Here is a 57,671-nt window from a genome sequence, read left to right as displayed (position 1 = left end):
GATTTGATCTGAAAGCTTGGTTTTTCCAGCTTCCATAGGGCCACCAGACACAAAAACCGTTGGGATATTTAAACGGAGTGATGCCATTAACATACCGGGGGTGATTTTGTCACAGTTGGAGATGCAGATCATCGCATCAGCACAGTGCGCATTGACCATGTATTCTACAGAATCGGCAATAAGTTCACGTGAAGGTAACGAATAAAGCATACCACCATGCCCCATTGCAATACCGTCATCTACTGCAATGGTATTAAACTCTTTAGCAATACCACCTGATTCTTCAATCTGTTTAGCCACTAGTTGTCCTATGTCTTTAAGGTGGACGTGTCCCGGTACAAACTGAGTAAATGAGTTTACGACGGCGATAATAGGTTTACCAAAATCTTCATTTTTTACGCCAGTAGCACGCCATAAAGCGCGCGCTCCTGCCATGTTTCTGCCTTCAACGGAGGTAGCTGATCGATATCTAGGCATTTGTTGCTCCCAAGTTCTTATTATACTTGCGACCGATTTAATCGGTTTATCATTTTGATGAGTCCATCATGTTTTGATGTGCATCGCATTACAAAAAGTATTTATCCGCCGTATTAGTTAGCGGATTTTTTGAGATATTATTTAATAATATCTAACCAACCATATTTATCTTCTGTTTTACCGTTAAATAACCCGAAGAATGTTTGTTGGATCTGTTTAGTGATTGGGCCACAACGTCCAATACCGACTTGAATGCGGTCAATGCTTCGTACAGGTGTAATTTCGGCAGCGGTACCGGTCATAAAGACTTCGTCAGCTAAATAGAGTGATTCGCGCGATAAAATTTGTTCACGGACTTCGATACCCAAATCACGAGCAAGCGTTAATACGGCATCACGAGTGATACCAGGAAGTGCAGAGCAAGATAATACTGGGGTGAATAGTACACCGTCTTTAATGATAAATAGATTTTCACCCGCACCTTCTGAAAGATGACCATGTACATCTAAGGCAATCCCTTCTTGGAAACCATTAGCACGAGCTTCTGAGCCAATTAATAATGATGATAAGTAGTTGCCCCCAGCTTTTGCTGCTGCCGGAATGGTATTGGATGCGACACGATTCCATGAAGAAACCATCGCATCAATTCCTTGATCTAACGCATCTTCACCTAAATAGGCACCCCAAGGGAAAGCGGCAATCATGACATCAGTTTGATAACCAGCAGGGGGATTAACGCCCATACCGACATCACCAATAAATACAAGAGGACGAATATAGGCACTTTCTAAGTTATTTTTCTTGATAGTTTGACGCGTTGCTTCCATGATTTCTTCAATCGTGTAAGGAACAGGAAAACGGTATATTTTGGCTGAATTTAGCAATCGTTGTGCATGTTCTTTATGACGGAAAATAGCAGGGCCTTGATGAGTTTTATAACAACGAACACCTTCAAAAACTGATGTACCATAATGTAAAGCATGAGACATGACATGAATTTTAGCATCTGCCCATGGAACCATTTCACCATTGAACCAAATATAATCCGATTTTGCTGTAGAACTCATTTTTATTTCCTCTTAAATTTTACTTTTGTTTAGCATAGATATAGCTCGGTGCTTTCAACAATAAACGGTCAAGCATTATACTATACTATCGATTTTGTTTAACTGCTAAAGTGTATACTTTTATAAATTTAACTTATTATTTCATCATGATTTATTATTGAAAATAACTATATTTCAATCGATATCACGTCTACCAATTTGTCGATCTGATTAAGTAGTGCTGAAATAGGGCGCTTTGTTGTTAATGCTAAAGATAATGATAGAATCTGATCATCTTTAGTCTGCATTTGCATCTGTTTAATGTGACCACCACGGTGGCGTATAACCCGTAAGATACGCTCAAGTGTTCCTAATTTATCATAAGCGGTGATAGTAAATTGATGCTGATCTTTATTACTCATCCTTTACTCCTTACTGTTGTTATCTAACATATTTTCATTGGCAGCACCAGGTGGAACAAGAGGCCACACGTTTTCAAGCTCATCGATACACACATGTAATAAATAGGCTCCTGTTGAATTTAATAGCGTATCGATGGCGCGTTGAATTTCTGATTTTTGGGTAATTTTTTGTCCGTCGATATCGAAGGCTTTAGCCAGCATTAAAAAATCAGGATTGTCAGATAAATTAGTTTCGCTGTATCTTTGATTGAAAAAGAGTTCTTGCCATTGTCTAACCATGCCTAAACGTTGATTATCAATTAATACAATCTTAATCGGTAATTTTTTGCGTTTAATTGTGGTTAGTTCTTGAACATTCATCATAAAAGAGCCATCGCCAGAAATGCAAATCACACAATCATTTGGTCTTGCTAGTTGTGCTCCAATGGCTGCTGGTAAACCAAACCCCATTGTGCCAAGTCCACTAGAAGTAATAAAGTTTTGTGGGTGGTTAAATTGCATGTGCTGAGCTGTCCACATTTGATGTTGACCAACATCGGTAGTGACAATTGTGGTAGCTGTTTTTTGTTCTGAAAGGCTTTTTAGTAACGCTGGGGCATAGATAGGTTCACCCGGATGATCATAACGAGTTGGATACGCTTTTCGTAATTGGTCTATTCTTTTGTGCCAATCTTCTATCGATACGGTTTGGTGAATTAAAGGTAAGACTTGTTTGATATCGCCTTGTAACCCTAAATGCGTTTGCTTTAATTTATTAATTTCAGCCTGATCGATATCAATATGAATGACTTTAGCATGGCGAGCAAATTCATTCAGGTTTCCGGTAACACGGTCATCAAATCGTACCCCTAACGCAATTAATAGATCACACTCTTGCACGGCTAAGTTCGCTGCTTTAGATCCATGCATGCCAATTAATCCTAAATAATAGGGATTATTGATATCAGCAGCCCCTAATCCTTTTAAGGTTGAAACGCTCGGAATTTGAGTCATTTCCATAAATTGTCTTAATTCTGATATCGCGCCAGAAAGCCCAACTCCACCACCAATATAAAGCATGGGTTTTTTGGCATCTTGAATCATCGCTTTAGTTAATTTTATATCATCAGAAGAGATAACAAAGGATTTTGATTTGTTGAGATAACTTTGAGAAGTGTGGTTGGTTAAATATTGTTGGTAATCTAAGTCGGCAAGCTGGATATCCTTCGGAACGTCAATCAATATTGGTCCCGGTCTGCCTGAGTTGGCTAAGGTAAATGCCTCCTCGAATATATTGGGTAAGTCATGCGCATTATCAATTAAATAACTGTGTTTAGTACACGCCAATGACAAACCTAATACATCAACTTCTTGAAAGGCATCGGTACCGATTAAGTTATTAGGTACTTGCCCCGTTATTGCAACGATTGGAACTGAATCAATCAACGCATCTGCAAGTCCCGTGATAATATTGGTTGCTCCCGGCCCCGATGTGGCAATACATACCCCTGTTTTGCCTGTCGCCCTTGCGTAACCTATAGCAGCCATTGCTGCACCTTGTTCATGACGACATAACACGTGTTCAATACCGCCATCATAAAGGGCATCATACAGAGGCATAATTTGTCCACCAGGATACCCAAATACGGTGGTAACGCCTTTTTCTTTTAAGGTTTTTACTATCCACTGTGTTCCTAACATTTATTCCTCGCTCTTTTTTTCAGGTATTTGCATTGCTCATAAAAAAACCCCCGCTTTTTGGGGCGGGGGTTTTGGGTTAACTATGAAGCTTTTTTAACTCAAAGAACGCCCCCGCGCTGGAATAATGACCACGCTGACAAGAATGTTGATGAGGACGATAATAAGTGAAAAATTCATACGTTTTATTTAAATTTTTTTGCTTCTTTGAGTAAGTATTCATAACAAAATACTCGTTTTAGAAAAAAATTCAACTGTTTTTTTGGGTTTTTTTAGAGTCTTGCTTTTGCGATTGCAAGAAGTTTTAAAATAATAAAGATTGATATCTAAAAAGATTTGATTATGACACGAGTTTTTAATTGGCATTTTTCAAAGATTAGTGTATAAATGTTAATCATTAATCGTTTTTATCTGCTTATTTATCCTGTTTAATATCAAAAATACACGTTTAAAATAAAAAAAAGGCGAAATATGTATGAACATATTAAAGATAATAGTGTTAATAAGTTTTGGTTTTGTGTTACTTAATTGTGATAATGCTAAGACTGCGTCAAATCATTCCTCTGCTGACAGTTCAACAAAACCTAATAATGATTTACTTGCTTCTCAAAATTTAGAAATTAATGCGGTTAAAAACGAGTTACCGATTGAAATTGATGAATTGACAACGCTATTTGATGTTTTTGCTGACAATAATATTATCCATTATAAATACCGCGTAAAAAATACACCAAAACAGGCACTATTATTGACGTCGACGCTTGATACTTTACGCAGTAATTTACTTGATGATTATTGCCAAAATGTGCCACAAATGAAAGAACTGAAAAATGTGTTTCCAAATGGCGCCCACTATCATTACTTCATCGATAATGAAGAGATCATTATTGTTGAACTTAATCCGGATGATTGTCAGACAGATAAATGATCGTTTATTGATAATTTATCCTTTTAATCAAACAATCATAGGTCATTAAGTTTTGCAATATTGAGATTAATTTGTTGTGTGCTGGCTTAATAAACGTTTATTTGTTAAACTGAGATCGTTTATCAAATTTTATGAATTTTCTTCTTGTTGATTGATAAATTGTATTCTCGCCCCGTTACTTATGGACAGCCACAGTTAATATTATGTTTGAATTCAGTTCGTCACAGATTAATGATTTTTAAAAATAATATCTAAGTTTTTTATCTCTATTCATCTTATTTATCAATATTGTTAATTGATTCGTTTCTACTTTTTTTAAGTTATACGGTTTTGTCATTGTTAATTGATTTTGTTTAAGTTATTTATCGTTTATGAACATGTATGTGTTTAACTTAGGAGAAAATTATGAGTAAACAAACCTGTAATCCAACGACCAAATATTATCATGAAAAATTTCCAAAACAAAAACAGAAAGCGCCCGGTTTGCAATGTGAGATGAATCCGATTCCTGACTGTGGTGAAAAAAGCTATAAAGGTCATCAACGTTTAGAAGGTCTTAAAATGTTGGTCACAGGTGGCGATTCGGGTATTGGTCGTGCAGCGGCAATCGCGTATGCCAAAGAAGGGGCAGATGTAGCGATCAATTATCATCCTGATGAGCAAAAAGATGCTGAAGATGTGGCAAAAGTTATTGAAGCTGCCGGACGTAAAGCCGTATTGATACCCGGCGATTTAAGTGATGAAGCGTTTTGTAAAAAAATGGTCGATGAAGCTCATCATAAACTTGGTGGGTTAGATAATCTAACATTGGTTGCAGGTAAACAAACTGCGGTTGCTGATATTATGGATCTTACTACAGAGCAAATTCGCAAAACGTTCGAAATTAATGTCTTTTCGCTATTTTGGGTAACTAAAGCGGCATTAGGTTATTTAAAACCAGGATCGACAATTATTACTACTTCATCTGTTCAAGCCTTCCAACCAGGCCCAACATTATTAGATTATGCTTCAACTAAATCGGCAATTATCGCTTTTACAAAAGCATTAGCTAAGCAATTAGCCAGTAAAGGTATTCGTGCTAATAGTGTTGCACCCGGTCCGGTTTGGACGCCGTTACAAGTTTGTGGCGGACAACTCAGCGATGCAATTCCTGAATTTGGTAAAGAAACACCACTTAAAAGAGCAGGTCAACCGGTTGAACTTGCAGGGGTTTATGTACATTTAGCTTCAGAAGAGTCAAGTTACACCACTGCAGAAACTTATGGTGTAACGGGTGGTGAGCATACTAATTAATCTTATGTTTATATCGTGATAAAAGAGCTGCTCAGGCTCTTTTATTACAAAAAATTTTTAAGCTAGACATCTTAAATCACGTTCTATTATGCATTGTTCATAATAGTGTTAAAACTTAACTTAGAATAAAGGCAAAAAAATGAAATTTTTTAAAGTAATCACGCTTGCATTATTAGGTGTTTTTTTAGTTAACTGTGATAATTCTAAATCGACTGTTGATGATATTAAACAGAAAGTACAGCAAACAGGTGCAGATATCAGCGATAAAACACAAGATTATTTTGAACAAGCAAAAGCAGAAAGTAACGATATATTGAATAAGTTAAAAGAGGGTAACTATAATCTTGCACAAGATGCGGTGATTAAAAATATTAAACAAACATTACCAATGAATATTGATCAGAATACTTCGCTGGTGGATGTATCCAAAGAAAACAACACGATTAATTATAAATATGATGTCAAAGGTGTGACGCCAGATGATTTAAAAGTTGAGAATACTCAAAAGACATTATTAAATAATTTACTCACCGATTATTGTAGTACAGATTTAATGAAGAAAGCATTAAGACTTGCTTTCCCTGAAGGTGCTACACATAATTACTATATCAATAATAGTAACGCATTAACACTTAATCTCAAACCAAGTGATTGTGATGGTAAATTGTAGAGTATCGATTAAGGTGAAAAGGGCTATTAATAGCCCTTTTTTTATTTTGTTTATTGAGAAAGATGTGAATCTAAATATCATTTTAAAAAATGAAGATTATCAACTCAAAATGATGTATTTATGTTAGTTAATTAAATGATGATTTTCTAATGATAGAAGATAACGATCAGGTTATTACCTAAAGTTTAATTAACACAGTGTATTGATATTGACGCTTACTATTAAAATAAGAATATATTTTATGTTGTAAAATTTTAACCATATAAATTAAAATCCTCATTCAAATTATATAGGGACTTTTTATTTTTTTATTAATTGTTTTATTTAAAATGGAAAAAACAAAATAATATTAATTTTACTTATGGGTAATAGCATGAAATATAAAAAAATATCTGCATTATTGGTATGGAGTTTGGCGCTATTTGGTTGTGATAGTGGGAGCTATAAAGAAAAAAATCAACGTATCGTTATTGATTCAATGAAAAAACAACTTCCTATTGTTTATGATGAGAATTTTACGTTAGTGGATGTTTTAAAGGACAACGATCAGTTTATATATAAATACGAAATAAAAAATATTGAAGAAGTAGAATTAACCTCACCAGAGTTTGAACAATCATCTCGCACAGAGATTCTTGAGCTTTATTGTTCTGATAACAAAGGTATTGCTCATTTTAAAGAAATATTCATGGATGGTATTCGATATGATTATTACTTGAATAATAAAAAAATGTTATCCATTAACGTCAAATCAACAGATTGTACAAAATAATTGTCATTGCATTGAACTATTCACTTTTGTGTACCACATGATTTTTTTGCTATCTTGGGCGGTATTATTACAGGGTTAAGCCCTGTAATAATAAAAATTATTCTAACGTTTTTCCTTTTGTTTCTGGAATTAAAAACATAAATGCAGCAGCGGATAATAGATAAGCCGCAGATAATAGCGCTAGTGCGTAGCTTATTGAATAAACTGTCGCTAAATAAGCAATTAAGACTTGTGATACGCCAGCAATTCCTCGTCCAACATTAAAGATAATGTTTTCAGCACTTGAACGAGCGTCTGTCGGATAATGTTCGGCCAGTAATGCCCCATAACCCCCCATCATGCCGTTGACGAAAAAGCCAATGACTGAACCAAATAAAATCAAAACGATCATATCGGTTTGTTGAAAGTAAAACCAGATAGATAACGCTGAAACTAATAGAAAGACAATATAAGAAGGACGGCGTCCAAATTTGTCACATAGCCAACCAAAAATTAAGATACCTAATGACATACCAATTGTGGTGGATATCGTCCAAAATAGCGTATTTTTGAATGATAAACCACGTTCGGTTGCGATCATGGTTGGCATCCAAGTCATGATGCCATAAAAACCAAAGTTTTGTACGGCACAAGCAATGGTTAAACCAACCGTGGTTGCTGATGTTTTGACATTTTTAAATAGTTTACCTAATGCAATTTTATTTTTGTTTTGATCTTTTAATGATTGCCAAATTTCAGGCTCTTTCAATCCTTTACGTGTCCAGGCAACAAACAAAGCAGGAAGTACTCCGACAGCAAAAGCCCAACGCCAACCGTGTGCTTCTCCTACAAAATTTACCGTTAAGGTTGCCAGTATAATGCCTAACTGAAATCCTAACGCAACAATCGATGTCGCTCTTGAACGTTTATGCTTTGGCCATGTTTCTGACACCAACGTCATGCCAATGCCAAATTCTCCACCTAGTCCAAGACCACTTAAAAAACGGAAAACTAAAAAGCTTTCATAATTTGGTGAAATAGCACACAGCCCGGTAAATACAGAAAATATGATAATTGTCCATGAAAAGACTTTAACACGACCATATTTGTCTGCTAAGGTTCCAAAAAGAATTCCGCCCAGTACAGCACCTAATAATGTTACTGAAGTTAATGTTCCTAAATCGGTTTTGGTTAGATTAAAAGTTGCTTGAATTAGGGTAAAACAGACCCCTAAAATCATCATATCCAAACCATCTAATGCATAGCCGACTGTAGAGGCAAAAAGCGTTCTTTTTTGATAAGCTGTGGTGGATCCAGTTTCACTTTCAGCTTGTTTAATTGGGTCTATCGCAGTTTTCATATTTACCTCTAATGATTGTGAATAGTGAGTTACTTATTTAAACTTTACCTTTTAAAATAGGTTGTAGGCTAATTCAATAAGGTCGTTTAAAAGCGGTGCAAAGTATATACTTAAAAACTTTAAAAATCCAAGCTAAAAGCCTTTACAATTGGTTATTTGCTAGAAAATAATCATTTCTTGTAAGTAACTTTATATATAAAAATATTAAAGGATGCATCAACTAGTGATAATTTTATTTTGTGTAAAGAATCGTGACAGGGTATAGATGATTTATTAAGTGAATCTTAGTTTCTAAATTTAATTGATTGATAGCTAATTTCCGCTGAGTGTTCCTCAGCGGATAATCTTGATTAGTCTTCGATAAAATACCAATAGCCTTTATTGACTAAATCCAAAATGACCTTTAAAGTCGATTCATCTTCTAGCTGTTCATAATAAAGCTCTTCTTCTTGGCATAAAAGATCAATAACCGGCATCGGCAAATGGATTTTTTCACCATGAATATAGCCATAATCACCTACTTTTAGAATTCGTATGCTCGGAACTCGGCACAGATTATTAGTTTTTAAAAGCGATACAAATTCATCAAATTGATATGGTGGCTCGACAGGAACAATATTTAATTCATGCATTGGAATAGTAATGTGTTTACCAAACCAATCGTTAAAGAGTTTAGGTGTTCTAACCAGTTCAATTATCTGGTTTTGTAATTTTTCTAATTCATAGGATTGTATTCGATAGGAATCTTTAGGTAATGTTAAGTTGGGATCTTGATAAAATATGCCATTGGGTAGGTTATCGATAACATAATCGGCAAAGCCACTTAATAGTTCTTGAGACGTTTGGGTTCTAAAACCGACTGAATAACTAAGCGATTCACCGATTGAGACACCATTATGTGGAAAGCCTATCGGTATATACAGAATATCGCCTGCTGTAATTTCTTCGTCAATGATGGGTTGATAACTTTCAACATGTAGCAATGCTTTGTGAGCACTAAATTGTTTGTAGTGTTCGTTTCGGTCGCCAACTTGCCAACGTCGGCATCCCTTGCCTTGTATGATAAATACATCATAATTGTCAATGTGAGGCCCCACGCCTGCTTTATCTGTTGCGTAAGAAATCATCAGATCTTCAAATTGCCATTGAGGCAAGCATTTAAAAGGGGCAACTAAGGTGGCTGCTTGTTCATGCCAGTGGTCAACTGCTTGTACCAGCAAACTCCAATGGTTTTCACCTAAATGGCTAAAGTCGATAAAAGGACCAAATTGGGCATCCCATTTCCCATTTTTGTTGGTAACTATTCGGCTATCAATCTCTTCTTCCATCGCTAAACCTGCAAGTTCTTCAGGCGTGATAGGATCAACAAAGTGTTTAAAAGCATCACGTAAAATAACTGGCTTTTTTTGCCAATAATTCGTTAAAAAATCATCCCAATCTATGGTTAACTTATTACTCATGTAACGCCCCTTGTAAATTAAATAATTGACAAAAGTTATTCGTTGTTTGTCGTGCTATTTCGTCTATAGAAACACCTTTCAATACTGCCAAATAGTCAGCAACTTCACGAACATAAGCTGGCTGGTTTTCCTTGCCTCGATAGGGAACAGGTGCTAAATAAGGTGAATCGGTTTCAACTAAAATACGATCCATGGGGACATATTTGGCAACTTCACGTAATGATTCAGCATTTTTGAAGGTGATAATGCCCGAAAAAGAGATATAAAAACCGATATCTAGCAATTGTTTGGCCGTATCGATATCTTCGGTAAAACAGTGTAAGACCCCAGAATAAACATGCTCTTCTTTTAAGATTCTTAAGGTGTCTTGGCGTGCATTGCGTGTATGAACAATGATAGGTTTATTGAGTTTACGACCTAACCGAATATGTTCTTTAAAGTTTGCTTGTTGTTGTTCAAGATTATCTTGTTGATAGTAATAATCAAGCCCAGTTTCGCCCAGCGCAATTACATTATCTTGGCTTGCCAATGTTTCAAAGCGATCGGCATCATAGCTTTCTTCTTCTAAATTAAGAGGATGAATACCGCATGAAAATGAGCACTGTTTAGTATAGGGTTTTAAAAAATCTCTCATCGATTCATAGCCTGAAAGTGTGGTTGCTACACTTAAGCAGTGTTTAACATCGTGACGTATTGCGTCTTGCAATACTTCATCAATCGATTTGTTGCTAAAATCTAAGCTATCTAAATGGCAGTGAGAATCAATTAAATACATATAAAGCTCTTATTAATTATCTGAATGTTGTTCAAAATCACGAACAGGTTTTATGGTTGACCAAGAACGACAAGCAGGACATAGCCAGTAAATGGAATTGACCGTAAACCCGCATTTAATACAGCGATAATTAGGGACGGTTTTAATCTGTTCGCCAACCATTTTACGTAAAAGTGAAAGACTTTCTTTTGCTCGACCTTCTTCGGCATCGGCTACGTGGTAATTCATCAATCGATAAAACCCTTTTAAATTAGGGTGTTTGAGTAATTCCCGATACATGTAGTTTTGGGCAGCATCAAGTCCGCTTTGTTTTTCGACTATATCGGCAAGCATTAATTCAGCAACATTGCCACTATCTTGATCAACGCATAATTGTAGAAATTGTTTAAACTGTTCGGGTTGATTTAATTCTAAATAACATGTTTTTAATAAAGGTAATGCCTCACCGATAAAGGCTTTATCTTGCGTTAAAATTTGTTTGAATGATTCAATGGCTTGTTCTTTCTTGTTTTGTATCATTAATACCCGACCCAGCATGAGCGAGGTACGCGCACATTTAGCATCAGCGGCAGCTGATTTTTGTAACAGGTTATAAGCTTTTTCCATATCATCAGCAGACATAGCAATAGCGGCTAACTCGCAATAAAATTGTGCAATATCTGTCTTGTATTTAATGTTACCTAATCTGACTAATTTGGTGGCAGCATTAATCGCATTGATCCATTCACTGGTTGATTGATAAATGATAATCAATTGTTGTAATGCATATTGTTGAAAATCATCTTCATCAATTAACTGTAAGAACATTTCTTCGGCACGATCATAAAAACCGGCAACCATATAATCTCGCCCTAGTTGCTGTATTGCCAATAGGCGTTGTTCGAACGTCAATGCTGAACTTTCCATTAAAGATTGATGAATGCGTATGGCTCTATCAACTTCACCACGTGAACGGAATAAGTTTCCTAAAGTTAAATGAGCCTCAAGGGTGCTGTCATCTTCTTTTAACATATCTAAAAACAAATCAACAGCTTTATCTTTTTGATTTGATAAAAGAAAGTTTAAGCCATCAACATATTCGCGCGATAGCCGGTTGGATTGGTTTAAGTATTTTTGTTTTGCATTTCTGTCACCCATATACCAACCGTAAGCGGCTGCGATAGGAAGTAACAGAAATAACAGTTCAAACATAATCGTCTATTCTTAATTAATTTTTGTTAATGTTGCTTTTTGATTTATTGCGATATCTTCATCATACTTTTTTTGTAATTTGTTTAGTTTGCGTTTAGTTGATGAGTGTTGTAATTTCGATTTTAAAAAGAAGTAACCCGTGACAAACCAACCTACCAGAAAACCACTGCCAAATAAAATTGCCAGCAGAACAGATAAGCGTAATTCTGATTTAGCAACTAAATAATTAAATGTCACCACTTGATCATTGGCTGCACCTAAAGCAATAGACAATGCAAAAATAGCAATAATCAATATAATCGATAAAATTAATTTCATAATGTTGACCTTTCTTCTTTTTAATACTTTTTATTCTTTATTGTTATCCATTTATCGGTTAAACAACCTGTTACCGATTTATCTAAAGGCATTAAATCGTTTAGTAACGCAAAAACTGGGTAAATGATTACGTTACTATATGCCATTTTTTAGCATAAAAATAGCAGATTAATGCAATACCCCAACCAATGATGACGGATAATATTAAATCTATAGGAGTATGCATACCTAGTAATAATCGACTTATTTCTATTAATACCGTCCATATCACAATCAACGATATAAAGATATAATTACGCCTGAAGTTAAGTAGCACAATGGCTAAAAAAGCAAATGTTGCTGCAAATAGTGTATGACCAGAGGGAAAAGAATACCCTGTTTCATTTTGCCAGTGTTTGGATAACCAATTCGGTATTGTAGATGAATTGATTAATGATTCTTTGATAAAAGCAGCTCTTTCTGGCTTGGTTAATGAATAAAAATATTGGTCAGTTGTATTATGTTCTTTTGTTATCCATAAGACGAAAGGTCTTGATTCTGCTGTTTGTGATTTTATGATAGATTTTATCACTTGTCCGCTGAGGACAGCACTCACGAGAACCAACCATACTAATACAATCTTTTTTAACATTTTATCTGTTTTGCTGACTAGCAAAGCACAAAATAAAATGAAATAAAATATTGATGTTATTATTGCCCATGGGTAACTTGCTGTTTCAGTAACCCAAAAAAAATATTCTGATTTATCGTTCAATGTGTCTGGTAGCCAATGCCAATTTATGACTATAATAAACAATGGTACGACTAAAAAAATAGCCAATGCAGCTATTGTTTTTTTTATAACTAACCCCATTTAAAAACTCAACTAAACATATTGTGCTGTCTATTTTATCATAAATGTGGTTTATTTTTAATAGATTCTCGTTTATGTTATTCATTTAATACGGAGATAATAATGCAATTAAAACATGTCGCAGAAGCGAAACTACCAACACCATGGGGTTGTTTCACTATGGTAGGTTTTGAAGAAATTGCAACTGGCAAGGATCACGTCGCATTAGTTTTTGGTGACATTTCAAAGGTAACATCTGTTTTAACCAGAGTGCATTCGGAGTGTTTAACGGGTGATGCGTTATTTAGTTTACGGTGTGATTGTGGTTTTCAATTAGAAGCAGCTTTAAAACAAATTGCAAAAGAAGGTCAAGGCATTTTAATCTATCATCGGCAAGAAGGGCGTAATATCGGTTTATTAAATAAAATTAGAGCTTATGCCCTGCAAGACCAAGGGCTTGATACGGTGGAAGCGAATGAGCAGTTAGGATTTGCTGCTGATGAGCGTGATTTTAAACTTTGTGCTGATATGCTGACACTGCTTGGTGTATCACAAATTCGTTTACTAACTAATAATCCTGAAAAGATAAGAGTGTTAGAACAAGCTGGAATTCAAGTTACAGAAAGAGTTCCTTTGGAAGTAGGCGAGAATCCAAATAACGAACACTATTTAGAAACCAAAGCTAATAAAATGGGACATTTGCTTCATCTTCATCACTGCGATCATTAAACACATTTTTACATTATTGATAATTGGTAGGATGTGGCATGAAAAATGGTCAACACTAGTTAAAGCAAAAATAATTGATATATTTAAACCTCAAAAAATTAGTGATGATTTTTTGAGGTTTTTTTAGATTTGCGTACTATTTTGTTATGCAATAGATGTCGAGTATAGAGCTGGATTAATCATTATTAATAACAGAATTAAAAAAGTATTATTCCTTATCAATTCTTAGCTCACCGCCATTTGCTAGCTGATCTTTGGATAATTCGTGCATAATAATTTGTACTGCTTCAGGCTTACAATTAAGCGTTTGAACAATCGCTTCCGTTACACGTTTCGCCATTTCTCGTTTTTGTTCAATAGTACGACCTTCTAAAAAATCGATGACAACATTTGGCATAAAAAACTCCTAGTGACCCATTTTGGCAAGTTGAGCGTCGGTTAATGCGATATCTTGATTATGACAAATACCGATACCTGAGTGAATTATTTTTTCAGCAATAGCCTTGGCTTCATCCAATGAATGCATCTTGTATGTGCCACATTGGTATTCGTTTAATTCGGGTATTTGGTTTTGTGATGTTACACTGAGGACATCATGCATGGATTTGAGCCAAGCATCAACAACGAGCGATTCATCAGGTTGACCGATTAAGCTCATGTAAAATCCTGTGCGGCATCCCATAGGCGAGATATCAATAATTTCAATAGTATCACTGTTTAGATGATCGCGCATAAACCCTGCAAATAGATGTTCTAAAGTATGGATCCCTTTTTCGGGTAGTAGTGCTTTATTTGGAATAGTAAAACGAAGATCAAACACAGTGATATTATCACCTTTAGGGGTTACCATCGTTTTTGCAACGCGGACAAAAGGGGCTTTCATTTTAGTATGATCTACTTTAAAACTATCTAATAATGGCATAAATTTCTCCTTGGTGTTGAGTTGCCAGTTATAGTCTTTATAACTGGACAAGTCCAAACAATCTTATTCATTTAGCAAACTTAACATCTCTTGTTCATCAATGACTTTAATGCCAAGTTGTTGCGCTTTTTCTAATTTTGAACCGGCAGATTCACCGGCAATCACCAGATCAGTATTTTTTGATACGCTTCCCGTCACTTTGGCACCAAGTTGTTTTAATTTATCTTTGGCTTCATCACGTGTTAAAACAGATAAAGTCCCGGTTAAAACAATCGTTTTACCCGAAAAAGGTGAATCGGTTGCCATTGTTTGTGCTTGGGGATTGGTGTCTTGCCAATGAATACCAATGTCATCACTGGTTAACTGTTCTATTACGTCGCGGTTATGGGGTTCTTGGAAAAAATCAATGATGCTTTCAGCAATAACCACACCAATATCATTAACTAATTGTAGTTGTTCAAGTGATGCATTTTCAATTGCCGTTAAATTACCAAATTGGTTAGCTAAATTTTCAGCCGTCACTTCACCGACATTTGGTATACCAAGCGCAAAAATAAAGCGGCTTAAAGTTGTGTTTTTCGATGTATCAAGTGCTGCTAATAAATTTTTAGCCGATTTATCGCCTACTTTATCTAACGAACATAGTAATGGTACCGTGAGTCTATAAAGATCTGCGGGTGTTTTAACATAATCTTTATCCACTAACTGTTCAATTAGTCTATCACCCATTCCTTCCACATTCATGGCTCGACGGGATACAAAATGTTTAAGCGCTTCTTTTCGTTGTGCTGGACAAATAAGTCCACCTGCACAGCGAGATACCGCTTGCCCTTCATCGCGAACAATTAGCGAACCACAAATCGGGCAGTGGGTTGGAAAGATAATCGCTTTGGTGTCGGCTGGTCTTCGATCTAATATGACCGATACAATTTTAGGAATCACATCACCTGCACGGCGTATAGAAACATAGTCACCTTCACGGACACCTAATCGGGCGATTTCATCACTGTTATGCAAAGTTGCATTACTGACAATCACACCTGCAACAGATACCGGTTCTAGTCTTGCAACAGGTGTAATTGCGCCTGTTCTACCGACTTGAAAGTCAACTTTATTTAATTGGGTGATTTCTTCTTGCGCGGGAAACTTAAACGCCGTTGCCCAACGAGGAGCACGGGCAACAAAGCCGAGTTCTTCTTGTAAAGCGATACTGTTTACTTTGATGACCACACCGTCTATGTCAAAATCCAATGACATGCGCTCTTCACCAATTTGTTTAAAGTAATCTAAAGCAGCTTGCGCACCTTTTCGCACTTGAACTTTATCACTAACAGGTAATCCCCAAGTTTTAAGTTGCATTAAACGGTCATAATGCGTATTAGGCAGATTGGCACCTTCAATAACACCTAAACCATAACAGAAAAACGATAAAGGTCTTTTAGCTGTAATTTTAGGGTCTAATTGTCTCAGAGAGCCAGCGGCTGCATTACGAGGATTTGCAAAGACTTTTTCGTTTCGTTTTTCTGCTTCAGCATTGAGTTTGGCAAAGCCCTTGTGAGACATGAACACTTCACCTCGAACTTCTAAGCGTCTTGGTATCTGCTCTCCTCTTAAAACCAGTGGAATGGTTTTTATGGTTTTGACATTGGCGGTAATGTCTTCTCCTGTTGTGCCGTCTCCTCGGGTTGCAGCTTGTACAAATTGACCATCTTCATAAAGTAAACTTACCGCTAATCCATCTAATTTTAATTCACAACAATATTCTACCGGTTCATTTTCTTTTAAGTGTAAGCGATCTTTTACTCTTTTATTGAAGGCAATAAAACTTGTCTCATCAAAAACATTATCTAAAGATAACATTGGTATTTCATGTTTTATCGAGGCAAATTGAGATAGGGGAGCACCGCCAACCCTTTGAGTAGGGGAGTCAGGAGTAATCAATTCGGGATGCTGCTGTTCAATAGTTTGAAGCTGTTTTATCAATTTGTCATATTCCGCATCCGGAATTTCAGGCGCATCTAAGACATAATAACAATATTCATGATGTCTTATCTTATCACGTAAAGATTGAACTTCAGTGATGACTTTTTGTTGTGAATCATGGGTAAGGTTTTCGGGTAAATTAGATAGTGACATGTTAGTATGCTCTTAATTTAAAGTAAGATTTTTAAATGTTATTAGACACCAATCAAGTATGAATGACTTGATTAAATCAATATGTTCATCATGGTGAATATCGTTAACAATCGGATCAGAATCTTTTTATTTCCCGTCCATTTACCACCAACTAATGTTGGTGGTGTTGATAAAATTATTATTATATTTGGGTTATATTTCGTTGCACGCTTTTTTGATGCGTTCTTTGTAGCTATCGATTTTTTGTGGTGTTAGCATGTGTTGGGAATCATCTAAGACAACACCATTAACATCATCGGCTATACGTTGTGCTGTTTGTAACATGAGTTTAAAATTTTGCTGATTGTTTCCTTGTGTCGGTGCAATCATAAAAATTGAAACGCCAGGTGTGGTAAATTCGTGCATGGTCTCAGGATCCAAATAGCCTGGATTAACCATATTTGCTAAACTAAATAAAACAGGACCGTTGCCCGCAGGATCGACATGGCGATGAAAAATTCGCATATCACCGAATTGAAAACCTGATTGCATAATACTGGCAAGTAATACATCACCTTGTAATAATCGACCATTAATGCCAGTTACATTTAACACAATGATTTCTGTTTTATCTTCTTCATGGTCGATGTTTGCTTTTTCAGATTCATGATGGTCAGCTGATGATTCAGTGTTCAAAACTTCGTTTTGCTTAACAGGTTCAACTTCATGAATTTCTTCACTTATTGTGATTGTTTCTGTTTTTTCAAGTTGACTTTCTGTTTCGACTTTTTCTTCTAATGGTTCATTTTCAAAGAGATCCTGATTAAGATTAATCACTGGTTCAGGGATAGTATCTTCTTCTGGTTCGTCTATCGGTTGATGACTAAATAAATCCTCTTGTTGAGGAGGTGCTTCTTTTTCAATGATCTCAACAATTTCAACATGCGGTGTTGTTGTTTTTTTATTTTTGGGGTTAATCAGTATTACATCATCTTCTTCTATTTCATCCATATAAATGTCTGTTTGCTGTTGAGCAATAGGGTTAATATTCCTTTTTTTATCTGAATTAAACAGAGAAGAACGTTCCTTTTTATTAATCCATAATCCATGAATCAATAATGCAATAATGACCAAGGATGCAATAACAATCAGAACAATACGTAAATTATCCATAATAACCATCTCAGAATTAAATTAAATAAAGACTCAAATCACTCAATAAAAGAATCGAATGAAGTGATTACGGAGTACCACAATGTAAAATAATTACTTTTTCTTTGCAAATTAAAAAAATTCAATTGATTGTCAGTACATAAATGCCTTTGATTGTGTCATCTTATCAAGCCTAATTTTTTCGCACTAAAAATCAATAAGCATATATTACTTTATTTCTGCCAATAATCATAATTATCGGTATATATTTTTTTATTAATAATGTTAGATTTTAATTTTTAGAACTCTGTGCTATTAACCTGTAAAGATACTTACAATTTATGCATATTTTTTGTAAAATCATCGGTTACTTTTAAATAAGATTTATAATTATTAAAAATAACAATTTTGTTGATTGAGGTCAATTTTATATGAGATTTAACAAGCTATTACTCACCATTCCGGTAGCGCTGACCAGCTTATTTTTACTGTCAAGCTGCGATGATAACAAATCACAAGGCGGTAATAATCAGATACCAAAAGTTACGGTGTTTAAAGTAGAGCCATTGAATTACACTTTAAAGATTGGTTTACCCGGTCGAGTTGTCGCTTCGCAAATTGCTGAAATTAGACCTCAAGTAAGTGGCATCGTTTTAAAACGAGAATTTGAAGAAAGCTCAAATGTAAAAGCAGGGCAATCACTTTATCAAATCGATCCTGCTATTTATCAAGCTAACTATGACAGTGCTGTTGCAAGTGTAGCAAGTGCTAAAGCTAATGCTAGTATTGCCCAGTTGACTTTAAAACGTTATGCCGGTTTATTAAAAACCAAATCCATTAGTCAGCAAGATTATGATAAAGCGGCGGCAGATGCACAGCAGGCAGAAGCTAGTGTACTTGTTGCTCAAGCAGCTGAACATACCGCTAAAGTTAATTTAGATTATACTAAAGTCTATTCCCCTATTGATGGCTATATTGGTAAATCAAGTGTTACTGAAGGTGCATTAGTTTCAGCAGGTCAAGCAACAGCGTTAGCTTTAGTTCAAAAACTTGATCCTATTTATGTTGATATGACAGAAGCAGCAACGCGTTACAATAAATATAATCAAGATCAAAACGTGATTTTTGAACCAGCGAAAGGAAATAATGTTGAACTTTATTTTAATGACGGTTCGAAATATGACGTAGCAGGGAGTATCAAATTTTCTGATATGACGGTGAATGAAACGACAGGTACCGTTACCCTTAGATCTGAATTTCCAAATCAAGATGGCAAAATTTTGCCCGGTATGTTTGTCAAACCTCAATTGACTTTAGGCTATATTAAAAATGCAAAACTCGTTCCTCAACAAGGTATTACGAGTAATGGTAAAGGCCAATATACAGCAAAAATCCTTAAACCAGATAATACGATTGAATATCGTCAAGATATTCAAGTTTATACTGGTATCAATGGTTATTGGGTAGTGACGAAAGGTATTGATATTGGTGAACAAGTTATCACGACGGGTTTACTTAATTTAACGGCAGTTGAAATGGGTAAACCAATGACAGGCCAAATTGTTGGTGAGCCAGCTACTCTTACTCAAGAACAGTTAGATAATATTATCAAAAACAGCGTGAAATAAAACAGGGGTAGATTTAATTATGGCTAAGTTTTTTATTGATAGACCCGTTTTTGCATGGGTAATAGCTATCATGATGATGCTAGGCGGGGCACTATGTATAAAACTGCTAGCAGTTGAACAATACCCCGATATTGCTCCTCCTGCTGTTACTGTTTCAGCGGCTTATCCTGGTGCAGATGCACAAACTATTGAAAACACCGTTACACAGTTAATCGAACAAAATCTGACTGGGATAGATAATTTAATCTATATGAAATCAACCAGTAGTGCGCAAGGTGTTGTTCAAACTACGTTGACCTTTGCGCCGGGAACGAATCCTGATTTTGCGCAAGTGCAGGTGTTAAATAAAGTTGAAAGTATTAAGTCTCGTTTACCTGAAAGTGTTCAAAAAAATGGTGTTTCAGTTGCTAAAAACAATACTAACTTCCTAAAAGTTATTGGTTTTTACTCAACGAACCCCCAAAAGACTCAAGCAGATATTGCTGACTTTATTTATTCGACTGTGCAAGATCCGATCCGTCGTGTTCAAGGTGTTGGTGATACCACTTTATTTGGCTCTGAATATGCAATGCGTATTTGGCTTGACCCAAATAAACTCAATTATTTCAACATGTCAATTGAAGAAATTATTGCGGCAATTCAAGCACAAAACGCTCAAGTAACTGCAGGGCAATTGGGTGCATTACCTTCAACTGAAGGTCAGGAACTTAATGCAACGATAACGGCTCAATCTCGTTTAAAAACACCGGAACAATTTCAAAATATTTTAGTTCGGGTCAATACCGACGGTTCTAATATTTTACTAAAAGATGTTGCTAACGTTGAAATTGGTGCATCTGATTATAATTTTATCTCTCGCTATGACGGTAAAGCATCGGCTGGTTTAGCTATTTATCTGGCAACAGGCGCAAACCAATTAGATACCTCTGAATTGGTCGATAAGAAAATCGAAGAATTATCGGCAATCTTCCCAGAAGATATCAAATTTGCCTACCCATACGATACAACACCATTTGTTAAATTATCTATCAGTAATGTTGTGCATACTTTGATTGAAGCAATTGTGTTGGTTGTTATCGTCATGTATATATTTTTGCAAAATCTTCGCTCAACTCTCATACCAACCATTACCGTTCCGGTTGTATTGTTAGGAACGTTTGCAATCTTATATATTTGTGGATTTACCATAAATACGTTGTCGATGTTTGCTATGGTGTTAGCTATCGGGTTACTGGTCGATGATGCTATCGTCGTTATCGAAAACGTTGAGCGTATCATGCATGATGAAGGATTGTCTCCGTATGATGCAACGGTTAAATCAATGGAACAGATAACCTCTGCTTTAATTGGTATTGCCGTTGTATTATCTGCTGTATTTGTACCTATGGCATTTTATGGTGGTGCAGCAGGGGGAATTTATCGTCAATTCTCAATTACCATTGTTACCTCGATGTCATTGTCTGTGATTATGGCAATCGTTTTAACGCCTGCACTTTGTGCTCAGATTTTAAAAGCACCATCAAAAAGTAAAAACAAAAAATCAACGTTTGGGGAAAAATTACTCGCGATTCCACCATTTAGCTGGTGTGATAAAGGAACCAAACTATTCTTTGGCGCGTTTAATAAATTTTATAACAAAGGACTGCATACTTATGAGAAAGGCGTAATTAAAGTAATACGTTATCCATTAATTGCCTTTGTTTGTTATATCGTTATCATTGTTGGATTAATATTTGGATTTAACCGCTTACCAACAGGGTTTTTACCTAATGAAGATCAGGGTGTATTGATTGTCATGGTCGAATTACCACCCGGATCAACATTAGAACAAACCATGTCAGTATTGAATAAAACAACTCAGTTTTATATGGAAAAGAAAGCTGATTCTGTTAAAGAAGTCTTTACTGTTGCAGGGTTTAGTATGGTAGGTCGTGGACAAAATATGGGACTTGGATTTGTTCGGTTAAAAGATTGGGATGAGCGTAAACGCCCTGATCAAAAAGTGGATGCTTTAGTTGGCAGTGGTTGGGGCTTTGCATCTACCATTACTGAAGGTCGAGTAATTATAGCTAACTTACCGGCGGTTCCGTCGTTAGGGATGGCTAATGGTTTCTCCTATATGTTAAAAGACACTTCAGGACAAGGGCATGAAGCCTTAATGGGTGCTTTTTATCAAATCTTAGGACAAGCATCGAAAAGACCAGAACTTCAACAAGTGCGTCCGGGCAGTATGTTAGATGTTCCTCAGTATAAAATTAATGTGGATTTCGAAACAGCTCAAGCGCTTGGTGTTTCTGTCAGTAGCGTCAATACAGTATTATCTACCGCATTAGGTTCTGCTTATATCGATGACTTTGTCTATAATAACCGAGTCAAAAAAGTGTACCTTCAATCTGAAGCGGCTTATCGAATGTTGCCTGATGATTTTAGTTATTGGCATGTAAAAAATCAAAAAGGTCAAATGGTTCCTTATGATGCATTTGCGACTACTTCAAAAAGCTATGGTTCACCATCACTTGTTCGTTATGATGGTGTTGCTGCAATGGGAATTAGTGGATCTGCTGCGCCGGGCTTAAGTTCTGGTCAAGCTATGGCAATAATGGAACAGCTATCAAAAGACTTACCAAAGGGCTTTACGTTTGACTGGACAGATATTTCTTATCAAGAACGTCAAACAGGATCGCAAACAACAACACTTTATATAATCTCTATTATTGTCGTGTTCTTGGCATTAGCTGCATTGTACGAAAGTTGGAGTGTACCAATTTCAATACTATTTGTGATTCCTCTTGGTATTTTAGGAACGGTGGTTGCAACAATGTTTAGAGGACTTGATAATGATATTTACTTTATTGTCGGTCTATTAACCACAATGGGACTGTCTGCGAAAAATGCGATATTAATTGTTGAATTTGCAAAAGATGCTTTAGAAAAAGAAGGTAAATCGCTGATTGATGCAACACTTGAAGCTTGTCGATTACGTTTACGCCCAATTTTAATGACATCGTTCGCCTTTATTTTAGGGGTGTTACCTTTAGCATTAAATAGTGGTGCAGGTTCAGCAAGCCAAAACGCGGTAGGTACAGGGGTAATTGGTGGTATGTTAACAGCAACATTCTTAGCGATATTCTATGTACCATTATTCTTCTTATTTATTACTAAAATGTTTACTAAACATAAAAATAAGGTCGTTTTACCACGTAATTTTTCGCACAACACTGACCAAAAATAGTGACTTGGAAAATTGAAAAGCATATCTTAGCACCAGCTAGGATGTGTTAAAAAAATCGAAATCTTATTAATAAGATAACCAACAAAAAGCACGATAAAATCGTGCTTTTTTATTGAGTTTTTAATCTTATCATTATCAAAATATGATCTCATAGTAAATAACAAGGTAAAAAAATTGATTCAATGATTAAATAACATTGTCGGTTTACTATTGATATTTAGGTGCATCAATTACTATTTTAGGTTAGCTGATCGCGTTATTTTGCAAGGGCAATATCGTCTAATTAAGATTATTTAATAGATTTGACTAGATGTCGACTCATATGGGCATGAGTAATTGCGATAGCTAATGCGTCAGCGGCATCGGCTTGTGGACTAGCGGGTAATTTTAACAAGAGTTTGACCATGTGTTGGACTTGCTTTTTATCGGCTGCCCCTGTGCCTACTACACTTTGTTTTACTAAACGAGCCGCATATTCAAAAACAGGTAAATCGTTGTTGACTGCAGCAACAATAGCTGAGCCTCTCGCTTGCCCTAACTTTAATGCTGAATCGGCATTACGTGCCATAAAGACTTGTTCGATAGCGAACATATCCGGTTGGAATTGTAAGATGATTTCGCTAACGCCAGCATAAATGCGTTTTAATCGAGTTGGTAAATCATCGACGGCTGTACGAATACAACCACTACCAAGATAGGTTAATTGTCGTCCTGTTTGACGAATTACACCGTAACCCGTCAAACGAGAACCAGGATCTATGCCAAGAATGATAGACATTAAAGAGCGGCAGCAACTTCGTCCGAAACTTCACCATTATGGTATACTTCTTGAACATCATCACAATCTTCAAGCATGTCGATCAAACGTAATAATTTTGGTGCAGAATCAATATCAAGATCAACTTTGGTCGCAGGAATCATTGATACTTCAGCTGATTCAGCAACTAAACCTGCTGCATCAAGTGCATCTTTTACTTCGCCAAATGATTCTGGTGTGGTAAAGACATCAATTGCACCATCATCATAAGTGACAACATCATCAGCTCCAGCTTCTAAAGCTGCATCCATTACTTTGTCTTCATCTGTACCTGTAGGATAAGAAATAACGCCTTTTTTGGTAAACAAATAGGATACAGAACCGTCAGTACCTAAATTACCCCCAGTTTTGGTGAAAGCGTGACGTACTTCTGATACTGTACGATTACGATTATCACTTAGGCATTCAACCATGACGGCAGTACCTGCAGGGCCATAACCTTCATAGATGATGGTTTCCATATCACTATCATCTTCACCACCTACACCACGCGCAATAGCACGATTCATGGTATCGCGTGTCATATTATTTGATAGTGCTTTATCCATTGCTGCACGTAAACGAGGATTTGACGCTGGATCGCCACCACCTAGTTTGGCTGCCGTTACAAGTTCTCGAATAATTTTAGTAAAAATTTTACCGCGTTTAGCATCTTGCGCCGCTTTACGATGTTTGGTATTGGCCCACTTACTATGACCTGCCATAGAATTCTCCAGATTAGATAATTTAAAAATCAGCGTATTTTAACAAACATTTGTTTAAAATTCATTATCAATATGTGTATTGATTTTTAATCCGTGTGATTTTTTATTGTTATAAAAACAAAAAAGCACCTAATAAACAGGTGCTTTTTTTGTATGAAATAAGCTTATCAATATCAGTTCGATTAGCTCATTCCATATTGTTTTAATTTTTTACGTAGTGTACCACGGTTAATACCGAGCATATTAGCCGCTCGAGTTTGATTACCACGTGTATATTGCATAACCATATCAAGGAATGGGTGTTCAACTTCAGCTAACACTAATTCATATAGATCATTAGGATCTTCACCATTAAGTTGTGATAAATAGTTTTTTAAAGCTTGCTTGACAGAATCTCGCAAAGGTTTTTGTGTTATTTGGTCTTGAGAGTTTACAGTTGTAAATTTTAGTGCTGCAGCTGTAACGCGTTGTTCTGACATAGTATTCTTAACTCTTTTTGTTGTTTCTAATTTGACTAAAAAATGCTTTTAGTGTTCTAGCTTGCTCACTGGTGGTGCTAAGTACACTAAATAAGCGCCTAAAATGATCGCTATCAGCATAATTCTTGGTATACCAATTTACATGCTTTCTGGCAATCCGTAATCCTTTGTATTCTCCGTAAAATTGATAAAGTTCTTCAAGGTGCGTAAAAACGATTTGTTCAACTTCATCAACTGTCTTTTCTTTTTGTAACTTTCCATGTGTTAAATAGAATGCAATTTCTTCAAATATCCAAGGTCGCCCTTGTGCCGCTCGGCCGATCATTATAGCATCAGCTTGCGTATATTGAAAAACATCTTTTGCCTGTTCAGGGGTGCAAATATCACCATTAGCAATGACTGGAATGGATACCTTTTTTTTCACTGCTTTAATTGATTCATATTCAGCTACACCCTTAAATAGACATTCACGGGTGCGCCCGTGAATAGTAATCGCCTTTACGCCACAATCCTGCGCAATTTGTGCGATTTCAATGCAATTTCTATGATTTTTATCCCATCCAGTCCGCATTTTTAATGTTACTGGCACATCAACAGCACCAACAACTTTTTGCAAAATCTGTTCAATTAATTGCGGGTACTGCATTAAAGCAGAACCTGCCAATTTTTTATTAACCTTTTTTGCAGGGCATCCCATGTTAATGTCAATTAACTCAGCCCCATGTTTGGCATTAAATTCTGCCGCTTTAGCCATTTCGTCAGGATCGGCCCCCACTATTTGTACTGCGCGAATGCCCAAATCTTGCGTTGAGACCATTCTTAAAGCAGATTTATCTGTTTGCCAAACATCTGAATTAGCTAAAAACATCTCTGAAATAGTCAGACCAGCACCAAACTGGTAGCATAAATTTCGAAATGGTCTGTCACTAATTCCTGCCATTGGTGCGGCGATTAAATTATTTCTTAATGTGACCTTACCAATGCTTAGTAATTTAAGGTCGGCTATATTACGCATTTTTTCTCGAACTTAAAAGGGGGTAATGTCATTTTTTTACTTTTTTTTGCCAGTAATTCGACACCATTCTTCTTGCTCAGCGACGGGATCAAGATCAAAATGGGGTTGGTAAGCGGTACAGACGCTTTGAGATTGAGAAGTCAAAATGCCCGATAATCCAAGTAATCCCGCTGGTTTAATCAGACTGTTGATATTAGGTTCAAGTTCTTTTAATGGTCCAGCCAAAATGTTGGCGACTAAAACATCAGCTTGTAAATTATCAGGAATATCTTTAGTTAAATAAAGTTCAATGTCATGACTTACATTGTTACGTTCTGCATTATCTCGACTGGCTTGAATAGCTTGAGGATCAATGTCAATGCCGATGACACGTTTTGCCCCTAGTTTTAGTGCAGCAATGGCGAGAATTCCCGAACCACAACCGTAATCAATCACTAATTTATCTTTTAAGTCTAAGCTATCAAGCCATTTAAGACATAACGCAGTGGTAGGGTGGGTACCTGTTCCAAAAGCTAAACCTGGATCTAACATAACATTGATCGCATTAGGATCAGGGACTGGGCGCCAACTTGGACAAATCCATAAGCGTTGACCAAATTGCATAGGATGAAAATTGTCCATCCACTCGCGTTCCCAATCTTTATCCTCTAATTGTTCGAATTTATAAGAATATTGATCAAGATTTAATATTGCTTTCAATTCATCTAAATCAGTTTGAGCATCGTAAAGCCCAATTACATCTGTATTACCCCAAAGTTTTGTTTCACCGGGTAAGGGTTCATACACAGGCGTATCATAGGTATCTTGAAATGTGACAGATAACGCCCCTGATTCTTCCAAAAGCTCACTTATTGGTTCAGCAAGATCACTTGTTGTGTTAATTTTGAGTTGAATCCAAGGCATAATTTTTCCTTAAGTTACCAAATATATTGGCGATGATAAAAACAACCAATCCAATAATTAATGAAGGAACAATTGGATGGAAAGAACAAATTTTAATGTTATAAGCGGCTAAAAAGGTATAACTAATGGCTCCAGCAAACATTGAACATAATGCGCCGGTTGCATTAGCTTTCTTCCAATATAAGCCAAGTACCAAAGGCCATAAAAATACCGCTTCCAGCCCACCAAAAGCAAGTAAATTTAACCAAATTATCATATCCGGTGGATTCCAAGCTGCTAAAATGAGCAGTGCGCCAAAAATAAAGGTAATGATAACTGATATTCGCGTTAAGGTTTTGTCACTGCATTTTGTTTCAGGTTTTATGCTTAAAAACAGATCTTTTATAATCACTGAAGAGACTTGTAACAGTTGCGCGTTAATGGTTGACATAATCGCAGCCAGAGGCGCAGCCAAAAAGATGCCCGCTGCGAGTGGCGACATCACTTTAATAATTAAAGTTGGAACAATTTGATCGGGAATGGTTAAATCATCAATAATTGCTCGCCCAAGTGCACCAGAAAGGTGCATGGTTAACATAATAACTGTAACAACAATCGTACCGATAATGATGCCCCGATGTACCGCTTTACTGTCTTTATACGCCATACAACGTACTGCTGTATGCGGTAAACCAACCACACCAAAACAGACTAAAATCCAGAATGATGCCATAAATGGAAAGTCCATAAAATTGCCAGGGCCTTGTGGGGTTAATAATGCAGGATCGATTTCTTTTAAACGCTCAACAATAGCCGTTAATCCACCACCAGCATAAATAATGGCGGTTAAAAGTAATATTGAGCCAATGATCATCACTAAACCTTGGAAAGCATCGTTTAAGATACTTGCACGAAATCCACCAAATGCAGTATATATCACCGTACCAATACCGAAAATAAGTAGACCGAGTTTATAAGGTATGCCTACTGAAGATTCTAATAAACGGGCACCACCGACAAACTGAACAGTCATTGCACCGACAAAGGCGACGACTAAAGCAATACTGGCAAACCAGACAATGGTTTTACTTTTATAATGAGCATAAAGCATATCACTTAGCGTGATAGCATTATACTTGCGCGCTAAAATGGCAAATTTTTTACCCAAAATTCCCAGAGATAGCAGAACAGTAGGGACTTGAATCATAGACAACAATACCCAGCCTAGTCCATATTTATAAGCAGCACCAGGCCCCCCTATAAACGAACTGGCACTGATGTAAGTTGCCGCCAGTGTCATGGCGAGCAAAAATCCCCCCATTGTTCGATTACCAATAAAGTAATCAGTAAATTGATTGACTTTTTTGCGTTTAACATAAGCATAGATAGATAAGGCAAACACAAAAATAAGATAGATGACTAGCGGTAATATAATATCTAAATGCATTGTTTGATCACTTAGTTTGTTCTAATGAGATGTTTTTGAAATGAAATTTTACAACGATCCAGCATAATAAAATAAACCCGACAGGTACCATAATGCAGGATAATTCAAACCATAATGGAAGCCCCAAAAAGCCAGTCCTATCGCCAGCGCCGTAAGCACAAACAATCCAGCCAAGAAGATAAATAATTGTTAATAACAGTGAAAGCTTAGCTTCTTTATTTGCTTGCTTATATCGTGTATCCATATTGAATAATTTATCAATAATTAAATAGTGGCTTAGAGTAAAAGAAAGCATTACATTTAGCAAGTATATTGCATTTTATGCAATATAATTTTTTAAATATATCAATTTTCGCAACAATTAAATTCAGCTATAGTGTTGGACAATTCGATTATGACAAATAAATTAATGGAGATCCCAATGTCAAACTATTTTAATACACTGAATTTACGTGAAAAATTACACCAACTTGGTCAATGCCGTTTTATGGCTCGTGATGAATTTGCATCAGAAGCCGATTTTTTAAAAGGCAAAAAAATTGTAATAGTAGGATGTGGTGCGCAAGGTCTGAATCAAGGTTTAAATATGCGGGATTCAGGACTTGATATTGCCTATGCTTTACGTAAAGAAGCGATTGCAGAAAAGCGTCCTTCATGGAAAAAAGCAACTGAAAATGGATTTAAAGTAGGCAGTTATGAAGAGTTAATTCCTACAGCTGATTTAGTGATTAATTTAACACCTGACAAACAACACTCAGCGGTAGTAAAAGCAGTACAACCATTGATGAAACAGGGAGCCGCTTTAGGTTATTCTCATGGTTTTAATATTGTTGAAGTTGGCGAAAAAATTCGTCCTGATATCACGGTTGTCATGGTTGCGCCGAAGTGTCCAGGAACAGAGGTACGTGAAGAGTATAAACGAGGATTTGGTGTTCCGACTCTGATCGCCGTTCACCCTGAAAACGATCCTAAAGGTGAAGGTTTAGCTATCGCCAAAGCATGGGCGGCGGCTACCGGTGGACATCGTGCTGGTGTTTTACAGTCTTCATTTGTTGCTGAAGTTAAATCTGATCTTATGGGAGAACAAACGATCCTTTGCGGTATGTTGCAAACAGGGTCATTACTTTGTTTTGATAAACTTGTGGCAGACGGTGTGGATCCGGCTTATGCATGTAAATTATTACAATTTGGTTGGGAAACCATTACCGAAGCATTGAAACAAGGTGGTATTACCTTAATGATGGATCGCTTGTCGAATCCGGCTAAGTTACGCGCTAATGCATTAGCTAAAGAATTAAAAGTGATCATGACTGATCTTTATCGTAAACATATGGATGATATTATTTCGGGTGAATTTTCAGCAACCATGATGAAAGACTGGGCAAATGATGATGCTAACTTATTAAAATGGCGTAAAGAAACCGGTGAAACAGCCTTTGAAAAAGCCGCTGAATACCAAGGTAAAATTGATGAACAAGCCTACTTTGATCAGGGTGTAGTCATGGTCGCTATGGTAAAAGCTGGGGTTGAACTTGCTTTTGAAACCATGCTTGAGTCAGGTATTTTACCAGAATCAGCTTATTATGAATCCTTACATGAACTTCCTTTAATTGCCAATACCATTGCCCGTAAGCGTTTATATGAAATGAATGTGGTGATATCTGATACTGCTGAATATGGTAATTATCTTTTCGCTAATGCAGCGATCCCATTATTAAAAGAAAAATTTATGCCAATGTTACAATCGGGCGATCTTGGTAAAGCGATCCCAGAAGGTAGCGTTGATAATGCGCAATTACGTGATGTAAATGATGAAATTCGTCATCACCCAATTGAAATTATTGGCCGTAAATTAAGAAGCTATATGACTGATATGAAACGTATCAATGTTGCCAGTTAATCAATCAATTAGCCAAATTGGCTTGGTCGTAAAAAGGTGCTTAATTGCACCTTTTTTTATGGATAAATGTTAGAAAAAATGGCTGGTTTGTTAAAGTTAAATTTTAGTATTAAATTTGATGTGATCTTAAAGGATCGCAAATGGGATCAAAAGGATCTAACTTAGATCGTTTTGATCTTGATAATGGATCACTAAAATTTTTAAAAATTATATAATTAAATAAATTTTATTTTACTTTTTTATTTATTTTTTACCTAAATTATGTTATCTTTTATGTAATTTTTTAATTTTATGGAGGGATAACATATCAATGAAAATTGCTTTTCGACCAACAGATTGTTGGCGTTGGTATTTTGATAATCAATATGATAGTTTGATGCTTGAAGTATCAAACGATATGTTATTTCGTTCATGTTATTCCAGTAAAATGTTAATTCCTGATGTTTTTAGGGAATTTCCATTTTCAGTGAGTGATGCAACATCCTATTATCAATTTTATGATAGTTGTCAAATATTGGCATTAACTGACTCGCAAAAGATTGAATTATCCATTAATGCCATTGTTGCGGCTAATTTTATTAAACCTCAAATGCCAAAAAGTTGGTATTTTTGCCAACAACCTAAGCTATATCGTCCTAAATTAGCGGACATTGTTGAAGTCAGCATGCAAGAAGGTGATCAACGGGTTTTTTTATTAGTTGTTGAAGCGGGTGAAAATGCTTCACTATGTATTATTGCTCAACCTACATTTGTGGCAATGAATAAAACATTTTATTTTTCCGAAGCAATTAAAGTGATGAATGATCGACTGGCGCCAATCCAAAAAAATGTCATGGATCAGAGTTCGTTGATAGACCTTAAGTTAGAAGCCATTTCGTAAACAATACCATTCTAATCCGACTATTGTCTTGTCAGTAAAACTTAATTTCGATTTAAACCTGTTATATTTTGATTTTGTTATTCACAGCAGGTTGTGAAGCAGGCAATGTATTGATCTGATTAATCGATGACTTAAACGGCATTTCGTTACGGTGTCTCAGTTGAACGCTTTAAAACTGAATACAAATGACTTTAAAGGATAGCATTTAGCATCAACGGTTTTAAAATGAAGCCATATAACATTATTAACGTATTGATTGGCAGGCTAACTTGTCATCATAGCGGGGTAATAATTTATTAAGTATCAATCAACCATTTTAATCAATAATTAACGATTTATTATTGATAAATCAGGATTCTATAACCAATGATCATTAAGGTTTTTTTATTAATTCAATTTTGATATCACCCTCAGGTATACAACTACAAGCTAAAATACGGTGATCGCGTTTTATTGCAGATTGAGTAAGAGGATTCACTTTTCCTTGTTTTAATACCACTGCACATTTACCACAAATTCCAACTCTGCATGAATAAGGGAGAGTAATATTATGTTGTTCCAGTTGTTCCAGAATAGTTTGTTGCTGATTTCCTTTGATTGTATTGTTCTCTAAAGTAATATTACACTGTTCGTGGTTAAACTGATTATTTTCGGGAAAAGATTTTAAATACTTTTTGGTCGGTTGCCTTTCAAGTATCTCAACAGGATCGTCAATTGATATTGATCCGACATTGCGAGCTATCATATTCATTCCAAAATCTATTTCCCCTTGCTCATCAGTCCGAAAATAGCGGAGCGTATTGAGTGGTTCATTATTTGCTAAAGGCTTTGCTGTATTAATATTAAAAGTGGTAAGTACACAGCGACTACACGGTTTAACGATATCAAAAATGACATCGCCAATTTTAATTGTTTTCCAGCCATCTTCGGCAAAAGGAAGCGCACCTTGAATGATGATATTGCTTCGAAACTGCTGAATATCGAGCTTTTCCAAGCATCTTTGTTGTAAATAATTGAATGATGCTTCATTCAATAGTAGATAAGGATAGCCATCTGCAAAGCTTACCGGTGTTTGAGGATATCGTTTTGTTCGTCTTGTCAAATTAGTGCCAATCCAACGCAGTTGCACATTTTTTTGAAGAATGTGACTAAAAAATTGGTTTAGTCTGATTGGTGCAATATGAGACGTAAAATGGTTACCCCAAACTTCGGTTGGTTCATTAGTTTCAATAAATTCATCAAATTGAATTGCTATTGATTCGTTATTTGACGTTGAAACAACAATACTGTTGTTAACTATAGCTGTTTTTAGTTTTAAAAGCTCAGGAAATTGTCTTGCGGTGATAAATGTTCCGTCAGGTTCACTAATCATCAATACACGATCATATTTGAATCCCCCTTCAACAACATTCGACGTATTTAGGGGAATACCTGCAAGCGATTTAATCGGATAGATAAATAGTTGACTGACAGCGCTCATAATAAATAAAGTGATGAGTAAAAATGATCTTAATTGTAAACTGAATTCATCGTAATTTATAGGCAGTAGATAGTACGCCTATAAATAATCGATTGGCTACATAGGCAGATCTTGTAGAACTTTAGCATATTTTACTACATAGTCTAGGAAAATATTAGCAGAAGAAATGTAATAAACGAAATGTCCTTTAGTTATGATAGCATGAGGACCTTTATTTACTCCGCAGTGGTAACCAGGATTTAATTGAACATCTGATTTTTCAATTATTTTCTTATATTTTTCAGCTTCAATCGTAGAATCAAATGTTAATATCAAAACAGAAAAAGTAGGATAATATTTATTGTAAATACGGATATTACTTCTAAAACCGTAGCATTTTATGCCAGATCCATTAAATTGATAATATTGATTCGAATTATAATCGTAGAAGCCAACCGAGTCGGATTTATCGTTTGATTCAAAATAGAATTCATCTTGATTAAGTCTCTTAAAGAAAGCATCTAATTTGCCAAATTCGACTGGATCAAATTTTAAGGTTAATTCATTATATGATACTGAGGATGTTCTATTATTGAGTTAAAAAAATAATAAGAAATTATCATCAATAATATTATTAAAAAAAGTACGCATTGAAAAAACAAAATTTTTCTTCTTTTCATACCAATCCCCTAACTCCTTAATGATTAATTAGTTAAAATGTTATGTAATTGGAGTATAGCTAATTTCAAGGATAAAAAAATAAGTTTTACCATTAGGTGTCATTACTGATATTTCATCGTCAACTTTATGACCAATTAACGCTCTGGCAACAGGACTATTAATAGAAATCCAATTTTTTTTAGGATCAAATTCATCGGCTCCTACAATGCGGTAAATTTGTACGTGACCGGATTCATCTTCTAGTTTAACCCAAGCACCAAAAAATACTTTGCCTTCTTGCCTTGGATCAGGATCGATAATGGTTAATATTTCTAGGCGTTTTGTTAAAAATCGTACTCGTCTGTCAATTTCACGCAATCGTCGTTTTCCATAAATATATTCTGCATTTTCACTCCGATCGCCAAGGGCTGCCGCATCAGATACAGCTTGAGTAACACGGGGTCTTTCTTCTTTCCATAAATATTTCAATTCACGATCGAGTGCCAAGTAGCCCTCTCTTGTTATATAATTAGCTTTTTGCATAATAAGTTTACATTCCGTTAATCGACGAGATATACAGAGATATCATGATAAATAATCAAATAAGCCATATTATAGCGGGTGAATTGACAGTTAAACCAGAACAAGTTTTAGCTGCTATTCAATTATTAGATGAAGGAAGCACTGTTCCTTTTATTGCGCGTTATCGTAAAGAAGTGACCGGTGGGTTAGATGATACCCAACTACGTACTTTAGATAGTCGGTTAGGTTATTTGCGAGAACTTGAAGATCGTAAACAAACGATATCAAAGTCAATTGAGGAACAAGGAAAACTCACCCCAGAACTGAGTCAAAAAATTACCCAAACACTTAGTAAAACTGAACTTGAAGATCTCTATCTACCCTATAAACCTAAACGCCGTACACGGGGACAAATTGCTATTGAAGCAGGACTTGAACCATTGGCCGATGCGTTATGGATCAATCCATCACTTGATCCTGATAGCGAAGCGGAAAAATTCTTCAATTCTGAAAAAGGAATCGTCGATACCAAATCTGCATTGGATGGGGCACGATACATCTTAATGGAACGATTTGCCGAAGATGCGGCATTACTGGCTAAGGTGCGCCATTATCTATGGAATAATGCGCATTTAGTTTCGCAAGTGGTTGCAGGTAAAGAAGAAGAAGGAGCAAAATTTCGTGATTATTTTGCGCAAAGCGAACTGATTTCAAAAGTGCCTTCTCATCGTGCTTTAGCGATGTTCAGAGGACGAAATGAAGGCTTTTTACAACTTTCACTTAACGCCGATCCGCAATTTGAAGAAACGCCAAAAGAGAGCTATTGCGAGCAAATTATTACTGAGCATTTAGGCATTCATTTTAATGATCAACCTGCAGACAAATGGCGTAAAGCAGTTATTAATTGGACATGGCGAATTAAGATTTTAATGCACATGGAAACCGAACTCATGACCACATTACGTGAGCAGGCGGAGGAAGAAGCGATCAATGTGTTTGCCGCTAATTTGCATGATATGTTAATGGCTGCGCCGGCAGGGATGAAAGTTACCATGGGAATGGATCCAGGATTACGAACAGGCGTAAAAATTGCTGTTGTTGACGCAACGGGTAAATTAGTCGCAACTGAAACAATTTATCCGCATACTGGGCAAGCGGATAAAGCTGTAATGATTGTTGCGGCGCTATGCATTAAATACCAAGTTGAATTAGTGGCGATTGGTAATGGCACGGCATCGCGTGAAACCGAACGTTTTTATCTCGATGTACAAAAAAAATATCCTGAAGTCAAAGGTCAAAAAGTCATTGTAAGTGAAGCAGGAGCATCGGTCTATTCCGCATCTGAGCTAGCCGCTCAAGAATTTCCTGATTTGGATGTATCAATACGTGGTGCGGTATCGATAGCTCGCCGACTACAAGATCCACTAGCCGAACTGGTAAAAATTGATCCAAAATCAATTGGTGTTGGTCAGTATCAACATGATGTTAGCCAAACTCAGCTCGCTAAAAAACTGGATGCTGTTGTGGAAGATGGCGTAAATGCCGTTGGCGTAAATTTAAATACGGCTTCGATGATGCTGTTGGCTCGCATAGCGGGACTGAATAAAGTTATTGCACAAAATATTGTCAATTGGCGTAATGAAAATGGACAATTTTCTAATCGTAAACAGTTATTAAAAGTTTCACGCCTTGGGCCTAAAGCCTATGAACAATGCGCTGGATTTTTGCGTATTATGGATGGCGACAATCCACTTGATGCATCTGCTGTTCACCCTGAAGCTTATCCGGTTGTGGAACGCATTTTAGATAAAAATCATAAATCGTTAAAAGAGATTTTAGGTGACTCGAAATATTTAAACTCACTCAAAGCAGTTGATTATGTTGATGACCATTTTGGTGTGCCAACCGTGACCGATATTATCAAAGAACTTGATAAACCCGGACGCGATCCACGGCCTGAATTTAAAACAGCTCAATTTGCCGATAATATCGAAACCATGGACGATTTGAAAGTGGGCATGGTCATGGAAGGTGCGGTAACAAATGTGACTAACTTTGGTGCATTTGTTGACATTGGTGTACATCAAGATGGGTTAGTGCATATATCAGCCTTATCTGATAAGTTTGTTGAAGATCCTCGAAGCGTGGTTAAAGCCGGTGATATTGTCAAAGTTAAAGTGATGGAAGTCGATATTGCGCGCAAACGTATTGCTTTATCGATGCGACTTGATGATCCAACAACGTCAAACTATGAAGGTGCTAAATCAAGAATTAACAAATCAACCAGCACGGCTAAAAATACACAGCCAACGCCTATGACCAATAGTGCAATGGGTAATGCTTTTGCCGCAGCTTTTAAAAAGGGAAAATAGCGGCGTTAATATGTGTTCCATAAAACGAAAAGGAGGCTAACGCCTTCTTTTTGTTTAATGTTTATTTCATAACATTTTAATAAAATTACTAATAATAAATACAATGGTTAAAAATAAAATCAGTTAGGTTAACTTATTTAGCTTGTGTATTTTTCCATCCAATATTCATCTGAAAGCCATTAAATAATGATAAATCAATATTTAGTTATTCCATATTACTCATATTATTATATACTATACACAATTGATTCAGTTATTTGTAGTCTTGCACAATTAGTTATCTATAATTAATCAAATGGTTAGTGTAATTAAACTGTTTTAACCTGATCTACTATATAGCACTCCTTAATTTAATATTCTTAAAAAGAATAGTTAACAATACTAGAATATTGCACTGTTTTTTAGAACGATATAGTCAATTTTTCCAATTTATTCAACAAAATAGACCTTTAGATGGATGCGATTTTACAACTTTCGAATAGTTTTTAGCGTGTATGCAATTTTATAATAAATTTAAAATGTAATCGGTAACAATTTTATCAATGTTTTGATAAATTTGTCGTTCACTAAAACTTCAAATAAATAACTTTGTTTCAACTTATAGACAAGCTTATGGGTAGAGGAATTAGCATGAATAGTGATATGTTTGTTTTCAAAAAACTTTATTTGATGCAATTTATATTGAATATTGCCGTTATTGCTATTTTTGGGCTTTTTTGTCGCATTGCTTTAGCAGGATTATCTGTTTCTACGACCACTGTGGAATATATTCACGGTAATCCACCAGATATTCTTGAAACCGCTGACACCAAAGTCTTAAACGGAATTCAATTCAAATTAAACATTGATGGTCTTGATCCGGCAATTGTTTCGCCGGGGCCTGCCAATAAGATTTCTGTTGCCTACAATACTTCACCTAGTCTGTATTCATTTGCTGTTGATACTTCAAGTTTAAATGAAAGTGATATCAATGATGTGGATGGTGATAAATTAGCTACCAGCGATAGTTTTATCATTCAATCGATTAATGCTGAATGGCGCGACCAGAACAATAATGTTATTCCTTCTGATTCTACAGCATTTTTGGGTAGTGATGTGTGTAATTCATCTACGGCTAATGCAAAATCATCAGTAAAAGTGACGATTCAATTTATTGCTAAAACTCAGTACGGTGAGCCTGATACTTCAGAACCAAGAGAAGTATCAAAAACATTTGAAGTAAGTGCTGATGACGGTATCTGTTTTATCAGACCCGGTGTACTGGCTTTGATTACTCATAATGGTTGGGATGAAGGTGGGAACTATGCGCCTTATGGTGCTGATACAATAGATGTTAATCCTTCTTATAACAGCGATCAATTTACTATTCATCAAGGCTTTAAGGCCACTGCAAAAGATCAAAATGGTAATTATTTCCCAACTTATGCTTTTCCGGAAGCTCGTTTCAGAATTGTACCTGTCAATCCAATATCTGATTATAGTTACACCTTGGTCAAAAATCCGAATAATTCATTAGTTAATACTGCTCGTGATTCAAATGCTGATTCTAAAAGTGAATTTAAATTTACTGACAATGTACCTGGTCAAGGTGATAAATTTGTCATATTAGTGACCAATAATCGAACGCTAGCACAGTTTTATTATACTTTTTCTATAAAACATTGGTTATATTTCTTAAATAACCTTCCGGGTAATTGGCAAAATTCAAATAGATTATGTCAAAACAATAATGATAGATTGCCAACACGAGCTGAGATTACAAACTCGTCTTTAGCTTACACGCCAACCACTAATGATAACTATTATGTAAAAGATAATGGGTACAAAAGAGCAATTGGTGAAGGATTAACACCAGAATGGGGTAAAGTCTACTTCTATGCACCTTTAGATATTATTGGTCGAGATATGTTAAATGGTTTGTCAAATTTGAAAAATTTCATCTATTATGATTTCTATTTCACCAGTGAACAATCATCAGTAAAAGATATATATGGAAATAATCGATACTACAGTGTAGGGATTGTAGAAGGTAACGTTATTGTTGAACCAGATATAGCATATACCTTATGTGTTAAATATTAGAGAATATATAAAATTATCTGCTTTTTCAAAAAGTGCAGTTAAAGTAATAAGATAATATCTTTAAATTTAATATTGAGTTTCCACTAAATGAGCAGATTAAAAAACCTGCTCATTTTTATTGTAAAAATTTCACAATCATAAAGATAATGATCATTATATCGGTCTTTTAATTAACTCGTCACGATTCAGATATTCTGGCTATTTTCACATTAATCAAAACTATTTAATTATCATGATAAGTAAACAGTGGGCAAAATAATATTTTTCAGCCCAAATTGTTTTAACTCAGTAGCAAAATTTTCGACATGTTGTTTTGATGCTGGTTCCCATGTTTTGGCTATTCCTTGGACTCCATGGTGGTGAAAAGCATTGATTCTCACTCTCATACTCGGATCCAACGCCAATAAAAAGTGCGCGATTTGCTCTGCCTTATTTTGAAGATCCGTATGAGTTGGGATGATCAAGAATCTGACTTCGTGTAATTTTTGGATCTTTGAAAGATATTCTATTGTTTTTATGACTCGATGATTATCTCTGCCGGTTAACTTTTTATGAACTTGGGTATCCCAAGCTTTAAGATCAATCATCGCACCATCCATGACATTCACTACTTTTTGCCAACCCGTTTGAGATAAATAACCATTGCTATCAATAAAACAGGTTAAATGTTTTAAGTCATCGGCATGTTTAATGGCATGAAACAGTTTTTCAATAAAAGGTAATTGAATGGTCGCTTCCCCGCCACTGAGCGTAATACCATTTAAAAAGGGAAGGTATTTTCGAATGATGTTTAGTATATCCTCAACACTATATCGGTAAGTCATTGGTGTTGAGTGATATTGGCAAGTCTGAAGGCAAGTATCACATTGCTGGCAAGCTGATGTTTGCCAGATAACTTGATGATGACTAAACGTTAACGCCTGATGTGGACATGTGGCGACACAGTCACCACAATCCTGACATAGTGAAATGGTATAAGGATTGTGGCAATTTAAGCATTTAAAATTACAGCCTTGTAAAAATATAACTAATCGGTTTCCCGGCCCGTCAACGCAAGAAAAGGGTAAAAGTTTATTAACGATTGCCCATGACTTGTTCATGACTGATCACCCGTGATGTACGGCATAAATAGCTATTATTAACGGTATCTTGTGCGGCTTCACTACCTAAAAATGTGGTATTAATCCGTGAACCTTCTTCTTTATATTTTTTGATATCTGATAATCTCACCATGTAGCCCGTTACTCGTACTAGATCATTACCACTAATATTGGCGGTAAACTCTCGGAAGCCAAATTGAAATGCCGCTTTACAAATTTGCAGTAAAGCGGAAGGATTATTTTTAATGGTTTCATCAATCGTTAAAATATCACTAATGCCTGATGTATAATAGTGGTGATGTTTAAACAGTGCCATAATATGGGTAACAGGATCCGGCTCGTGACCATAAGGAATTCGTAAGCCCGGTGTAGTGCCTCTATCCGTACTGATGCCAGATTGAGCATGTAACATAGCTTTACCTTGCCAAGCATGGTTAATTTTATGATGATTAATAAAGTCGGCTAATTGTTTAGAAATGGTGGTAGCCAGTTCATTAGCATCTTCATCGACACCATAGCGACCCGCTAAGTTCGATTTTTCTTGTAGTATATTAATCGCTTCAGCCATAGCATAAATACCAAACATGGGTGCAAATCGGTTGGCATCAATTAATCCTTCTTTTACTAAAAAACTATTTTGAAAGAAGTTTGACTTTTCGTACAAAAAGGCTGAACGGGCTTTGATTAAATTTAATTGTAGTTGGCAGTAATAGGGTAGCGTATTTTGCAGAAAATCATCAATATGTTGGCTGCGTTTTGCCACTTCTTTTAAGTTGATTCTTGATAGGGTACTGCCACCACCAGCGATAGGTAAGGAGTTATAACAGCTGACAACGCCATAGCCTTTTTCATCAAAATCTTTTTGAATCATCTGATTATTGGCGATGTGAGGTTTAGCCGTTTCGCAAATATTGCCTATTGCAACGGATAGTAACGCTTCAGGTGTGAAGTTTTCATCATAGATAAAGGTTAAATTTGGTGCAACTTGTTTGAGTTCTTTGTCCACACGTAAAATCAGACGACAAATAACATTATCGGTTGGTCCAATGTTGGCATGCATAAAAGCATCAGGTAAATTACGATCTAACATTATCCAAAAATGTCTTAATCGTTGATAAAGTTCATCTTCAGTGAGATCCCCAACATAGGGTAACAATATTTGATCTAAACAACCCAGATAAACAGGCATGCCGGTAACGGATGGTACATGATGATAAGCAATAGTCAGCATATTTAAGGCATCATCAAACGTTTTGGCGGGATCAAGTTCTAACCACTCAGAGCCTTGTTTAAGAAATTTAGCATAATCAGGTAGTACATATCGAGGCTTATAAGGCGCATGACCCTCAAACATATCACAAATAACATTTTCGTCTAACGCTTTTCGGGTTTCATTATCAAGCTCAACATAAGGCAGATTATTTTCTGCCGCTAATGCCAATAAGTTGGCTTTCTGTTTGGGTGATAAATTAGGATCGGTGACGATTTGATAACAACTGCTTTGGAACTCTGTCATGTGCATATTAACCTCGATACTAAAAAGCAAATTTATTTAATTTAAATGGTGAACCTAATGATTATTTTTCGATAATCATGCGTATTGGTTCATAATCAGCAGCATTAATTGGCGAATGTGTTTCAAAATACTGTTTTACAACATCCGCATCACGATAACCAGTATCCACATAAGTAGGTAATGTGTTGATTATCGGATAGCCGTCTCCGCCCATCGCTAAAAAATCCAATGTCACCAGACGATACTTCTTTTGTAAGTCAATGGGTTGTTGATTGATTTTGACATTTTCAATATTTTCACCTGAGCGCGTTAAGGTAATATTTCTTAGATGAGTAAAGCCACCCGATCCTTGCTTTTTGCTCAATGCAACGTTAAGGTAGTCAATCAATTCACGTCCGGTTAACTCGACATAAACCATACTATTGCCAAAAGGTTCAACTTTAAGAATATCTCGATAAGCAATATCGCCTTCAATCAATGAATCTCGAATCATCCCACCCGATAAGATACCCAAGTCTGCACCTGTCTTTTCAATAAAAGCACTGAGTAATAATTGTCCTAAATTACTTTGCTGATATCGGACAATATGGCGATCGCCTTCAAGTCGACCGACCAATTCGCCGCTTTTAATTGACAGTTTTTTTCTGCCTTGTTCTTGATAAGGTTGCAATATCTGCAATAGTTGTGGATCTTGAGGGATCTCAGTGGTGTAAAACTCAAGGCGTTTAGTGTCGTTGCCATTATCCACTTCTTTTTTAAGGTTAATAGGAATTAATTGATAATTTTTAAGTGTCAATTTTCCATTTAGAAATTCAAAATCTGCTCTACCTACGTATTTTCCCCATTCGTGAGCCTGTACTATCCAAGTCCCATTTTGTTGATCAGGTGCGCAGGGTGTACCAGGAACATATTCAGTGACTCGTTTATTTGCACTTGCCATACAAACCGGATTTTGAGAATGTCCGCCTACAATCATATTTAATTCGCCCGATTTTAAGCCTCGGGCTAATTCTACATCACCCGGCGCCATTGAACCGTGTTCACCATTTTCGTAGTGTCCCATATGGGTCACGGCGATAATCATATCTGGGTGTTCGTTTTGTTGAATTTGAGCAATCACTTTTTGTGCTTCAGGTAATGTTTGGCGAAACTCAACACCTTGCGTATTCATGGGTGAAGCGAGATAAATGGTATCATCAGTGGTAAGACCAAAAACGGCAACTCGGATACCATTTAAGTCAAACATTTTATAGGCATCAAAGACACGATTATCCGTGCCTTTGAAGTAAGTATTAGCAGACAAAAAAGGAAAATGTGCCAATTGTTGCTGTTCACGAATGATAGATAACGGATGATCAAATTCATGATTACCAACAGCCATAGCATCATAGCCTATTTCGTTCATGCCAATAAAATCCGGTTTAGCTTGAAGTACATCAGATTCGGGCACACCTGTATTAATATCACCACCTGACAAAAGTAATAATGTTCCACCTTTGGCGGTAACTTCTCTTCTGATGTCATCTACCACCGTTTTTTGAGCGGCAAGCCCATATTCACCAATTTCATTTTGCCAAAAACGACCATGATGATCGTTTGTATGTAAAATGGTGAATTGATAGGGTTGATTCTCTTTCCAAGAATAGGCTATTGGCTGTTGCGTGATAGCATCTGCTATTGAATTGGCCGAAAATAGTCCCAAAGCAAGGGCTAGTGATAGTTTTTTAGTTATATTTAAATAATACATGGTGTCTCCTAATTCCTTATAGACAATCACTACTCCGTAATGACCTTATAAATTAATGTTGGCACGTGCGCATTATCACTAATAGTGATATTGTCATACAGTTTTTGTTTGATCGCATCTAGTTTGTCAGTGCTAGCGTGGATGGTAAGTAAAGCTTCGCCTTGTTCCACTTTATCGCCGACTTTTTTATGTAACACAATACCTACCGCAGGTTCGATGATATCGTCCTTCGTTGCACGTCCTGCACCTAATTGCATCGCTGCGATTCCGATTTGATCGGCAACAATACGAGAAACATAACCCGATTTAAGTGCTGGTAAGGCGATTTGGTAAGGGGCACTTGCTAATTTTTCAGGGTGATCAACCACTGAGCTATCACCACCTTGCGCTTCAATTAAGGTTTTGAATTTTTCAATCGCTTTGCCATTGTTTATTGCCTCTTGAAGTTTTACTCGTGCTTCATCAAGCGTTTTCGCTTTATTCGCTAACACTACCATTTGGCTTCCTAATGTCAGTACTAATTCAGTTAAATCTGAAGGACCTTGACCTTTTAAGGTATCAATGGCTTCTTTTACTTCTAGCGCATTACCAATTGCAAATCCAAGCGGTTGTGACATATCCGAAATTATCGCCATGGTTCTTCGTCCAATTTGATTGCCGATCTTGACCATTTCATAAGCTAATTTTTCTGAATCTGCCATCTCTCGCATCAGTGCGCCATCACCGGTTTTCACATCTAAAACAATTGCATCGGCACCTGCAGCTAACTTTTTGCTCATAATCGAACTAGCAATAAGTGGAATTGAATTGACCGTACCGGTAACATCACGAAGTGAATAAAGTTTTTTATCAGCAGGCGTTAAATTACCGGATTGTCCAATAACTGACACACCTTTTTGATTGACTTGATCAATAAATTCTTGCTTATCTAATTCCATTCTAAATCCAGGGATTGACTCAAATTTGTCATTGGTACCCCCTGTGTAACCAAGTCCTCGCCCGGACATTTTAGCAACCGGTACACCAACGGCTGCCACTAATGGGGCAAGCACAAGGGTAGTGGTATCGCCAACGCCACCTGTTGAATGTTTATCAACTTTGATACCTTGAATTGAAGAGAGATCGACAGTATCACCCGAATGCATCATCGCTGTGGTTAAATCAGCACACTCTTTTGACGTCATGCCTTGATAGTAGATAGCCATTAATAGAGCACTCACTTGATAATCAGGGATTGTGCCATTGGTATAATTGGTAATAAAAAATTGGATTTCTTCAGTTGTTAGTGGATGACCATCACGTTTTTTTTCAATAATATCTACAAATCTCATTAATCTTCTCTCTTAATGTCAATATATTAGGTTAATATTACCTTGGTCTGTTTATTTGATGTTAAACGACGTTTAAATCAGTCAACATTTTTGCGCATAAATTGTATAATTTAATACGACATGACATTGTCATTTTTACTCATTTTTAGTGATAATTTTTTATTATAAGAATGTTTCTAGTCTAAATCACTGGGTGAAAATGACCAAGGTAATAACTCACCAACGGTTGTTTCTTGTATTTTTCCTTGCATATTTGTCAAAATTACGGGCATATCTTTAGCGCAAAATTCACTTATTACTTGGCGACAGGCTCCACAGGGTGAAATAGGTTCGTGGGTATCGCCAATGACAACTAATTTTTTAAATTTGCGTTTGCCTTCTGAAACGGCTTTGAAAATAGCGGTTCGTTCGGCACAGTTAGCCAATCCGTACGATGCATTTTCAACATTGCAACCTAAAATGACCTCGTCATCTTCAGTAATGAGTACTGCACCAACTTGAAATTTAGAATAAGGTACGTAAGCGTTAGAACGTGCGGTTTTAGCCAGTTCGATTAGTTTTTCAATTTTCATCATGATAATCCTGTTAGTTATACCTTGTTCTATTGATGTTTAGATTGCACATTCATCGGTGATTGTAAATCCAGACGATAAACCCCAAATCCTAGATTATCTTTTTCCACATAGCTTGTTGGATATAACGAATGTTTTTCGATAACTGCTTTGGCTGCTTCAGTTGGTGATGATTCAAAACGAATATCTAATTTGGTATTACTGGTTATCGGGGCAATTTGCCAGTTATTATCGACTGCCACCTTTACCTCCCCATTTTTATGGGTGGTGTTAGTGATATAAGCCGATAAAATCACTCTTAAATCATCGGGTGAATTAAATTTAACATTTTTGCTTCCCGTTCCCGGAAACGCACCGGTATAAGCACGATAATTATTTGTTGCTATCAAGAAGGTTTGATTAGGATCAATTGGTTTTTGTTGATAGGTTAAATTTTTAATTCGTTCAGACTGCGCATTGATTAGTTGGCAATTGCCATCGTAGCGAGCAGGCTGAGTAATATCAATTTGGTAATTTACGCCATCAATCGTATCGAAATTATACGTTCTGAAATGATCCCAATCTATTAAGTACTGCGGTGTCGTGACTTTCGTATCAATTTGATTATATACCCCTGCCGAACATTCAAGCCACTCTTTGACCTCTTTGCCGGTCACTTGGACGACTGATAACAGGTTAGGGTATAAGTAGATATCCGCTGCATTTCTAAATGTAAGATCGCCTTTTTTTACATCAACAAAAGCAGTTGGATCGTTTTTTCTACCGCCAGCCTTGAACGGGGCAATAGCCGATAAAACCGGTAAACCATCAAGATCTGGGTCACCTTGAATAAACTGTTTTACATATGCAATTTGCGCATCACTTATAATTTGTAATGCCGTGGTATCTTGAACTAAAGCCAAATAACTGGTGATATCACTATCAATTTTCCCAATCGGTTTTCCGACAAATTCACGTGTACCTTGGTGATCTTCTTTTAGTACGTGAGTAATATGTTGATCGGCATCAACCAGTGCTTTTTTGGTTTTCACGTCATAAATTGGGCGGGCTTGAGATTTACCTGAAGTCACTTGCCAATTTGAATTGTCACCATTTAGGACTAAATCAACAACGCCCAAATGGCTTCCCCATTGTCCGGGCATAACGGCAGGAACATGATTTATATTGCCGGTTTCAATATTAGTATTCGGTAATGATTTAAAATCGTCGCTTGGAAACACGCCATGTGAATGACCAAACATAATAGCATTAATACCCTCTACTTGACTTAAATAGTATACCGAGTTTTCAGCTAATGCTTTATAAGGTTCAGCAGAAACACCCGAATGCGGAATGGCGATAATGATATTAGCCCCTTCTTTTTTCATTTGCGGAACTAACTGTTTGGCTGTTTCTGTGATGTCTTTAACTTCGACTTTTCCATCCAAATTTAATTTATCCCATTGCATAATTTGAGGTGGAACAAATCCTATATAACCAATTTTAATAGTGTGTTGATTACCTTCTCGATCAATAACCGGTGTGTCGACAATAATATATTGTTTAAAAAAGGGCTGCCCGGTCGTTGCATCATAGACATTGGCATTAATATAAGGAAATTTAGCACCGGCAAGGCTTTTTTGCAGGAAGTCTAAACCAAAGTTAAACTCGTGATTACCTATGTTACCAACGGTATAATTTAACGTGTTCATGGCTTTATAGACAGGGTGGGTCTCACCATTTTTAAGCCCTTTATTGACAGTATAATCTGCCATAGGACTTCCTTGAATTAAATCGCCATTATCAACCAGTACACTGTTTTTGACTTCATTGCGAGCTTGATGAATTAAATTGGCGGTTTTAGCGAATCCAAAGGTATCGACAGATTGATCTTTAAAATAGTCAAAATTCATCATATTGCCATGCAGATCGGTTGTTTCGATAATTCTTAAATCTACTGTTGCTGCATGGAGCGTGCCAGAAATCAATAGGGTTAATAAGGTGAAAGTGAATTTATTTTTTAACATATGGATCTCCTATTTATTTCCGGTAATGCTATTTTTCATCCGTTTTAATAATAAATGTTGGTAATGAATAAATCGTTTAATAATGGCTGGGTGATAATTATTTTCATTGATTGCTGTTTGTAATGATAGCTGATCATCGGTGGTGAAACAGGATAATACATAATCCGTCAACCGTGCTTTTTGTAAATCTTCAACAAACGCCGCATCAATTCCACACAGTGTAATATCGAGCAATTCTAAACGAGTAAAGTGAAAGATAGATTGGGCTAAACAATATTCTTTTTCGATGTCAGTACCAAAAATGCCTGCGTCATCGGTATTTAAGGTAATTCGTACACCCTGATCATAAAGCTGTCTTACCGGGTGATGATGGATATCCCCATGTAACTCATTGACTAAAATGCGGTTACTGGTTAACGCAACTTCTAATGTTATGTTGCGTCGAACTAATTCGTTGATTAATTCCTGATCTTCAATCGCTCGAATGCCATGTCCAATCCTATCTGCACCATGTTTAAGAGCTTGAATAATGCTTGCTGCGGATTCTATTTCGCCAGCATGATAAGATTTTTTTAAATTGAGTTTTTGGGCTAATTGGTGTGAGGTTTGAAAATCATCGAAGTGACCGGCTTTTTCATTACCAGCAATATTAAAACCGGTAATAAATGGGTGAGGGTTTTTTTCAATAAATAATAGGGTATCATGTACTGTTTTCGCCCCTAAATGCCTAACACCAATCACATGATATCTTACGGTAAGATTAAATTCTTTTTGTACGTCAGTTATGGCGGCATCCATTTGCTGTAAGGTATGATGAAATCGCTCTTCATCCCAGATTATTTCACCCTGTTCTTCTGTTGCGCAAATGTGATAAGGAGAAAGAAAGAGTTCGCAATAGATTAGCCCCTGTTTGGCATTTCGATAAAGAAAATCATAAGTAATAAGGTAATAATCTTCGGGGGTTTTTACAAAATTTGAGACAGTATCATAGGTTTGAATAAACTGAACAAAATCAGTTTCATCATAACGATATCGCCCATTTTTATATTCGTTAGCATCATATTCACCCGATTGATAGCATAACGAAGATGGGAAGGTAATATGATTTTTATCAGCTAACTTTTTAGCCATAAAAGGGGTAATACTACCTTCAACATGTTCATGTAATATCACTTTAGGAAGCAATGGTTTATTCATTTGATAAGTTATCTTTTTAATGTGCTTTCTCGGCTCCCACTATTAGGTCGCTTAACACAAATAGTGATAGATTAATGGTATTTTAGCTTTGCTAATTGCGTTGTTATCTATTTTACCTTGATCAGGTATCTTATTTCCATACTTTTTGTGTGACCAATTTTTATTTTGTGAGATAGGTATCGTTTTATTTTAAACAGTATCACCCTGATTAATTACATTATCTCAAGGTTAAAAAGGGTAATTTTAAACGCTAGCTTAATCAATATGCTTGTTTTTGATTCAATCAGAAGGACAATGATCATTATCCTTCTGTGATTGAATGATACTTCTTAATAACAATTAACTAACGGCCTCGGCTGTTTTTTGTTCATTGGTGTCGTTTTTAAATATGACCATAAATATGAGAGCCAGCACCAGCGCATAGCCAGCAAAAATGAGCCATACGGTATGCCAATCGGTGATCTGTTTTTCATCAATGATTTGCGTATAGTGTTCGGCGACAATTCCGCTAATCACCGAACCTAAATAAGCACCAATACCATTAGTCATTATCATAAATAGACCTTGAGCACTGTTACGTATATTTGGCGATACCGATTTTTCAACATACATGGAGCCAGAAATATTATAGAAATCAAATGCACAACCATAAACTATCATCGAAAGTAACAGTAATACAAAGCCAATTGGTGATGGGTCGCCATAGGCAAAAAGACCAAAACGCGCAACCCAAGCTAGAATACTAATCAACATTACATATTTGATGCCTAATCTTTTCATAAAGAAAGGTACAAATAAGATAAATACGACTTCCGATATTTGTGAAATCGACAATAAGACTGACGGGTATTTCACAACTAAACTCGTTTCATAGATCGGAATGTTTCTAAAGTCTCGTAGGAATTGGTCACCAAAAGTATTGGTAATTTGTAAAATTCCACCTAATAAGACCGCAAACAGGAAGAATATTGCCATTCTTGGTTGCTTAAATAAGACAAGTGCATCTAATCCTAACGAACTGATAAGCGATTTTTCTTTGATTGCATTTTTTGATGTCGGAATCAAAGGGAGTGTTAACGACACCAGACATAATACGACTGAACCGGCTGCCGCTGTGTATAGTTGCATGTTACTAAGATCAAATTTTAAAAAGCTAACTAACCACATGGCAACAATAAAGCCAATTGTACCAAATATTCGAATGCCGGGAAATTCAGCGATGACATCAAGCCCTTTAGATTCGATACATGAATAAGCTATTGAGTTTGATATCGCAATGGTAGGCATGAAAGCTAAACAATGAATAAGCATGACAATCATCATCATAGAGGGTGAAGTAATTAATGCAGCAATGCATAATGTAATTGCACCAATTAAATGACAAAGCATGTATAAGCGATTAGCAGGGATCCATCTATCTGCAACTACACCTAATAAACCCGGCATAAATAGCGATGCTAACCCCATTGAACCATACACTAATCCAATATCTGTTCTTGAAAAGGATAAAACATCATTCATGTAAGAACCGAAGGTGATTAACCAACATCCCCAAATAAAAAATTGCATAAAAAATATAACTTTTAGTTGTAACTTAGTATTCATTTCAATTCCTTATTCAATGCGATCTTTTTCATAACTTCTTACCTAAAATATAATCAATAAATTGATTGCAACTTCAACCTGTTGTACAGCGATATTGCGTGAAACCGAAAAATTTTTTTTTGACTGAACACTTTTGATGATGTAGTTCAGTCATTAACAATTTTGAGTAATTAAAAAAAATGGCAGTCATTCTGCCATTTTAGTTTTGGTTTAATAAAACCGATTCTAACGCAACGGTGATCATTTCTTTAAAACCAAGTTGACGCTGTTCAGCTGTCATGGCTTCGCCTTTACGTATATGATCAGATACTGTACAAATGGCTAATGCTTTGGCACCATATTCCGCGGCAACCCCATAAATTCCTGCTGCTTCCATTTCAACCCCTAAAATATTGTATTTTTCCATTACATCAAACAGTTCGGGTTCAACACTATAAAAAAGATCAGCTGAAAAGAGGTTACCCACTTTTACATTAACACCTAATTTTTTGGCTGCACTTACAGCGTGGCAAGTAAGATCAAAATCGGCAATAGCTGCAAAATCATGATCCTTAAAACGAATACGATTGACTTTAGAATCCGTGCAAGCACCCATACCAATAATCACATCGCCAATGTTTACATTTGGGCTAATCGCACCACATGAACCGACACGAATGATATTTTTTACACCATAAAATTTTATTAATTCTGTTGTATAGATAGAACAAGATGGAATGCCCATTCCATGCCCCATAACAGAAACTTTTTGACCTTTATAATAGCCAGTAAAACCTAACATCGCTCTTACATTGGTCACTTCTTGTGCATTTTCTAAAAAGGTTTCTGCAATAAATTTTGCTCGTAATGGATCGCCTGGCATTAAGACAGTTTCTGCAAAAGCATTTTCAATTGCGTTAATGTGTGGGGTAGACATTAATTTCTCCTGAAAGTTTTTGAAAAATAAATTTCTGTTACCTATTTTTTGATAAAAGATTGCCCATATTCCATTGGTGATAAATCAAAATAATCGGCAACACTTTGACCGATATCAGCAAAGGTTTTACGATGCCCTAAGGAACCAACAGGAACACTATCACCGTAAACGATGACTGGAATATGTTCACGAGTATGATCTGTGCCAGCCCAAGTTGGATCGCATCCATGATCAGCACTGATAATCAGTAGATCACCCGGTTCAATAAGATCTAACATTTCGGGTAAGCGAGAATCAAAATATTCTAGCGCAGCAGCGTAACCGGCAACATCACGTCGATGACCATAAGACGAGTCAAAATCAACAAAGTTAGTAAATACAATCGTATTATCTTTGGCTTGTTTTATCTCTTCAATTGATGCATTGAAAAGGGCTTCAATACCGGTTGCTTTAACTTTTTTTGTAATACCAACATGTGCATAAATATCGGCTATTTTACCGATTGATACGACAGTGCCTTGTTTTTCATCAACCAGTTTTTTTATCATGGTTGGGGCAGGTGGTTCAACGGCTAAATCGTGGCGGTTACCAGTACGGACAAATTCACCCGCTTTTTTACCGATAAATGGTCTGGCAATCACACGCCCAATGTTATAATTGCCTTTATTCAGTTCATCACGCGCGATTTCGCAGATTTCATATAATCTATCTAAGCCGAATGTTTCTTCATGACACGCTATCTGAAAAACTGAGTCGGCTGAAGTATAAAATATCGGTTTGCCACTTGTCATATGTTCTTCACCTAGCTCATCTAGAATAATAGTTCCTGATGAATGGCAGTTACCTAAATAACCAGATAGGTTGGCGCGCTTTACAATTTTATCTAATAATTCTTGAGGAAAACTATTGGTGGTGTTGGAAAAGTAGCCCCAATCAAAAAGTACAGGAACGCCAGCTATTTCCCAATGTCCTGATGGTGTATCTTTACCCGAAGAAATTTCACTAGCATAGCCATAAGAACCGATTATTTCACCTTCTGTGTGCATTCCTTGGGGATAATAACCGGTCGATTCGTAGGCTGCTTCGATTAAGCCTAGCTTAGCTAAATTAGGTAATTTTAATGGACCTTGGCGTCCTTTATCGGCTTGACCTAATGCACAGGCTTCGGCAATATGACCTAATGTATTCGATCCTTCATCTCCATATTTTTTTGCATCTTCGGCTCCACCAATTCCAAAGGAATCGAGGATCATAATAAAAACTCTTTTCATAATTTCCTCTAAATCTCAAATATCACTAAGCTTGGCAACCATGTTATGAAATAACGATTGCTAATATTGTGATCTAGCACACATTTGCTTACTTTATTAAAGTCAATTGTGTAACAAAAAAATTTTTTAACGATTAAAACTATTTTTTGAGCCCTTTATAATAAAAGGTTTTCAGTTTAGTTATAATACATGATAAAAAAAAACAGAAAAGATTTAAGCATCGTTTTAGCTGATTATTTGATTAATATTAACGGATTTTGTAAAAAATATTATGACATATTCGCTAATAGAGCGATTAAATAATGTTTTGTTAAGCAATTTGCAGAAAATTATTATTGAAGAAATTAAATGATAAATTTAATTATGATGAATCAAATCTCAAAGGTGTTGTGTTAAAATGAACTATTTAATATCTCAATTATTTAACAAGATGTTAACTAATTCACATCATATTAGCATAGCCCATTTAAGGAATGACGTTATATAAAATCCTGAAAGCTAACTTTAGACATTAACACAAAATAAATACCAATTTAATTAATACACGTTAGTTTGCCCATTTAGGATGAAGTTAATTATAAAAAATAAAGGTAGTGAATAATGAATCAAAAAATCCCGAATACTTTTGGTCTTGAAGTTTTTGCTAAACATGTCATCACGGTATCGAGCGTTTTGGAACTACAAAATGTTTGGAATGATAATGTTAATCAACCGATTATGATTATAGGCGAGGGGAGTAATACCCTTTTTACTTGTGATTTTGAAGGCACAATTATCGTTAACCGCATTAAAGGTATTACCATAACTGAAACGGAAAACGAATGGTTGTTAAAAATAGGCGCAGGAGAAAACTGGCATGATGTCGTAACAAAAACGATCACACAAAATATTGCCGGTCTTGAAAATTTAGCGCTTATACCGGGATGTATCGGCTCTGCACCAATTCAAAATATCGGTGCTTATGGTGTTGAATTTCAAAAAGTTGCTGATTATGTTGAATTGCTGGAACTTGCAACCGGTAATATTATCACCGTGACTGACGGGCAATACGGATACCGTGAAAGCATTTTTAAACAACACTATTCTCAAGGATATGCGGTAATTTATGTCGGTATAAAATTAGCTAAACAGTGGCAGCCAGTACTCACTTATGGTGAATTAAAAAACTTTGATGCTAAAACTGTCACGCCTAAAATGATTTTTGATAAAGTGTGTGAAATTCGTCGCAGTAAATTACCTGATCCTAACTTACTTGGTAATGGTGGCAGTTTTTTTAAAAATCCAGTGGTGGATAAAGTTATTGCCGACAAACTACTTGAATTCTACCCGGCAATGCCAATATACCCACAATCAAACAATCAAGTTAAATTAGCCGCTGGTTGGTTAATCGATCAGTGTGGCTTAAAAGGTTATCAGATTGGTGGTGCTGCTGTTCATCAACAACAAGCATTGGTTTTAGCTAATATCAATAAGGCAACGGCACAAGATGTAGTTGATTTAGCACGTCATGTCAAAAATGCCGTTTTAAATAAATTTTCAATACGTCTATCACCTGAAATCCGCTTTATCGGTGCAACAGGCGAAATTGATGTAGACAATTTTTTATAATCATTTTGAACTATGAAACACTCTTATTCATTTCCGATTTTATTAACAAGTTTACTCTTTGTTACAATCGCTTTATCAGCATTAAATACCCAAGTACCACTGTGGTTAGAAAAAGACCAATTTTCGTTAGGGCAAATTGGTCTGGTGGGATCGAGTTATTTTGCTGGTAACTTGCTTGGTACAATCATGGCAAACTGGTTAATTAGTCATTTTAATGCTCGTTATACTTATACCTATAGTTGTTTACTTTTCGCTATTGCCACCATTGGCTTAAGTTTTTCAATGGATTTTTATAGTTGGGCAATATGGCGTTTTATGATTGGTATGGCTTGTGCGGTGACATGGGTTGTGATTGAAAGTTGCATTTTAGTCACCGGAACAGTACGTACACGAGGAAAAATGCTAGCGGTTTATTTAACAACTTACTATATTGGTACGGTGTTAGGGCAAGCGTTGTTAAGATATTTTCCGCAAGAAGTACTCTATTTTGGACTGGTTATTACACTATTAATGGCATTGGCTATTTTATTTATTTTGCTTACTCACTATAAATTACCAAAAAGAAAGAAAAGCGGTTTAAATATTGTTCCAATGATTTTACATAAGCCTTCTCGGATAGGGCTTATCGGTTGTATGATTGCGGGCATGTTAATTGGTTCTTTATATTCATTATTACCTGTCTACTATTCACATTTAGGGTATAGCGATAGCCAAGTCGCTAATTGGATGATTTTACTTATTTTGTCTGGCGTTATTGCGCAACTTCCTGCTAATTGGTGTGCAGATAAATATGGCCGTCGAGTGGTGTTACTGATTGAATCTTTAATCATGTTAGTTGCTTGCTTATTTTTGGTATTTAACTTATTTGATGTGTTTGCCATTATTTTATTAGGCACAACCATCTACACGATTTATCCAATATCCATGGCATGGGCTTGTTCTTGTGTACGAAAACAAGATATTGTATCAATGAATCAAGCAATGTTATTAACCAATACGTTAGGAAGTCTTATTGCGCCGGCGATCATTGCTTATGTCATGGATATAACCAATAACTCTTATTTATTCATCAGTTTTGCTATAATTTCACTTTATTTTATTATTTTATTAGTCTACAAGCGAGGAGCGAATGCGCAGTTATCAAAATCCCCTTAAATTAATTGAAATTCTAGCCGACGGAAATTTTCATTCCGGCGAAGAGCTAGCGTCTGATTTTGGTATTACGCGTGCCGGAATAAACAAATATATTAAAGTGCTCCGTGAATGGGGAATTGAATTATCCTCGATACAAGGTAAAGGCTATAGTTTAAAAATACCGATGGACTTATTTAATAAATCCAAGATAGATCAGTATTACCAAGCTGATAGTCGTGTTGAAATTTTACCAATTATCGACTCAACTAACCAATACATGCTAGACAAAATACCCGAGTTAAAATCGGGAGATTGCTGTATAGCCGAATTTCAGTCAAAAGCACGAGGAAGACGGGGGCGTCAATGGTTTTCACCTTTTGGTACCAATCTCTATTTTTCAATGTATTGGCGATTAGAGCAAGGCATTGCAGCAGCAATGGGACTAAGTCTGGTTGTGGGTATTGTTGTTACGCAGGCTTTACGTGAATTATCGGGTCAAGATATTAAAGTAAAATGGCCTAATGATCTCTATCTAAATGACCAAAAATTAGCAGGTATCTTGGTCGAATTAGCCGGTAAAACTGGGGATTGTGCTCATGTTGTGATTGGTATCGGGGTTAATTTAAACATGACCAATCCCGATCCAAATATTGTCAATCAAAAATGGGCTAATTTAGGGAACATCAATCGTAATTTATTGGTTGCCAAAATTGCAAAAACATTACGGGAAAATTTAGAAAAATTTGAAAAAAATGGATTAGCATTTTTTATTGATGATTGGAATCATCTCGATAATTTTATCCATCGTCCTGTTAAATTACTCATTGGTGATGATGTGATTCGAGGTGTAGCAAAAGGTATAAATGATCAAGGTGCTTTACTGCTTGAACAAAATGGCAAAATCCAAGCATATATAGGTGGTGAAATCTCATTACGAAGTGATGAGTAACAAATTGTTCCCTGTATACACAGGGACAATAAATTCTTATAAAATTCAATAAATATCATGTTTATTAACTTTCCACTTTTTGGTAAAAATTCTGCAAAGTGAGTTAATGGCTGTACCCTGTTAGTTAACAAGTAGAATGTGACAAAGTCCAAAAAGGAAAATATTTCACTGCAATTCATTAAAATCCATTCCCAAAAGCGAGAAATGACCTTGTAACTAGAAATGGGTCGGTGCACGAATAAATTACAAGAAGAATAGGCGCATCCAACTCCTTGTTAAATTTAATTAACCAACTGATTAATATAAACTAATGTGTTTAAAATATCTAAAACCCAGCTGAATAAAAAAACAACAAAAAAGTTGGTAGAATTTTAAACTTTGCCATTTTAATTAATAAACAATAGGTTATAATTAGGGTGTTCCCTGTATACACAGGGATAAACCTTTTACCTGTCTGTCCACATCCCGATACCCTAATGTGTTCCCTGTATACACAGGGATAAACCGTGGCTAAAAGAAAATCTAAGCGAGGCTCAGGCGGTGTTCCCTATATACACGTAGGGATAAACCGAATAGAATTAAACGCCGAAATTCTTAGATGTGCGTGTTCCCTATGCACATAGGGATAAATCGTTCCCCTCAAATAGGGCTATCTTTAAAATTATCGTGTTCCTTAAATGAATAGGGATAGCCATCATTTTCAAAGATCTAAAAATTAACGCTTTGTTCAAACTCCTAATTATTTCTTCTGTTATCAAACTTCTAACTATTGTTATAACGTCAGTCTGCGAATTAATGGTTATAACATTCGGCATAAAGCCGAATAAAACAAGAAGCTAAAGGTAAGATCAATATAAAGTCGTTCGTTAAAATCATCTAGCGAAAAAGTAACATGTTATCTTGTTCTCAAGAATTGCTCGGTGCGCAGTAAAAATTGCAAAAGAGTTTCCGCTAAAAAAACTGCATGATTACAAGTAACTATATGATAATTATAAAATTACATTCCTAATGTGTATTAAACTAAATCGCCTAAAAAAACAACAAAAAATCGGTGGAATTTTACACCTCCCTATTTTAATTAATAAACAATAGGTTATAATTAGTGTTCCCTATACACATAGGGATAAACCGCCCGTAATATCGATTTGACAGGTATCAACGTTGTGTTCCCTATACACATAGGGATAAACCGCATTAGAGGAAGTGATGAGATTAAATAATATAGTGTTCCCTATACACATAGGGATCAACCGCGCAGATGGCGCAAAATCAAGTGCGGTCGAGGGTGTTCCCTATACACATAGGGATCAACCTCGATACAGCTAATACCAGTAGGTGATCTAAACTATATTCCCTATATACTGTTCGCATGCGAACAAAATGGATTACAGGAAGCGTTTGCAGGGATTTCGTAAAATAAAGCTACTTGATCGGGCGTAGACGTCAACAAAATAATGCCACCTGTACCAATCATGAACCCATTTGCATAAGTTTTTATTTCACCATTTAAAATATGTTCAGTATTGATTGTTACTTGAGTACCTTTACCAACTTGTTGCTGAATTAATTCAACAGGTATAGTTGAAGATTATCATAGCAAGTTAATAATTAAACATGCATGTAGATTTAGGAACATTAAAAAGACTTCCCACGGATTAGGTGGGATGTTTTTTAACAAGCGTAAGGAACCAAATGAGAATTTGGCAATCCATTATAGATATCGATCGCTTCTTGCCCTTCAGCTACAAGCTCAACATCTATTGGTTCAGGTGGATTATATGGGTCTTTATAAATACATTCTAGGCAAGCCTTGTATTTTTCTAAAACATATAAAAGCTGCTTCTTATTAATAAGAACTTGTTGTTGTTCAACGTATTCGGTACCTATAAAAACATAATCACCAGTAATTAAAACCCAATGAGCATTACCAACACCAAACATACCATCGGGTGCTCGGCTATGCTCTAAATCGGTAAGATTATTTATCCAAATATTGACAGAGTTGATCCCTGTAGGAAGATCTGTCGCCAACCAAGCAGCTATTTCACAGATTCCATAACCTTGTCTTGGCGTATTCCTAATATTTTCATCTTCAGATGTTCCAGAAAGAATATACTTACCTTCATACCATATAAAATACAATTTCTTTTTTAACATTACTTTTTAACTCCTTCATAAATAGGCCAAGCCGTTGCTCCTGTTCCATCAGGTTTTTTATAATAACCTTCCATTTTCAATCCATCAGAGGATGTTCCTTGCCACATTTCTTTTTTTCGTGGATCAGTATGAGGCATTGAATTTTCAAAAGCATTTTTAATTTCCATTTCCGTTTGACGTTTAGACCAATGCTCAGGAAAAAACGTTGTTTCAGATTGTTTTTTATACCATTTCCCCGTTGCAGGATCTCTGACCGATATGTATCCTGTTTTTACACCATTAGCATCTGCTGCACCTGTCCACTTATCTACTTTAATATTCGGATCTTTTAAATAATGCCCACCAGTACCAACCTTAGTACCATT

The 57,671-nt window shown here is 36.0% G+C and carries 48 protein-coding genes and 1 pseudogene (1 of these 49 running past the window's edge); 14 read left to right on the top strand and 35 right to left on the bottom strand.

What is annotated here, in order from left to right:
* From ilvD to ilvG, 4 genes are all read right to left on the bottom strand, one after another.
* Positions 1-477, bottom strand: partial view of a dihydroxy-acid dehydratase gene (ilvD, locus tag ACGH4F_RS07720; protein WP_411590710.1) — the 5' portion only. 1,374 nt of this gene lie to the left of the window's left edge; only the first 477 of its 1,851 coding nucleotides appear in the window; its start codon is at positions 475-477; its stop codon lies off the left edge, out of view.
* A 137-nt stretch (positions 478-614) separates the two neighbouring features.
* Positions 615-1,544 carry a branched-chain amino acid transaminase gene (locus tag ACGH4F_RS07715; protein WP_411590708.1) on the bottom strand — a complete coding sequence of 310 codons (930 nt, stop codon included), beginning with the start codon at positions 1,542-1,544 and terminating at the stop codon, positions 615-617.
* 167 nt (positions 1,545-1,711) lie between these two features.
* The gene (gene ilvM, locus ACGH4F_RS07710) at positions 1,712-1,945 is read right to left on the bottom strand and encodes an acetolactate synthase 2 small subunit (RefSeq protein WP_220215391.1); all 234 of its coding nucleotides are present in this window, start codon (positions 1,943-1,945) and stop codon (positions 1,712-1,714) included.
* Between the two features lie 3 nt (positions 1,946-1,948).
* On the bottom strand, positions 1,949-3,625 hold the full coding sequence (ilvG, locus tag ACGH4F_RS07705; RefSeq protein ID WP_411590706.1) for an acetolactate synthase 2 catalytic subunit: 1,677 nt from the start codon (positions 3,623-3,625) through the stop codon (positions 1,949-1,951).
* Positions 3,626-4,097: 472 nt separating this feature from the next.
* Here ilvG and ACGH4F_RS07700 point away from each other — a divergent pair, with 472 nt between their 5' ends.
* The 4 genes from ACGH4F_RS07700 to ACGH4F_RS07685 all read left to right on the top strand — a co-directional run bounded on the left by ACGH4F_RS07700 (position 4,098) and on the right by ACGH4F_RS07685 (position 7,285).
* Positions 4,098-4,550, top strand: coding sequence for a hypothetical protein (locus tag ACGH4F_RS07700; protein WP_411590705.1), 453 nt, complete (start codon positions 4,098-4,100; stop codon positions 4,548-4,550).
* Between the two features lie 405 nt (positions 4,551-4,955).
* The gene (locus ACGH4F_RS07695) at positions 4,956-5,843 is read left to right on the top strand and encodes an SDR family oxidoreductase (protein ID WP_267351044.1); all 888 of its coding nucleotides are present in this window, start codon (positions 4,956-4,958) and stop codon (positions 5,841-5,843) included.
* A 139-nt stretch (positions 5,844-5,982) separates the two neighbouring features.
* Positions 5,983-6,513: a hypothetical protein gene (locus ACGH4F_RS07690; protein WP_267351045.1), complete on the top strand. Its 531-nt coding sequence runs from the start codon at positions 5,983-5,985 to the stop codon at positions 6,511-6,513.
* A 373-nt stretch (positions 6,514-6,886) separates the two neighbouring features.
* Positions 6,887-7,285 (top strand): hypothetical protein, encoded by a 399-nt coding sequence (locus ACGH4F_RS07685; protein ID WP_267351047.1) that lies wholly within the window; start codon positions 6,887-6,889, stop codon positions 7,283-7,285.
* A gap of 97 nt (positions 7,286-7,382) precedes the next feature.
* Here ACGH4F_RS07685 and ACGH4F_RS07680 read toward each other — a convergent pair whose 3' ends face one another.
* The 6 genes from ACGH4F_RS07680 to ACGH4F_RS07655 all read right to left on the bottom strand — a co-directional run bounded on the left by ACGH4F_RS07680 (position 7,383) and on the right by ACGH4F_RS07655 (position 13,221).
* Positions 7,383-8,624, bottom strand: a complete 1,242-nt coding sequence (locus tag ACGH4F_RS07680) for an MFS transporter (protein WP_411590703.1) — start codon at positions 8,622-8,624, stop codon at positions 7,383-7,385.
* Between the two features lie 350 nt (positions 8,625-8,974).
* Positions 8,975-10,084 (bottom strand): cupin domain-containing protein, encoded by a 1,110-nt coding sequence (locus tag ACGH4F_RS07675; protein WP_267351050.1) that lies wholly within the window; start codon positions 10,082-10,084, stop codon positions 8,975-8,977.
* Entirely contained in the window at positions 10,077-10,859 is a 783-nt protein-coding gene (locus ACGH4F_RS07670; protein ID WP_267351052.1) for a YchF/TatD family DNA exonuclease, read from the bottom strand. The genes ACGH4F_RS07675 and ACGH4F_RS07670 overlap by 8 nt, the downstream gene beginning before the upstream one ends.
* 12 nt (positions 10,860-10,871) lie before the next feature.
* The gene (lapB, locus tag ACGH4F_RS07665; protein ID WP_267351054.1) at positions 10,872-12,050 is read right to left on the bottom strand and encodes a lipopolysaccharide assembly protein LapB; all 1,179 of its coding nucleotides are present in this window, start codon (positions 12,048-12,050) and stop codon (positions 10,872-10,874) included.
* A gap of 12 nt (positions 12,051-12,062) precedes the next feature.
* Positions 12,063-12,368, bottom strand: coding sequence for a LapA family protein (locus ACGH4F_RS07660; protein WP_267351055.1), 306 nt, complete (start codon positions 12,366-12,368; stop codon positions 12,063-12,065).
* Between the two features lie 127 nt (positions 12,369-12,495).
* Positions 12,496-13,221, bottom strand: coding sequence for a phosphatase PAP2 family protein (locus ACGH4F_RS07655; RefSeq protein ID WP_411590700.1), 726 nt, complete (start codon positions 13,219-13,221; stop codon positions 12,496-12,498).
* A gap of 102 nt (positions 13,222-13,323) precedes the next feature.
* Here ACGH4F_RS07655 and ribA point away from each other — a divergent pair, with 102 nt between their 5' ends.
* Positions 13,324-13,929: a GTP cyclohydrolase II gene (gene ribA / locus ACGH4F_RS07650; RefSeq protein WP_411590698.1), complete on the top strand. Its 606-nt coding sequence runs from the start codon at positions 13,324-13,326 to the stop codon at positions 13,927-13,929.
* A 208-nt stretch (positions 13,930-14,137) separates the two neighbouring features.
* Here the strand turns inward: ribA and ACGH4F_RS07645 are convergent, their stop codons facing one another.
* The 4 genes from ACGH4F_RS07645 to zipA form a co-directional block, all read right to left on the bottom strand.
* Positions 14,138-14,326 (bottom strand): 2-hydroxymuconate tautomerase, encoded by a 189-nt coding sequence (locus tag ACGH4F_RS07645; RefSeq protein WP_267351059.1) that lies wholly within the window; start codon positions 14,324-14,326, stop codon positions 14,138-14,140.
* A 9-nt stretch (positions 14,327-14,335) separates the two neighbouring features.
* Positions 14,336-14,851, bottom strand: coding sequence for an S-ribosylhomocysteine lyase (gene luxS / locus ACGH4F_RS07640; protein WP_267351060.1), 516 nt, complete (start codon positions 14,849-14,851; stop codon positions 14,336-14,338).
* Positions 14,852-14,914: 63 nt separating this feature from the next.
* On the bottom strand, positions 14,915-16,987 hold the full coding sequence (gene ligA, locus ACGH4F_RS07635; RefSeq protein WP_267351062.1) for an NAD-dependent DNA ligase LigA: 2,073 nt from the start codon (positions 16,985-16,987) through the stop codon (positions 14,915-14,917).
* Positions 16,988-17,179: 192 nt separating this feature from the next.
* Positions 17,180-18,139 (bottom strand): cell division protein ZipA, encoded by a 960-nt coding sequence (gene zipA / locus ACGH4F_RS07630; protein WP_267351064.1) that lies wholly within the window; start codon positions 18,137-18,139, stop codon positions 17,180-17,182.
* Between the two features lie 410 nt (positions 18,140-18,549).
* On the opposite strand from zipA, the gene ACGH4F_RS07625 reads away from it, so the two are divergent.
* Positions 18,550-19,746 carry an efflux RND transporter periplasmic adaptor subunit gene (locus tag ACGH4F_RS07625; protein WP_267351066.1) on the top strand — a complete coding sequence of 399 codons (1,197 nt, stop codon included), beginning with the start codon at positions 18,550-18,552 and terminating at the stop codon, positions 19,744-19,746.
* A gap of 19 nt (positions 19,747-19,765) precedes the next feature.
* Positions 19,766-22,978, top strand: a complete 3,213-nt coding sequence (locus tag ACGH4F_RS07620) for an efflux RND transporter permease subunit (RefSeq protein WP_267379377.1) — start codon at positions 19,766-19,768, stop codon at positions 22,976-22,978.
* Positions 22,979-23,267: 289 nt separating this feature from the next.
* Here ACGH4F_RS07620 and ruvC read toward each other — a convergent pair whose 3' ends face one another.
* The 7 genes from ruvC to ACGH4F_RS07585 form a co-directional block, all read right to left on the bottom strand.
* Positions 23,268-23,756 (bottom strand): crossover junction endodeoxyribonuclease RuvC, encoded by a 489-nt coding sequence (ruvC, locus tag ACGH4F_RS07615; RefSeq protein WP_065557872.1) that lies wholly within the window; start codon positions 23,754-23,756, stop codon positions 23,268-23,270.
* The gene (locus ACGH4F_RS07610) at positions 23,756-24,499 is read right to left on the bottom strand and encodes a YebC/PmpR family DNA-binding transcriptional regulator (protein ID WP_065557873.1); all 744 of its coding nucleotides are present in this window, start codon (positions 24,497-24,499) and stop codon (positions 23,756-23,758) included. The genes ruvC and ACGH4F_RS07610 overlap by 1 nt, the downstream gene beginning before the upstream one ends.
* 182 nt (positions 24,500-24,681) lie before the next feature.
* A complete protein-coding gene (gene fis, locus ACGH4F_RS07605; RefSeq protein WP_025315996.1) occupies positions 24,682-24,978 on the bottom strand; it encodes a DNA-binding transcriptional regulator Fis in 297 nt (98 codons plus the stop codon).
* A 7-nt stretch (positions 24,979-24,985) separates the two neighbouring features.
* Positions 24,986-25,993, bottom strand: a complete 1,008-nt coding sequence (gene dusB / locus ACGH4F_RS07600; RefSeq protein WP_267351076.1) for a tRNA dihydrouridine synthase DusB — start codon at positions 25,991-25,993, stop codon at positions 24,986-24,988.
* Between the two features lie 36 nt (positions 25,994-26,029).
* Complete coding sequence (prmA, locus tag ACGH4F_RS07595) at positions 26,030-26,896, bottom strand: 50S ribosomal protein L11 methyltransferase (protein ID WP_411590695.1); 867 nt, start codon at positions 26,894-26,896, stop codon at positions 26,030-26,032.
* Entirely contained in the window at positions 26,871-28,322 is a 1,452-nt protein-coding gene (gene panF / locus ACGH4F_RS07590; RefSeq protein WP_411590694.1) for a sodium/pantothenate symporter, read from the bottom strand. The genes prmA and panF overlap by 26 nt, the downstream gene beginning before the upstream one ends.
* Before the next feature lie 7 nt (positions 28,323-28,329).
* Positions 28,330-28,566: a YhdT family protein gene (locus ACGH4F_RS07585; protein WP_267379389.1), complete on the bottom strand. Its 237-nt coding sequence runs from the start codon at positions 28,564-28,566 to the stop codon at positions 28,330-28,332.
* A gap of 177 nt (positions 28,567-28,743) precedes the next feature.
* Between ACGH4F_RS07585 and ilvC the strand changes: the two genes are divergently transcribed.
* Both ilvC and ACGH4F_RS07575 read left to right on the top strand, forming a co-directional pair.
* Entirely contained in the window at positions 28,744-30,222 is a 1,479-nt protein-coding gene (gene ilvC, locus ACGH4F_RS07580; RefSeq protein ID WP_220215362.1) for a ketol-acid reductoisomerase, read from the top strand.
* A 310-nt stretch (positions 30,223-30,532) separates the two neighbouring features.
* Positions 30,533-31,102: a cell division protein ZapC gene (locus ACGH4F_RS07575; RefSeq protein WP_411590692.1), complete on the top strand. Its 570-nt coding sequence runs from the start codon at positions 30,533-30,535 to the stop codon at positions 31,100-31,102.
* A gap of 373 nt (positions 31,103-31,475) precedes the next feature.
* On the opposite strand, the gene ACGH4F_RS07570 is transcribed toward ACGH4F_RS07575, so the two are convergent.
* Complete coding sequence (locus ACGH4F_RS07570; protein WP_411590725.1) at positions 31,476-32,585, bottom strand: YcbX family protein; 1,110 nt, start codon at positions 32,583-32,585, stop codon at positions 31,476-31,478.
* Between the two features lie 696 nt (positions 32,586-33,281).
* The gene (gene greB / locus ACGH4F_RS07565; RefSeq protein ID WP_411590690.1) at positions 33,282-33,764 is read right to left on the bottom strand and encodes a transcription elongation factor GreB; all 483 of its coding nucleotides are present in this window, start codon (positions 33,762-33,764) and stop codon (positions 33,282-33,284) included.
* 44 nt (positions 33,765-33,808) lie between these two features.
* Between greB and ACGH4F_RS07560 the strand changes: the two are divergent.
* Positions 33,809-35,977, top strand: a pseudogene (locus ACGH4F_RS07560) (Tex family protein); the annotation flags it as partial.
* Between the two features lie 768 nt (positions 35,978-36,745).
* Positions 36,746-38,197 carry a hypothetical protein gene (locus ACGH4F_RS07555; protein ID WP_411590688.1) on the top strand — a complete coding sequence of 484 codons (1,452 nt, stop codon included), beginning with the start codon at positions 36,746-36,748 and terminating at the stop codon, positions 38,195-38,197.
* A 230-nt stretch (positions 38,198-38,427) separates the two neighbouring features.
* On the opposite strand, the gene ACGH4F_RS07550 is transcribed toward ACGH4F_RS07555, so the two are convergent.
* From ACGH4F_RS07550 to ACGH4F_RS07505, 10 genes are all read right to left on the bottom strand, one after another.
* Complete coding sequence (locus ACGH4F_RS07550; protein ID WP_411590687.1) at positions 38,428-39,297, bottom strand: YjjW family glycine radical enzyme activase; 870 nt, start codon at positions 39,295-39,297, stop codon at positions 38,428-38,430.
* Positions 39,272-40,819, bottom strand: coding sequence for a YjjI family glycine radical enzyme (locus tag ACGH4F_RS07545; RefSeq protein WP_411590685.1), 1,548 nt, complete (start codon positions 40,817-40,819; stop codon positions 39,272-39,274). Before ACGH4F_RS07545 ends, ACGH4F_RS07550 begins: the two co-directional genes overlap by 26 nt.
* Before the next feature lie 55 nt (positions 40,820-40,874).
* Entirely contained in the window at positions 40,875-42,560 is a 1,686-nt protein-coding gene (gene ushA, locus ACGH4F_RS07540) for a bifunctional UDP-sugar hydrolase/5'-nucleotidase UshA (protein ID WP_411590684.1), read from the bottom strand.
* Positions 42,561-42,589: 29 nt separating this feature from the next.
* A complete protein-coding gene (locus ACGH4F_RS07535; protein WP_411590682.1) occupies positions 42,590-43,891 on the bottom strand; it encodes a pyrimidine-nucleoside phosphorylase in 1,302 nt (433 codons plus the stop codon).
* A 176-nt stretch (positions 43,892-44,067) separates the two neighbouring features.
* Entirely contained in the window at positions 44,068-44,463 is a 396-nt protein-coding gene (locus tag ACGH4F_RS07530; RefSeq protein ID WP_267351102.1) for a cytidine deaminase, read from the bottom strand.
* 29 nt (positions 44,464-44,492) lie between these two features.
* Complete coding sequence (locus ACGH4F_RS07525) at positions 44,493-46,469, bottom strand: bifunctional 2',3'-cyclic-nucleotide 2'-phosphodiesterase/3'-nucleotidase (RefSeq protein WP_411590681.1); 1,977 nt, start codon at positions 46,467-46,469, stop codon at positions 44,493-44,495.
* Between the two features lie 9 nt (positions 46,470-46,478).
* Positions 46,479-47,666, bottom strand: a complete 1,188-nt coding sequence (gene add / locus ACGH4F_RS07520) for an adenosine deaminase (protein ID WP_411590680.1) — start codon at positions 47,664-47,666, stop codon at positions 46,479-46,481.
* Between the two features lie 339 nt (positions 47,667-48,005).
* Positions 48,006-49,271: a nucleoside permease gene (locus ACGH4F_RS07515; protein ID WP_411590679.1), complete on the bottom strand. Its 1,266-nt coding sequence runs from the start codon at positions 49,269-49,271 to the stop codon at positions 48,006-48,008.
* A 199-nt stretch (positions 49,272-49,470) separates the two neighbouring features.
* Positions 49,471-50,187, bottom strand: coding sequence for a purine-nucleoside phosphorylase (gene deoD / locus ACGH4F_RS07510; RefSeq protein WP_267379417.1), 717 nt, complete (start codon positions 50,185-50,187; stop codon positions 49,471-49,473).
* A gap of 41 nt (positions 50,188-50,228) precedes the next feature.
* Positions 50,229-51,458 carry a phosphopentomutase gene (locus tag ACGH4F_RS07505; RefSeq protein ID WP_267379419.1) on the bottom strand — a complete coding sequence of 410 codons (1,230 nt, stop codon included), beginning with the start codon at positions 51,456-51,458 and terminating at the stop codon, positions 50,229-50,231.
* A 597-nt stretch (positions 51,459-52,055) separates the two neighbouring features.
* On the opposite strand from ACGH4F_RS07505, the gene murB reads away from it, so the two are divergent.
* Genes murB through birA form a run of 3 tightly spaced genes read left to right on the top strand, consistent with a single transcriptional unit; the run spans position 52,056 to position 55,149 of the window.
* The gene (gene murB / locus ACGH4F_RS07500; RefSeq protein ID WP_411590723.1) at positions 52,056-53,066 is read left to right on the top strand and encodes a UDP-N-acetylmuramate dehydrogenase; all 1,011 of its coding nucleotides are present in this window, start codon (positions 52,056-52,058) and stop codon (positions 53,064-53,066) included.
* 12 nt (positions 53,067-53,078) lie between these two features.
* On the top strand, positions 53,079-54,221 hold the full coding sequence (locus ACGH4F_RS07495; RefSeq protein ID WP_411590678.1) for an MFS transporter: 1,143 nt from the start codon (positions 53,079-53,081) through the stop codon (positions 54,219-54,221).
* Positions 54,196-55,149: a bifunctional biotin--[acetyl-CoA-carboxylase] ligase/biotin operon repressor BirA gene (gene birA / locus ACGH4F_RS07490; RefSeq protein ID WP_411590676.1), complete on the top strand. Its 954-nt coding sequence runs from the start codon at positions 54,196-54,198 to the stop codon at positions 55,147-55,149. The genes ACGH4F_RS07495 and birA overlap by 26 nt, the downstream gene beginning before the upstream one ends.
* Before the next feature lie 1,671 nt (positions 55,150-56,820).
* On the opposite strand, the gene ACGH4F_RS07485 is transcribed toward birA, so the two are convergent.
* Together ACGH4F_RS07485 and ACGH4F_RS07480 are read right to left on the bottom strand one after the other, a co-directional pair.
* Positions 56,821-57,306, bottom strand: coding sequence for a hypothetical protein (locus ACGH4F_RS07485; protein ID WP_411590674.1), 486 nt, complete (start codon positions 57,304-57,306; stop codon positions 56,821-56,823).
* On the bottom strand, positions 57,306-57,671 hold a 366-nt coding region (locus tag ACGH4F_RS07480), incomplete at its 5' end, for an EndoU domain-containing protein (RefSeq protein WP_411590672.1). The genes ACGH4F_RS07480 and ACGH4F_RS07485, both read right to left, overlap by 1 nt.

Origin of the sequence: Gilliamella sp. CG35, from assembly GCF_046635745.1 — a bacterium.
In the GTDB taxonomy this organism is placed as follows: Bacteria; Pseudomonadota; Gammaproteobacteria; order Enterobacterales; family Orbaceae; genus Gilliamella; species Gilliamella apicola_I.
The sequence above is the reverse complement of the archived record's forward strand: the minus strand, read 5'-3'. Positions and strand labels throughout refer to the sequence as shown.

What these genes read in the sequence shown, in the direction of transcription:
- ACGH4F_RS07715 (WP_411590708.1), bottom strand. Translation starts at nt 1,544, where the DNA reads ATGAGTTCTACAGCAAAATCGGATTATATTTGGTTCAATGGTGAAATG.
- ilvM (WP_220215391.1), bottom strand. Translation starts at nt 1,945, where the DNA reads ATGAGTAATAAAGATCAGCATCAATTTACTATCACCGCTTATGATAAA.
- ilvG (WP_411590706.1), bottom strand. Translation starts at nt 3,625, where the DNA reads ATGTTAGGAACACAGTGGATAGTAAAAACCTTAAAAGAAAAAGGCGTT.
- ACGH4F_RS07700 (WP_411590705.1), top strand. Translation starts at nt 4,098, where the DNA reads ATGAACATATTAAAGATAATAGTGTTAATAAGTTTTGGTTTTGTGTTA.
- ACGH4F_RS07695 (WP_267351044.1), top strand. Translation starts at nt 4,956, where the DNA reads ATGAGTAAACAAACCTGTAATCCAACGACCAAATATTATCATGAAAAA.
- ACGH4F_RS07690 (WP_267351045.1), top strand. Translation starts at nt 5,983, where the DNA reads ATGAAATTTTTTAAAGTAATCACGCTTGCATTATTAGGTGTTTTTTTA.
- ACGH4F_RS07685 (WP_267351047.1), top strand. Translation starts at nt 6,887, where the DNA reads ATGAAATATAAAAAAATATCTGCATTATTGGTATGGAGTTTGGCGCTA.
- ACGH4F_RS07680 (WP_411590703.1), bottom strand. Translation starts at nt 8,624, where the DNA reads ATGAAAACTGCGATAGACCCAATTAAACAAGCTGAAAGTGAAACTGGA.
- ACGH4F_RS07675 (WP_267351050.1), bottom strand. Translation starts at nt 10,084, where the DNA reads ATGAGTAATAAGTTAACCATAGATTGGGATGATTTTTTAACGAATTAT.
- ACGH4F_RS07670 (WP_267351052.1), bottom strand. Translation starts at nt 10,859, where the DNA reads ATGTATTTAATTGATTCTCACTGCCATTTAGATAGCTTAGATTTTAGC.
- lapB (WP_267351054.1), bottom strand. Translation starts at nt 12,050, where the DNA reads ATGTTTGAACTGTTATTTCTGTTACTTCCTATCGCAGCCGCTTACGGT.
- ACGH4F_RS07660 (WP_267351055.1), bottom strand. Translation starts at nt 12,368, where the DNA reads ATGAAATTAATTTTATCGATTATATTGATTATTGCTATTTTTGCATTG.
- ACGH4F_RS07655 (WP_411590700.1), bottom strand. Translation starts at nt 13,221, where the DNA reads ATGGGGTTAGTTATAAAAAAAACAATAGCTGCATTGGCTATTTTTTTA.
- ribA (WP_411590698.1), top strand. Translation starts at nt 13,324, where the DNA reads ATGCAATTAAAACATGTCGCAGAAGCGAAACTACCAACACCATGGGGT.
- ACGH4F_RS07645 (WP_267351059.1), bottom strand. Translation starts at nt 14,326, where the DNA reads ATGCCAAATGTTGTCATCGATTTTTTAGAAGGTCGTACTATTGAACAA.
- luxS (WP_267351060.1), bottom strand. Translation starts at nt 14,851, where the DNA reads ATGCCATTATTAGATAGTTTTAAAGTAGATCATACTAAAATGAAAGCC.
- ligA (WP_267351062.1), bottom strand. Translation starts at nt 16,987, where the DNA reads ATGTCACTATCTAATTTACCCGAAAACCTTACCCATGATTCACAACAA.
- zipA (WP_267351064.1), bottom strand. Translation starts at nt 18,139, where the DNA reads ATGGATAATTTACGTATTGTTCTGATTGTTATTGCATCCTTGGTCATT.
- ACGH4F_RS07625 (WP_267351066.1), top strand. Translation starts at nt 18,550, where the DNA reads ATGAGATTTAACAAGCTATTACTCACCATTCCGGTAGCGCTGACCAGC.
- ACGH4F_RS07620 (WP_267379377.1), top strand. Translation starts at nt 19,766, where the DNA reads ATGGCTAAGTTTTTTATTGATAGACCCGTTTTTGCATGGGTAATAGCT.
- ruvC (WP_065557872.1), bottom strand. Translation starts at nt 23,756, where the DNA reads ATGTCTATCATTCTTGGCATAGATCCTGGTTCTCGTTTGACGGGTTAC.
- ACGH4F_RS07610 (WP_065557873.1), bottom strand. Translation starts at nt 24,499, where the DNA reads ATGGCAGGTCATAGTAAGTGGGCCAATACCAAACATCGTAAAGCGGCG.
- fis (WP_025315996.1), bottom strand. Translation starts at nt 24,978, where the DNA reads ATGTCAGAACAACGCGTTACAGCTGCAGCACTAAAATTTACAACTGTA.
- dusB (WP_267351076.1), bottom strand. Translation starts at nt 25,993, where the DNA reads ATGCGTAATATAGCCGACCTTAAATTACTAAGCATTGGTAAGGTCACA.
- prmA (WP_411590695.1), bottom strand. Translation starts at nt 26,896, where the DNA reads ATGCCTTGGATTCAACTCAAAATTAACACAACAAGTGATCTTGCTGAA.
- panF (WP_411590694.1), bottom strand. Translation starts at nt 28,322, where the DNA reads ATGCATTTAGATATTATATTACCGCTAGTCATCTATCTTATTTTTGTG.
- ACGH4F_RS07585 (WP_267379389.1), bottom strand. Translation starts at nt 28,566, where the DNA reads ATGGATACACGATATAAGCAAGCAAATAAAGAAGCTAAGCTTTCACTG.
- ilvC (WP_220215362.1), top strand. Translation starts at nt 28,744, where the DNA reads ATGTCAAACTATTTTAATACACTGAATTTACGTGAAAAATTACACCAA.
- ACGH4F_RS07575 (WP_411590692.1), top strand. Translation starts at nt 30,533, where the DNA reads ATGAAAATTGCTTTTCGACCAACAGATTGTTGGCGTTGGTATTTTGAT.
- greB (WP_411590690.1), bottom strand. Translation starts at nt 33,764, where the DNA reads ATGCAAAAAGCTAATTATATAACAAGAGAGGGCTACTTGGCACTCGAT.
- ACGH4F_RS07555 (WP_411590688.1), top strand. Translation starts at nt 36,746, where the DNA reads ATGAATAGTGATATGTTTGTTTTCAAAAAACTTTATTTGATGCAATTT.
- ACGH4F_RS07550 (WP_411590687.1), bottom strand. Translation starts at nt 39,297, where the DNA reads ATGAACAAGTCATGGGCAATCGTTAATAAACTTTTACCCTTTTCTTGC.
- ACGH4F_RS07545 (WP_411590685.1), bottom strand. Translation starts at nt 40,819, where the DNA reads ATGCACATGACAGAGTTCCAAAGCAGTTGTTATCAAATCGTCACCGAT.
- ushA (WP_411590684.1), bottom strand. Translation starts at nt 42,560, where the DNA reads ATGTATTATTTAAATATAACTAAAAAACTATCACTAGCCCTTGCTTTG.
- ACGH4F_RS07535 (WP_411590682.1), bottom strand. Translation starts at nt 43,891, where the DNA reads ATGAGATTTGTAGATATTATTGAAAAAAAACGTGATGGTCATCCACTA.
- ACGH4F_RS07530 (WP_267351102.1), bottom strand. Translation starts at nt 44,463, where the DNA reads ATGAAAATTGAAAAACTAATCGAACTGGCTAAAACCGCACGTTCTAAC.
- ACGH4F_RS07525 (WP_411590681.1), bottom strand. Translation starts at nt 46,469, where the DNA reads ATGTTAAAAAATAAATTCACTTTCACCTTATTAACCCTATTGATTTCT.
- add (WP_411590680.1), bottom strand. Translation starts at nt 47,666, where the DNA reads ATGAATAAACCATTGCTTCCTAAAGTGATATTACATGAACATGTTGAA.
- ACGH4F_RS07515 (WP_411590679.1), bottom strand. Translation starts at nt 49,271, where the DNA reads ATGAATACTAAGTTACAACTAAAAGTTATATTTTTTATGCAATTTTTT.
- deoD (WP_267379417.1), bottom strand. Translation starts at nt 50,187, where the DNA reads ATGTCTACCCCACACATTAACGCAATTGAAAATGCTTTTGCAGAAACT.
- ACGH4F_RS07505 (WP_267379419.1), bottom strand. Translation starts at nt 51,458, where the DNA reads ATGAAAAGAGTTTTTATTATGATCCTCGATTCCTTTGGAATTGGTGGA.
- ACGH4F_RS07495 (WP_411590678.1), top strand. Translation starts at nt 53,079, where the DNA reads ATGAAACACTCTTATTCATTTCCGATTTTATTAACAAGTTTACTCTTT.
- birA (WP_411590676.1), top strand. Translation starts at nt 54,196, where the DNA reads ATGCGCAGTTATCAAAATCCCCTTAAATTAATTGAAATTCTAGCCGAC.
- ACGH4F_RS07485 (WP_411590674.1), bottom strand. Translation starts at nt 57,306, where the DNA reads ATGTTAAAAAAGAAATTGTATTTTATATGGTATGAAGGTAAGTATATT.